The 56,718-nt window shown below is 73.8% G+C and carries 52 protein-coding genes and 2 tRNA genes (2 of these 54 running past the window's edge); 30 read left to right on the top strand and 24 right to left on the bottom strand.

Annotation, left to right across the window (positions count from 1 at the left end; translation table 11 throughout):
- Positions 1-140 carry the 5' end (the start) of a Cys-tRNA(Pro) deacylase gene (gene ybaK, locus FB00_RS08780; protein ID WP_047232539.1) on the bottom strand. 364 nt of this gene lie to the left of the window's left edge, so 140 of the gene's 504 nt are visible here — the first part of the coding sequence; the start codon lies at positions 138-140; its stop codon lies beyond the left edge, outside the window.
- 25 nt (positions 141-165) lie between these two features.
- A complete protein-coding gene (locus FB00_RS08785; RefSeq protein ID WP_047232540.1) occupies positions 166-891 on the bottom strand; it encodes a VIT1/CCC1 transporter family protein in 726 nt (241 codons plus the stop codon).
- A gap of 118 nt (positions 892-1,009) precedes the next feature.
- Here FB00_RS08785 and FB00_RS08790 point away from each other — a divergent pair, with 118 nt between their 5' ends.
- Positions 1,010-1,954, top strand: coding sequence for a GNAT family N-acetyltransferase (locus tag FB00_RS08790; protein WP_047232541.1), 945 nt, complete (start codon positions 1,010-1,012; stop codon positions 1,952-1,954).
- Positions 1,955-2,026: 72 nt separating this feature from the next.
- Positions 2,027-2,452: a carboxymuconolactone decarboxylase family protein gene (locus tag FB00_RS08795; protein WP_047232542.1), complete on the top strand. Its 426-nt coding sequence runs from the start codon at positions 2,027-2,029 to the stop codon at positions 2,450-2,452.
- 81 nt (positions 2,453-2,533) lie between these two features.
- On the opposite strand, the gene FB00_RS08800 is transcribed toward FB00_RS08795, so the two are convergent.
- On the bottom strand, positions 2,534-5,278 hold the full coding sequence (locus FB00_RS08800; RefSeq protein WP_047232543.1) for a DEAD/DEAH box helicase: 2,745 nt from the start codon (positions 5,276-5,278) through the stop codon (positions 2,534-2,536).
- 290 nt (positions 5,279-5,568) lie between these two features.
- Between FB00_RS08800 and FB00_RS21630 the strand changes: the two genes are divergently transcribed.
- The 3 genes from FB00_RS21630 to FB00_RS08815 all read left to right on the top strand — a co-directional run bounded on the left by FB00_RS21630 (position 5,569) and on the right by FB00_RS08815 (position 12,222).
- Positions 5,569-9,252, top strand: coding sequence for a GH92 family glycosyl hydrolase (locus tag FB00_RS21630; RefSeq protein WP_082141158.1), 3,684 nt, complete (start codon positions 5,569-5,571; stop codon positions 9,250-9,252).
- 121 nt (positions 9,253-9,373) lie between these two features.
- On the top strand, positions 9,374-11,509 hold the full coding sequence (locus FB00_RS08810; RefSeq protein ID WP_052877557.1) for an acid phosphatase: 2,136 nt from the start codon (positions 9,374-9,376) through the stop codon (positions 11,507-11,509).
- A 119-nt stretch (positions 11,510-11,628) separates the two neighbouring features.
- Positions 11,629-12,222: a YdeI/OmpD-associated family protein gene (locus FB00_RS08815; RefSeq protein ID WP_172820092.1), complete on the top strand. Its 594-nt coding sequence runs from the start codon at positions 11,629-11,631 to the stop codon at positions 12,220-12,222.
- 9 nt (positions 12,223-12,231) lie between these two features.
- Here FB00_RS08815 and FB00_RS08820 read toward each other — a convergent pair whose 3' ends face one another.
- Positions 12,232-13,020 (bottom strand): helix-turn-helix domain-containing protein, encoded by a 789-nt coding sequence (locus FB00_RS08820; protein ID WP_047232544.1) that lies wholly within the window; start codon positions 13,018-13,020, stop codon positions 12,232-12,234.
- A 144-nt stretch (positions 13,021-13,164) separates the two neighbouring features.
- Here FB00_RS08820 and FB00_RS08825 point away from each other — a divergent pair, with 144 nt between their 5' ends.
- A complete protein-coding gene (locus tag FB00_RS08825) occupies positions 13,165-13,560 on the top strand; it encodes a nuclear transport factor 2 family protein (protein WP_047232545.1) in 396 nt (131 codons plus the stop codon).
- A 76-nt stretch (positions 13,561-13,636) separates the two neighbouring features.
- Here FB00_RS08825 and FB00_RS08830 read toward each other — a convergent pair whose 3' ends face one another.
- Positions 13,637-14,446, bottom strand: a complete 810-nt coding sequence (locus tag FB00_RS08830) for an aminoglycoside 3'-phosphotransferase (protein WP_047232546.1) — start codon at positions 14,444-14,446, stop codon at positions 13,637-13,639.
- A 125-nt stretch (positions 14,447-14,571) separates the two neighbouring features.
- On the opposite strand from FB00_RS08830, the gene FB00_RS08835 reads away from it, so the two are divergent.
- On the top strand, positions 14,572-15,042 hold the full coding sequence (locus FB00_RS08835; protein WP_047232547.1) for a peptidoglycan-binding domain-containing protein: 471 nt from the start codon (positions 14,572-14,574) through the stop codon (positions 15,040-15,042).
- On the opposite strand, the gene FB00_RS08840 is transcribed toward FB00_RS08835, so the two are convergent.
- On the bottom strand, positions 15,020-16,033 hold the full coding sequence (locus FB00_RS08840) for a 3-methyladenine DNA glycosylase (protein WP_369799801.1): 1,014 nt from the start codon (positions 16,031-16,033) through the stop codon (positions 15,020-15,022). The genes FB00_RS08835 and FB00_RS08840 overlap by 23 nt on opposite strands.
- Positions 16,034-16,232: 199 nt before the next feature.
- Here FB00_RS08840 and FB00_RS21050 point away from each other — a divergent pair, with 199 nt between their 5' ends.
- Positions 16,233-17,306, top strand: a complete 1,074-nt coding sequence (locus FB00_RS21050; RefSeq protein WP_052877558.1) for a DUF4190 domain-containing protein — start codon at positions 16,233-16,235, stop codon at positions 17,304-17,306.
- Positions 17,307-17,334: 28 nt separating this feature from the next.
- Positions 17,335-18,267: a hypothetical protein gene (locus FB00_RS08850; RefSeq protein ID WP_047232548.1), complete on the top strand. Its 933-nt coding sequence runs from the start codon at positions 17,335-17,337 to the stop codon at positions 18,265-18,267.
- A gap of 27 nt (positions 18,268-18,294) precedes the next feature.
- On the opposite strand, the gene FB00_RS08855 is transcribed toward FB00_RS08850, so the two are convergent.
- The 3 genes from FB00_RS08855 to FB00_RS08865 all read right to left on the bottom strand — a co-directional run bounded on the left by FB00_RS08855 (position 18,295) and on the right by FB00_RS08865 (position 20,975).
- Entirely contained in the window at positions 18,295-18,675 is a 381-nt protein-coding gene (locus FB00_RS08855; RefSeq protein ID WP_047232549.1) for an MmcQ/YjbR family DNA-binding protein, read from the bottom strand.
- Positions 18,676-18,740: 65 nt separating this feature from the next.
- Complete coding sequence (locus FB00_RS08860) at positions 18,741-19,748, bottom strand: aldo/keto reductase (protein ID WP_047232550.1); 1,008 nt, start codon at positions 19,746-19,748, stop codon at positions 18,741-18,743.
- Positions 19,749-19,757: 9 nt separating this feature from the next.
- The gene (locus tag FB00_RS08865) at positions 19,758-20,975 is read right to left on the bottom strand and encodes a heparan-alpha-glucosaminide N-acetyltransferase domain-containing protein (protein ID WP_047232551.1); all 1,218 of its coding nucleotides are present in this window, start codon (positions 20,973-20,975) and stop codon (positions 19,758-19,760) included.
- Between the two features lie 140 nt (positions 20,976-21,115).
- Between FB00_RS08865 and FB00_RS08870 the strand changes: the two genes are divergently transcribed.
- From FB00_RS08870 to FB00_RS08895, 6 genes are all read left to right on the top strand, one after another.
- The gene (locus FB00_RS08870) at positions 21,116-22,006 is read left to right on the top strand and encodes a methyltransferase domain-containing protein (protein ID WP_082141153.1); all 891 of its coding nucleotides are present in this window, start codon (positions 21,116-21,118) and stop codon (positions 22,004-22,006) included.
- Positions 22,007-22,062: 56 nt separating this feature from the next.
- Positions 22,063-22,845, top strand: coding sequence for a fumarylacetoacetate hydrolase family protein (locus FB00_RS08875; RefSeq protein ID WP_047232552.1), 783 nt, complete (start codon positions 22,063-22,065; stop codon positions 22,843-22,845).
- Positions 22,846-22,928: 83 nt separating this feature from the next.
- On the top strand, positions 22,929-23,468 hold the full coding sequence (locus tag FB00_RS08880; protein ID WP_156186348.1) for a hypothetical protein: 540 nt from the start codon (positions 22,929-22,931) through the stop codon (positions 23,466-23,468).
- Between the two features lie 23 nt (positions 23,469-23,491).
- Positions 23,492-23,812: a hypothetical protein gene (locus FB00_RS08885; protein WP_156186349.1), complete on the top strand. Its 321-nt coding sequence runs from the start codon at positions 23,492-23,494 to the stop codon at positions 23,810-23,812.
- Between the two features lie 66 nt (positions 23,813-23,878).
- On the top strand, positions 23,879-25,381 hold the full coding sequence (gene gltX / locus FB00_RS08890; protein ID WP_197088779.1) for a glutamate--tRNA ligase: 1,503 nt from the start codon (positions 23,879-23,881) through the stop codon (positions 25,379-25,381).
- Entirely contained in the window at positions 25,378-26,172 is a 795-nt protein-coding gene (locus FB00_RS08895; protein ID WP_047232556.1) for an HAD family hydrolase, read from the top strand. Before gltX ends, FB00_RS08895 begins: the two co-directional genes overlap by 4 nt.
- Positions 26,173-26,255: 83 nt before the next feature.
- On the opposite strand, the gene FB00_RS08900 is transcribed toward FB00_RS08895, so the two are convergent.
- Entirely contained in the window at positions 26,256-27,443 is a 1,188-nt protein-coding gene (locus FB00_RS08900) for a YeiH family protein (RefSeq protein ID WP_052877559.1), read from the bottom strand.
- Between the two features lie 70 nt (positions 27,444-27,513).
- On the opposite strand from FB00_RS08900, the gene FB00_RS08905 reads away from it, so the two are divergent.
- A complete protein-coding gene (locus FB00_RS08905) occupies positions 27,514-28,440 on the top strand; it encodes a LysR family transcriptional regulator (RefSeq protein WP_047232557.1) in 927 nt (308 codons plus the stop codon).
- Positions 28,441-28,457: 17 nt separating this feature from the next.
- On the opposite strand, the gene FB00_RS08910 is transcribed toward FB00_RS08905, so the two are convergent.
- Both FB00_RS08910 and FB00_RS08915 read right to left on the bottom strand, forming a co-directional pair.
- On the bottom strand, positions 28,458-29,096 hold the full coding sequence (locus tag FB00_RS08910; protein WP_047232558.1) for a hypothetical protein: 639 nt from the start codon (positions 29,094-29,096) through the stop codon (positions 28,458-28,460).
- On the bottom strand, positions 29,093-29,872 hold the full coding sequence (locus FB00_RS08915) for a class I SAM-dependent methyltransferase (RefSeq protein WP_047232559.1): 780 nt from the start codon (positions 29,870-29,872) through the stop codon (positions 29,093-29,095). The genes FB00_RS08910 and FB00_RS08915 overlap by 4 nt, the downstream gene beginning before the upstream one ends.
- A gap of 201 nt (positions 29,873-30,073) precedes the next feature.
- On the opposite strand from FB00_RS08915, the gene FB00_RS08920 reads away from it, so the two are divergent.
- Together FB00_RS08920 and FB00_RS08925 are read left to right on the top strand one after the other, a co-directional pair.
- Positions 30,074-30,145: transfer RNA gene (locus FB00_RS08920), tRNA-Gln, on the top strand.
- Positions 30,146-30,244: 99 nt separating this feature from the next.
- A tRNA-Glu gene (locus FB00_RS08925) sits at positions 30,245-30,317 on the top strand.
- Positions 30,318-30,537: 220 nt separating this feature from the next.
- On the opposite strand, the gene FB00_RS22320 is transcribed toward FB00_RS08925, so the two are convergent.
- From FB00_RS22320 to FB00_RS08935, 3 genes are all read right to left on the bottom strand, one after another.
- Positions 30,538-31,521, bottom strand: a complete 984-nt coding sequence (locus FB00_RS22320) for a PH domain-containing protein (RefSeq protein WP_052877560.1) — start codon at positions 31,519-31,521, stop codon at positions 30,538-30,540.
- A 2-nt stretch (positions 31,522-31,523) separates the two neighbouring features.
- A complete protein-coding gene (locus tag FB00_RS22325) occupies positions 31,524-31,691 on the bottom strand; it encodes a hypothetical protein (protein ID WP_168731655.1) in 168 nt (55 codons plus the stop codon).
- 223 nt (positions 31,692-31,914) lie between these two features.
- Positions 31,915-32,634 (bottom strand): IclR family transcriptional regulator, encoded by a 720-nt coding sequence (locus tag FB00_RS08935; RefSeq protein WP_024840729.1) that lies wholly within the window; start codon positions 32,632-32,634, stop codon positions 31,915-31,917.
- Positions 32,635-32,795: 161 nt separating this feature from the next.
- Here FB00_RS08935 and leuC point away from each other — a divergent pair, with 161 nt between their 5' ends.
- Entirely contained in the window at positions 32,796-34,277 is a 1,482-nt protein-coding gene (leuC, locus tag FB00_RS08940; RefSeq protein ID WP_047232599.1) for a 3-isopropylmalate dehydratase large subunit, read from the top strand.
- Positions 34,278-34,333: 56 nt separating this feature from the next.
- Positions 34,334-34,972 carry a 3-isopropylmalate dehydratase small subunit gene (gene leuD, locus FB00_RS08945; protein WP_047232560.1) on the top strand — a complete coding sequence of 213 codons (639 nt, stop codon included), beginning with the start codon at positions 34,334-34,336 and terminating at the stop codon, positions 34,970-34,972.
- A 74-nt stretch (positions 34,973-35,046) separates the two neighbouring features.
- Here leuD and FB00_RS08950 read toward each other — a convergent pair whose 3' ends face one another.
- The 4 genes from FB00_RS08950 to FB00_RS08965 all read right to left on the bottom strand — a co-directional run bounded on the left by FB00_RS08950 (position 35,047) and on the right by FB00_RS08965 (position 41,022).
- A complete protein-coding gene (locus FB00_RS08950) occupies positions 35,047-35,958 on the bottom strand; it encodes an LLM class flavin-dependent oxidoreductase (RefSeq protein ID WP_231581785.1) in 912 nt (303 codons plus the stop codon).
- Positions 35,959-36,052: 94 nt separating this feature from the next.
- Positions 36,053-37,360, bottom strand: a complete 1,308-nt coding sequence (locus FB00_RS08955) for a hemolysin family protein (RefSeq protein ID WP_047232561.1) — start codon at positions 37,358-37,360, stop codon at positions 36,053-36,055.
- A 36-nt stretch (positions 37,361-37,396) separates the two neighbouring features.
- Positions 37,397-38,398, bottom strand: coding sequence for a DUF808 domain-containing protein (locus FB00_RS08960; protein ID WP_047232601.1), 1,002 nt, complete (start codon positions 38,396-38,398; stop codon positions 37,397-37,399).
- Positions 38,399-38,505: 107 nt separating this feature from the next.
- On the bottom strand, positions 38,506-41,022 hold the full coding sequence (locus FB00_RS08965) for a leucine--tRNA ligase (protein WP_047232562.1): 2,517 nt from the start codon (positions 41,020-41,022) through the stop codon (positions 38,506-38,508).
- A gap of 258 nt (positions 41,023-41,280) precedes the next feature.
- Here FB00_RS08965 and lpdA point away from each other — a divergent pair, with 258 nt between their 5' ends.
- Together lpdA and FB00_RS08975 are read left to right on the top strand one after the other, a co-directional pair.
- Entirely contained in the window at positions 41,281-42,687 is a 1,407-nt protein-coding gene (gene lpdA, locus FB00_RS08970; protein ID WP_047232563.1) for a dihydrolipoyl dehydrogenase, read from the top strand.
- Between the two features lie 195 nt (positions 42,688-42,882).
- On the top strand, positions 42,883-43,773 hold the full coding sequence (locus tag FB00_RS08975) for an SDR family oxidoreductase (protein WP_047232564.1): 891 nt from the start codon (positions 42,883-42,885) through the stop codon (positions 43,771-43,773).
- A gap of 82 nt (positions 43,774-43,855) precedes the next feature.
- Here the strand turns inward: FB00_RS08975 and FB00_RS08980 are convergent, their stop codons facing one another.
- The 3 genes from FB00_RS08980 to FB00_RS08990 form a co-directional block, all read right to left on the bottom strand.
- A complete protein-coding gene (locus FB00_RS08980; RefSeq protein ID WP_047232565.1) occupies positions 43,856-45,217 on the bottom strand; it encodes a lytic polysaccharide monooxygenase in 1,362 nt (453 codons plus the stop codon).
- Positions 45,218-45,289: 72 nt separating this feature from the next.
- Positions 45,290-46,765 carry an MATE family efflux transporter gene (locus FB00_RS08985; protein WP_082141154.1) on the bottom strand — a complete coding sequence of 492 codons (1,476 nt, stop codon included), beginning with the start codon at positions 46,763-46,765 and terminating at the stop codon, positions 45,290-45,292.
- A gap of 121 nt (positions 46,766-46,886) precedes the next feature.
- Positions 46,887-47,330 carry a MarR family winged helix-turn-helix transcriptional regulator gene (locus tag FB00_RS08990; protein ID WP_047232566.1) on the bottom strand — a complete coding sequence of 148 codons (444 nt, stop codon included), beginning with the start codon at positions 47,328-47,330 and terminating at the stop codon, positions 46,887-46,889.
- Positions 47,331-47,509: 179 nt separating this feature from the next.
- Here FB00_RS08990 and FB00_RS08995 point away from each other — a divergent pair, with 179 nt between their 5' ends.
- The 7 genes from FB00_RS08995 (at position 47,510) to FB00_RS09025 (ending at position 55,326) form a co-directional block, all read left to right on the top strand.
- The gene (locus FB00_RS08995) at positions 47,510-48,550 is read left to right on the top strand and encodes an adenosine deaminase (protein WP_047232567.1); all 1,041 of its coding nucleotides are present in this window, start codon (positions 47,510-47,512) and stop codon (positions 48,548-48,550) included.
- 224 nt (positions 48,551-48,774) lie between these two features.
- Positions 48,775-49,977 (top strand): IS607 family element RNA-guided endonuclease TnpB, encoded by a 1,203-nt coding sequence (tnpB, locus tag FB00_RS09000; RefSeq protein ID WP_047232568.1) that lies wholly within the window; start codon positions 48,775-48,777, stop codon positions 49,975-49,977.
- A gap of 213 nt (positions 49,978-50,190) precedes the next feature.
- Positions 50,191-51,507 (top strand): UDP-N-acetylglucosamine 1-carboxyvinyltransferase, encoded by a 1,317-nt coding sequence (gene murA, locus FB00_RS09005; protein ID WP_047232569.1) that lies wholly within the window; start codon positions 50,191-50,193, stop codon positions 51,505-51,507.
- 75 nt (positions 51,508-51,582) lie between these two features.
- Positions 51,583-52,887, top strand: coding sequence for a sensor histidine kinase (locus tag FB00_RS09010; RefSeq protein ID WP_156186350.1), 1,305 nt, complete (start codon positions 51,583-51,585; stop codon positions 52,885-52,887).
- Positions 52,884-53,489, top strand: coding sequence for a response regulator transcription factor (locus tag FB00_RS09015; protein ID WP_047232570.1), 606 nt, complete (start codon positions 52,884-52,886; stop codon positions 53,487-53,489). Before FB00_RS09010 ends, FB00_RS09015 begins: the two co-directional genes overlap by 4 nt.
- Before the next feature lie 32 nt (positions 53,490-53,521).
- A complete protein-coding gene (locus FB00_RS09020) occupies positions 53,522-54,247 on the top strand; it encodes a lysophospholipid acyltransferase family protein (RefSeq protein WP_047232604.1) in 726 nt (241 codons plus the stop codon).
- Positions 54,248-54,267: 20 nt separating this feature from the next.
- Positions 54,268-55,326 (top strand): NAD(P)H-dependent glycerol-3-phosphate dehydrogenase, encoded by a 1,059-nt coding sequence (locus FB00_RS09025; RefSeq protein WP_047232605.1) that lies wholly within the window; start codon positions 54,268-54,270, stop codon positions 55,324-55,326.
- Between the two features lie 37 nt (positions 55,327-55,363).
- Here FB00_RS09025 and FB00_RS09030 read toward each other — a convergent pair whose 3' ends face one another.
- The gene (locus FB00_RS09030) at positions 55,364-56,083 is read right to left on the bottom strand and encodes an AMIN-like domain-containing (lipo)protein (RefSeq protein ID WP_197088780.1); all 720 of its coding nucleotides are present in this window, start codon (positions 56,081-56,083) and stop codon (positions 55,364-55,366) included.
- Between the two features lie 167 nt (positions 56,084-56,250).
- Between FB00_RS09030 and FB00_RS09035 the strand changes: the two genes are divergently transcribed.
- Positions 56,251-56,601 carry a hypothetical protein gene (locus FB00_RS09035; protein ID WP_047232571.1) on the top strand — a complete coding sequence of 117 codons (351 nt, stop codon included), beginning with the start codon at positions 56,251-56,253 and terminating at the stop codon, positions 56,599-56,601.
- A 16-nt stretch (positions 56,602-56,617) separates the two neighbouring features.
- Here the strand turns inward: FB00_RS09035 and FB00_RS09040 are convergent, their stop codons facing one another.
- A protein-coding gene (locus FB00_RS09040; RefSeq protein ID WP_047232607.1) for a trans-sulfuration enzyme family protein crosses the window boundary here: on the bottom strand, positions 56,618-56,718 show its final stretch. The gene runs 1,060 nt beyond the window's last position; 101 of the gene's 1,161 nt are visible here — the last part of the coding sequence; its start codon lies beyond the right edge, outside the window; it ends in the stop codon at positions 56,618-56,620.

A 56,718-nucleotide genomic window follows, 5' to 3' on the forward strand; every position in this document is an offset into this window, starting at 1 on the left:
GCCGCGGCCTCCAGGCCGTAGGACAGGTCGCTCGACGGGTCGTGCTCGTACGGGTGCAGCGTGTGGGCGACGCCCTCGCGCTCGAGGAGCGCGACCGCGGGCGTGCCGGCGTGCGCGGACGACTTCGACTTCTTGGCCACGGGCCGATTCTGCCGTAGCGCCCTGCTACACGTTGACGTCGAGCAGGGAGCCGATGGCGTAGGTCACGCCCATCGCGATCGCGCCGCCGAGGACCGTGCGGACCGTCGCGCGCCGGGTCGGCGCGTTCCCGAGCCGGGCCGAGCCCCACCCCGTGAGCACGAGCGCGAGCACGACGGCGACGAACGTCAGCGGGATGCGCACGGCCTGCGGTGCGAGGAGGATCGCCGCGAGCGGCAGCAGGCCACCCACCGTGAACGACACGATGGACGCGACCGCGGCCTCCCACGGGCTCGTGAGCTCGTCGGGGTCGATGTGCAGCTCGGCGTCGGCGTGCGCGGCGAGCGGGTCGCGCTCGGTGAGCTGGACCGCGACCTGGCGCGCGAGGTCCGGCGTCAGTCCCTTCGCCTCGTAGATCCCCGTGAGCTCCGCGAGCTCGGCGTCCGGCATCTCGGCGAGCTCGCGCCGCTCGGTCGCGAGCAGCGCCTTCTCGGTGTCGCGCTGGGTGCTCACGGAGACGTACTCGCCCGCAGCCATGGACAGCGCTCCCGCGAGGAGTGCCGCGCCACCCGCCGTCGCGATGACCGGGATCGACGTGCTCGTCGCCGCGACGCCCACGACGACGCCCGCGGTCGACACGATGCCGTCGTTCGCGCCCAGGACCCCGGCGCGCAGCCGGTTGAGCCGAGATCCCGTGCTCTCGGGGTGGTGGGGCTCGCCGGGGTGCTGGCCGTTGCGCGGTGCGTCGCTCATGGCTTCACCGTAGGGGCCCACCGGCGCGGCGCGACCGGGGGCCGCGCGGGCTCCTGCGCGAGCGGCCGACGGCGCACACAGCGTGCGCCCCCAGGTCGCGGTGAGGTCTGATCAGGACATGGTGATCGAGCGGGAGACCCCGGGGGTCGACGGGCTGCGCGAGGCCCTGGACGCGCTGCGGGCGTGGCAGGACGACGCCGCGCCGCTCCAGCTGCACCCCGGCGACGTGGGCTGGTTCTGGCGGTTCGGCGCTCGGGCGACCGCCGCCGCGCTGCGGACGTGGCGCCGTGACGGGCGCGTCGTCGCCGTGGGGCTGCTCGACGGCCCGGACCTGCTCCGGCTCGCGATCGCGCCCGACCTGCTGCGCGACGACGAGCTCGCGCACCGGCTCGCCGACGACGCCACCCGGCCCGAGCGCGGCGTGCTGGGGGAAAGCGGGGCGTCGGTCGAGGCGCCGGTGGGAGCCCTCGTGGACGAGCGCCTGGCCGCGGCGGGCTGGCGCGTCGACGAGCGGTGGGCGCTCCTGCGCCACGACCTGGCCGACCCGGTCGAGGACCCGGGCGTCCGCGTGCGCGAGGTCGGGCCGCCGGAGGCTGCCGCGTGGGCCGAGACGCTCCGCTCGTCGTTCGGCGGGACGCGGGCCGTGCCGGAGCGCTGGCACGCGCTCGCGTCCGGGCTCCCGTACGCCGACGCACGCTGCCTCGTCGTGCACGACGGCCCGCCCGTCGCCGGCCCGCCCGACGGCGAGGCGGCCGACGGCGAGGCGGCCGACGACGAGGCGGTCGACGCCGGCGGGGCGACCGTCGTGGCCGTGATCGGCGTGTGGTCGGCCGGCCCGGGACGACCCGGGCTGATCGAGCCCATGGGGGTGCACGCCGACCACCGCGGCCGGGGTCTCGGCCGGGCGGTCACCCTCGCCGGCCTGGCGGCGCTCCGCGAGCTGGGCTCGTCGAGCGCGCTCGTCGCGACGCCGGCGTCCAACGTCGGGGGCGTCGCCACGTACGTCTCCGCGGGCTTCACCCACCTGCCGGAGCGGTTCGACCGGCGGCGCGACGGTTCGTGACCGCACCACCGCCCGCGCGGCGGGAGTGAGACCGTCGACGCAGGTCACGCCCCGTCCCTTACGCTGCTCGGCGTGACGCAGGGGAACTCCACGGACGACCGACCGACCACGCGCGCGGAGCGCTACGAGCACGGGAGAGGAGTGTTCGGCGCGGTCAACGCGACGGCGGGCGCCGTCCTCGCGGAGGCGCTCGCGGACGTGTCGCCCGAGCTCGAGCACCAGATCTCGGCCTGGGCGTACGGGGAGATCTACGCGCGCCCCCACCTGGAGCCGCGCGACCGGCAGCTCGTCACGCTCGGGATGCTCAGCGCCCTCGGCGGGTGCGAGCCCCAGCTCGAGATCCACGTCCGCACCGCGCTCGACGTCGGCCTCACACCGGCCGAGATCGTCGAGGCACTCCTCCAGTCGGCCGTCTACTGCGGGTTCCCGCGGGCGCTCAACGCGACGGCCGTGGCGAAGCAGGTCTTCGCCGAGCGCGGGCTGCTGCCGGTCGACTGAGCGGCCGGGGCGCGGCGGCGCCCCCGACCCGGGCCGCCCGACCAGGGCGCCCGGCGGTGATGCGCCCGTCGCGGCACCGGCCTACAGCGGCCCGACGGCCAGCACGGTCACGACCGGCTCGCCCGCCTCGTCGCTCGCCGCGAGGTCGACGCTGGCCGTGATCGCCCAGTCGTGGTCGCCCGCCGGGTCGTCGAGCACCTGCCGCACGAGCCACGTGCCCGCGGGGACCACCCCACCCGGGGCGTGCTCCGCCGTCGGGCCCTCGTGGCCTGCCGGGACCTCCGCGCCGGCCTCGACGACCTGGAAAAGCGCCGCGGCACGGGCCCCGGGGCCGATGCCGATCGCGTCGTCGCCCTGGTCGTCGAACAGCGGGTCGAGCGCGTCGCCCCACGCGTCCGCGTCCCAGCCCGCGCCGCCGTCGAGCGCGCCGAGCGCGCGGTAGTCCTCGCGGGACGCGAGCTCGACGCGGCGGAACAGCGCGTTGCGCACGAGGCGGCGGAAGGAGCGCGGGTTGCCCGTGACCGGCCGGGTCGGCGCCTCGGCGCCCGCGCCCGAGAGCGGACCGTCGCCGACCTCGCTGTCCGCGTCGTCGTCGACGGGGTGCGCGAGGCGCTCCCACTCGTCGAGGAGCGACGAGTCGACGCCGCGCACGAGCTCCCCGAGCCACTCGACGATCTCCTGCACCTCCTCGGTGCGGTGCTCCTCGGGGACGACCTGGCGCAGCGCGCGGTAGGCGTCCGCGAGGTAGCGCAGCACGACGCCCTCGGTGCGCTCGAGCCCGTAGACGGACACGAACTCCGCGAACGTCATGGCGCGCTCGACCATGTCGCGGACCACGGACTTGGGGGAGAGCTCGGCGTCCGCGACCCACGGGTTGGACCGCTTGTACATCGCGAACGCGGGCGCGAGCAGCTCCTCGAGCGGCTTGGGCCACGTGATCTCCTCGAGCAGCGCCATGCGCTCCTCGTACTCGTACCCCTCGGCCTTCATCGCGGCGACGGCCTCGCCCTTGGCGGCGTTCTGCTGCGCGTAGAGCACCTGGCGCGGGTCGTCGAGCGTCGCCTCGATGACCGAGACGACGTCGAGCGCGTGGGTCGCGCCCTCGACGTCGAGCAGGTCCAGGGCCGCGAGCGCGAACGGCGACAGCGGCTGGTTGAGCGCGAACTCGCGCGGCAGGTCACCGACGAGCCGCACGCTCGGGCGGTAGCCCTCCGGGCGCGACGGGTCGGGCACGCGCACGCGCTCGACGATCCCCGCGACGCGCAGCGAGCGGTAGATGCGCAACGTCTGGCGCACGTGCTCGCGGCGCTGGGTGTCGGTGTCGTGGTTCGCGAGGAGCAGGTGCCGCATCGCCTCGACGGGGTCGCGGCGCGGGTCGGTCGCGTCGGCCTGGCCGCCGCGACCGTGCTGCGCCGTGCGCGCGAGGACGTTGAGCACCATGGCGTGCGTCACGGTGAAGTGGCTCGTCAGGGGCTCGGGCTCGGCGTCGCGCAGGCGCTCGAACGTCGCGTCGGTCCAGTTCACCGAGCCCTGCGGCGCCTTCTTGCGGACGATCTTCTTGAGCTTCTTCGGGTCGTCGCCCGCCTTGGCGAGCATCTTGCGGTTCTCGATGACGTGGTCGGGCGCCATGACGAGCACCTCGCCCACGGTGTCGTACCCGGCGCGACCCGCGCGCCCCGCGATCTGGTGGAACTCGCGCGCCGTGAGGTGGCGCATGCGCTCGCCGTCGAACTTCACGAGGCTCGTGAGCAGCACGGTGCGGATCGGCACGTTGATGCCGACGCCGAGCGTGTCCGTGCCGCACACGACCTTGAGCAGGCCGGCCTGCGTGAGGCGCTCGACGACGCGCCGGTACTTGGGCAGCATGCCCGCGTGGTGCACGCCGACGCCGTGCCGCAGGAACTTGCTCAGCGTCTTGCCGAACCCGGTGCCGAAGCGGAAGTCGCCGAGCTCGGCGGCGATCGCCTCCTTCTCCGACTTCGTCGCGACGTTCATCGACAGCAGCGACTGTGCGCGCTCGACCGCGTCCTTCTGCGTGAAGTGCACGACGTACACGGGCGCGCGGCGCGTGCTGACGAGCTCCTCGATGACCTCGGTGAGCGGCTCGACGACGTAGCTGAAGTGCAGCGGGACCGGCCGCTGGGCGGTGGTCACCTCGGCGACGGGCCGGCCGGTGCGCTCCTCGAGCTCCTCGACGAACCGGGTCGTGTCGCCGAGCGTCGCGGACATGAGCAGGAACTGGGTGTTCGGCAGCTCGAGCAGGGGCACCTGCCACGCCCAGCCGCGCTGCGGGTCGGCGTAGAAGTGGAACTCGTCCATGACGACCTGGGAGATCGCGTCGTCGTCGACAGGTCCGGCGGTGACACCGTCACCGCCGCCACGGCGCAGCGCGATGTTGGCGAGGATCTCCGCCGTGCAGCAGATGATCGGGGCGTCGGGGTTCACCGCGGAGTCGCCCGTGGTCATGCCCACGTTCTTGGACCCGAACGCCGCGACGAGAGCGAAGAACTTCTCGCTGACCAGAGCCTTGAGCGGCGCCGTGTAGTAGGTGCGGCCGCCGCGGCCCGACCGGTGCGCGGCGAGCGCGGCGAACTGCGCGCCCATCGCGACGAGCGACTTCCCCGAGCCGGTGGGCGTCGACAGGATGACGTGCGATCCGGTGACCAGCTCGATGAGCGCCTCGCTCTGGTGCGGGTAGAGCTCGAGGCCCTGCTCCGTCGCCCAGGTGGTGAACCCCTCGTAGAGCGCGTCCGGGTCGGGGGCCTTGCCCGTCGGTGCGGGCACGTGCGCGAGGAGAGCCGGGGTGCGGCCGGTCGTGGTGGTCACGGCACGAGTCTGTCAGGTGTGGAGCGCCGGGGACGTCGACCGGACCCGTCGCGCCGGCCGCGGGGTCGGTGCGGATCTGGCGCTGCCGAACCCGGGGTTGTTCCCCGGTTCGCCGCCGAACGGGGGACAACCCCGGGTTCGGCAGCTGGCGAGACCGGGGCGCCGGGGGTTGATAGCGCTGTCAACGTGTGCGAGGGTATGCCGCGGGACCGGCGTCGAGGCCGGGTCCCGCCTCCGAGTCATCGATGACCGCCGACCCCACGCCGCCGTGGGACCAAGGGGAGCACCACATGCGGGCAGACAGCGCTATCAACGCTGATCGCGATCCATTCCCGACACGTACCCGACCGTCACGCTCGCGCCCGCCGCGTCGCGGCGGGCGTCGACGTCGCGCGGGCGCCGCCATCGCCCTGGCCACCGCGGCGAGCCTCGCGCTCCCGCTGACCGCGTACGCGGCGCCCGGGTTCGCGACGTCGTCCACGCCCACCGCCGGGACGGAGGCAGCGACGGGGTCCGATGCCGCCGCTGCCGTCGTCGACGGCCCGCTGGTCGACTACGTCAACCCGTTCATCGGGACCAAGGACGACGGCAACACGTACCCGGGCGCCGCCGTCCCGTTCGGCATGGTGCAGCTGTCGCCGGACAACGGTCACAACGTCGGGTACGACTACGACCGCACGTCGGTCCGCGGCTTCTCGCTCGTGCACCTGTCGGGCGTCGGCTGCGGGCTCGGCGGCCCGCTGCCCACGCTCCCGACGACGGGCGCGATCACCTCGACCGACTACGGCCAGTACGCGCTGGGTTTCTCGCACGACGACGAGGAGGCCTCGCCGGGGTACTACCGCGTGGGTCTCCAGGCGGCAGCCGGAACGATCGAGGCCGAGCTCACCGCGACCGCGCGCACGGGCGTCCAGCGCTACACGTTCCCGGCGACGGCGCAGGCGAACGTCCTGCTCAACGCCGGCCAGGCGCTCAACCGCGTGACGGAGTCCGACGTGCGCGTCGTCGACGACCGCACGGTCGAGACCCGCATCACCGTGCGCGGCTTCTGCCAGGACACCGAGCCGCAGACGATCTGGACCCGCACGACCTTCGACCGTCCCTTCGTCGCGCACGGCACGTGGGACGGCGCGACCGTCACCGCGAGCTCGGACACCGCGTCGGGCGGCGAGGGTCGGCGCGGCGCGTACGTCACGTTCGACACGACCGGCGGCGACCTCGACGTCGAGGCCGTCACCGCGATGAGCTTCGTGGGCGCCGACGGCGCCGCGGCGAACCTCGCGGCGGAGGCGGGGACGTTCGACGCCGTGCACGACGCCGCGCGCACGGCCTGGGAGGAGCGTCTCGGCCTCGTGCAGGTCGCGCAGGGCGCGGAGGACGACCTGCGCACGTTCTACTCGTCGCTCTACCGCAGCTTCCTCGCGCCGAACGTCGGCTCCGACGTCGACGGGCGCTACCGCGGCTGGGACCAGGAGGTCCACGCCGCCGAACCGGGCTTCACCTACTACCAGAACTACTCGCTGTGGGACACGTACCGCACGCAGCAGCAGCTCCTGTACCTGCTCGCACCCGACGAGTCGGCCGACATGGCGCTCTCGCTCGTGCGCCAGGGCCAGCAGGGCGGCTGGCTCCCGCGCTGGGGCTACGGCACGGTCGAGACGAACATCATGACCGGCGACCCGGCGACGCCGTTCCTCGTCAGCGCGTGGCGGCAGGGGCTGCTCACGGGCCACGAGGAGGAGGCGTACGCGGTCCTGAAGGAGAACGCCGACGGCGTCCCGCCTGCGGACTCGCCCTTCAACGGGCGCGCGGCGAACGTCGAGTACCTGCGCGACGGGTTCGTCCCGCACGAGCCCGCGCGCTCGGGCAAGCCGGGCGACTACGACCTCCAGCACGGCGCCTCGGCGACCATGGAGTACGCCCTCGCCGACGCCATGCTCTCGACGATGGCGCGCGGCCTCGGCCACGACGAGGACGCCGACCGCTACGCGGCCCGCGGCCAGAGCTACCGCAACGTGTTCGACCCGCGCACGGGCAACTTCCGGGCGCGCAACGCCGACGGGTTCTTCGTGGGTGATGCGGACCCCGCGCACTCGGACGGGTTCCACGAGGGCACGGCCGTGCAGTACCAGTGGCTCGCGCAGCAGGACGTCCCCGGCCTGTTCGACCTCATGGGCGGCACCGACGCCGCGGTCGACCGTCTCGACGCCTTCTTCGCGTACGACGAGCTCGTCGCCGACCCCGCGCGCGTCGCGAGCGAGGTGTGGGTCAACGGCACGTACGACTACTACGGCTGGGAGACCTACAACCCGAACAACGAGCCGAACCTCCATGCGCCGTACGTGTACCTGTGGACCGGTCAGCCGTGGAAGACGACGGACGTCGTGCGCGCCGCGGCGACGCTGTTCACCGACGGCCCCGACGGCGTCACGGGCAACGACGACCTCGGCACGATGTCCGCGTGGCACGTGCTGTCGTCGATCGGTGTGTACCCGATCGTCCCGGGCACCGACCTGTGGGGCCTGACGACGCCGCTGTTCGACGACGTGACGATCACGCTCGACCCCGAGGTCTTCGGTCGGGACTCCCTGCACCTCACGGCGGACGGCGTCGCGCGCGACGCGCACTACACGCAGTCCGTCTCGCTCGGCGGCGAGCCGCTGGACCGCGCCTGGGTCACGGGTGACGAGCTCACCGCGGCGGGCACGCTCGACGTGGCCGTGGGCACCGCGCCGTCCGCGTGGGCGACCGACCCTGCGGCCTCGCCGGGCGCCGTCGTGCCGGCGGACGGCACGGTCGAGCGCCTGTTCGTCGGGGCGACGCCGCGGCAGCCGGTCCTCGCGCCGGGCGGGCAGACCGACGTCGCCGTCCAGGTCGTCGCGCAGGGTGCGGGGACCTCGACGGGGACGCTCGAGGTCACGTCCGACGGCGCCGTGACGGCGACGACCGACCTCGCCGAGTGGACCGCCGAGTCCGACGGCCTGCCGGCCACGGTCGAGGGGACGGTCACCCTTGCCGCGGCGGCGGACGCCGAGCCGGGCGTGCACACCGTGCGGCTCGTCGTGCACGACGCCGCGGGGACCGAGGCAGTGCGTGAGATCTCGGTCGTCGTGTCCGGGGAGTCGTGGATCGCGGGCGCGTTCGACAACGTCGGCATCGGCGACGCCGGTGCGGCCAACGCGAACCTCGACGGGTCCGGCGCGTACCTCCTGCGCGACCTGCTCGCCGACCTCGGCGTGGTCCAGGGCCTCGAGCTGACCGTCCCGGGCACCGACCTGACCTACCTGCTCGGCGCCGCACCCGCCGGCGAGCCGGACAACGTCGCGGCGAACGGACAGGTGCTCGAGGTGCCCGAGGCCCAGCGCGGTGCGCGGACGCTCTCGCTCGTCGGGACGGCGACGCACGGCACGCAGCGCGGCGACCTCGTCCTCGGGTTCGCCGACGGGACGAGCCAGACGACCCAGGTCGCCCTGAGCGACTGGTGCACGGGCTCGCCCGAGCCGGGCAACATCCTCGTCGCCAAGCCGGGCGCACGGGGCAACGGGACCGGGACGGACAGGTTCGGCTGCGGGCTCTACGCCACGGCGCCCGTCACGCTGCCCGAGGGCAAGGTGCTGACGAGCCTCACCCTCCCGCGCAACACGCGGTTCCACGTGTTCGCGGTCGCGACCGACGCGACCGGGGTGGCCCCGGCGCCCCAGGTCGAGGTCACGGCGCAGGCCCGCTGCATGGGCGGCAAGGCGTTCGTCGCGGTGCGCGCGCTCAACACCGGCGAGCAGCCCGCCGCGATCGAGCTCGCGACCCCGTACGGCTCGAAGCTCTTCGCCGAGGTCGTGCCCGGGGCGAACGCCTACCAGTCGTTCGCCACGCGTGCCGCGGCCGTCGAGGCGGGCGAGGTCACGGTCACCGTGACGGCGCCCGACGGCGAGCCCCAGCAGGTCACGGCCGCGTACGACGCCGCCGCCTGCTCCTGATCGACGGTGGCGCGGGGCCGCACGGTCCCGCGCCACCGTCCTCCAACCCGCGCTCCCGCACCCGCGGGCCGGCGCGGCTGGACTGCTCGCGCCATCGACGACATCGAGAGAGGGACGACCCATGACCGGTACGACGACGTACCCGGCCCCGCGACCCCGCGACCGCCGGACCACCGCGCCGCTCGCCCTGCTGGCGGCGCTCACGACGCTCGCGCTCGTGCTCGCCGCGGCGCTCCAGGCGCCGGCGGCGCGCGCCGCAGAGGCGTTCACGCCGACCGAGGTGGTCGGCGCCGGCACCACCTGGCGCTACCTGGACGACAACACCGACCCGGCCGCGGGTGCCGCCGACCGGACCGCGTGGGCGGACCCGGCGTTCGACGACGCGGCGTGGAAGACCGGCCGACCGGGCTTCGGCGCGGTCAACGGGACCGCGAGCGGCATCGGGGGCGGCAACACGATCACGACCCTGCTCGACTACTGGATCACCCAGACGCCCAAGGTCGTCGTGCCCGCGTACTTCTTCCGCACGACCGTGACCCTCGACGCGGCCACGCTCGACGCGATCACCGGCCTGCGCGGCACGCTCGTCTACGACGACTCCGCCACCGTGTACGTCAACGGCGAGCGCGTCGCCGGGTGGGGCGACTCGATGATCACCCGCAACCTGCAGTACCAGGACAGGGCCGGCGCGACCGCGCCGCTGCGCGAGACGCTCGTCGTCCCCGCCGACGTGCTCGTCCCGGGCGAGAACACGATCGCGGTCGAGATCCACCAGTGCAACGAGACGAGCTCGGACGTCTTCTTCTCCCTCGCGCTCTCCACCACCGACGACCCGTCGATGCCGTTCCCGCAGGACGTCCTCGACCGGACCTACGCGTCCGACGCGACGCCGTCGGCCCCGACCGGGCAGGACTGGTTCACCTGGATGCTGCGGGGGTTCGCGGACCTGCGCGCGAAACACCCCGAGATCCTCTCGCCCAACGAGCCCGGCCGGCCCACGAGCGCCAACGACCTCGGCTCGCTCGCGCGCAACAACGCCTACGTCGCCGGGGACCCGCAGGTGCAGCGCGCGCTGACCGACGGGCGCGGCTCGGCCTACGAGACCATGGCGGACGCGCTCGGCAGCGAGCTCGGGCCGATCTACCGCGACGCGCTCGCCGACGGGCGTCTCCCCAAGACGAAGGCCCTGCTGTCCGGGCGCGTCGAGAAGTCGGTCGGCAACCACGAGCCCGCCAAGGCCGCGTACGACTACAAGCGCCCCTTTGTCCGGCTCGGCTTCACGTCCGCCGGCGGCCACGTCAACGCGTTCGAGACCTCCGGCAGCTACGAGGGCCTGCGCACCAACGGCTCGTTCCCCAGCGGGCACACCAACCACGGCTACGCGCAGGGCACCGTGCTCGCCACGCTCCTGCCGGAGCTCGCGCCGCAGATCCTCGCGCGCGCGTCCGAGTACGGCGACAACCGCCTCGTGACCGGCTTCCACTACCCGCTCGACGTCATGGGCGGCCGCATGACCGGGCAGAACATCGCGCAGCTCCGGTGGTCCGACCCCGCGTTCCGCGTGCTCCTCGAGCAGGCCCGGACCGAGCTCGTGACCGTGCTGGAGCGGGCGTGCGGCGACGAGATCGCCGTGTGCGCCCAGGACCAGGTGCCCTACCTCCCCACCGACCAGGCGCTCGCGGTGTACGACCAGCGCCTGACGTACGGGTTCCCGCGCGTCGGTGAGGCGGGCCGCGAGGTCCAGGTCCCGGCCGGCGCCGAGGACCTGCTGCGTACGGCGTTCCCCGACCTCACCGGCGACCAGCGCCGCCTCGTCCTCGCCGCGACCGCGCTCGACTCGGGTTTCGCGCTCGACGTCGCGGGCGAGGCCGAGTGGCAGCGCGTCGACCTCGCGGCCGCGATGGCGGCGGACGTCGTCGTGAACGCCGACGGCACGCTCACCGTGGACGGCGAGGTCGTGGGCGAGCCGACGGCGCCGCTCGTCGACGTCGAGACGTCCGCGCGGTGCCTCGCCGGCACGCCGTACGTCGCGGTCCGCGCCCGCAACGTGTCCGACGACGCGCTCGCCGTCGCGCTCGTCACCGGCGCGGGGGAGAGGTCTTTCGCCGCGGTGGCCCCCGGCGCCAACGCGTACCAGTCCTTCGCCGTGCGCGGCGTGGAGACGGGGGCGGACGTGCCCGTGACCGTCACGGCGACCGGCCCCGGCGGCGCGACCCAGGAGGTCGCGCGAGACGTCGCCGTCCCGTCCTGCGGCTGACAGACCGACCCGGGAGGCGCCGAGGGAACGCCTCCCGGGTCATCTCTCCCCGGTCCGCTCCCTGGCGCCTCGCCGACCCGTCGGGCACGCTGGTGCCCCGCAGCGACGACGGAGGCGCAGTGACCGAGGAGTACCAGGGCAGGCCGGCGATCCATGCGGAGACGCCGCAGGAGTGGCGGGCGTGGCTCGCCGAGCACCACGACGACCCCGAGCCCGGGGTGTGGCTCCTCACCTGGCGGCGCGAGAGCGGCCGCACGACCTACGGGTACGAGCCCTGGATCGAGGAGGCGCTGTCCTACGGCTGGATCGACGGGCAGGCCGCGACGGTGGACGCCGACCGGCACGCGCTCTGGTTCACGCGCCGCCGGCGCGGCAGCCGCTGGACCCGCCTGAGCAAGGAGCGCGTCGCGCGCATCGAGGCGGACGGGCGCATGACCGACGCCGGACGCGCCGTCGTGGACGCCGCGAAGGCCGACGGGTCGTGGACGCGGCACGACGACGCCGAGGCGCTCGTCGTCCCCGACGACCTCGCCGCGGCGCTCGGCGAGCGGCCGGGCGCCCGCGCGCACTTCGACGCGTTCACGCCGGGCGTCCGCCGCGCGATCCTCGGCTGGATCGTCGAGGCGAAGCGTCCCGAGACCCGCGCGCGCCGGATCGCGGAGACCGCCGACCAGGCGGAGCAGGGCGTCGCGGCGCACCAGCCGCGCCGCTAGCCCGAACGCTCAGCGCACGACGCCCAGGGCGGCGGCCGTGGCGTCGTCGGCGGGGAAGAACGACTCGATCGCGATCTCGTCGAGCGTGACGTCCCGCGGGGAGCCGAACACCGTCATCGTGTAGAGGAACGCGAGCTCGCCGTCCGGGGTCGCGAGGCGCAGCGGCACGACGGCGTCGCTCGCCGGGGAGCGGTCGTCGCGCCGGTGCCCCTCGGGCGGCAGGTAGCCCTCCACCTCGGCGAGCAGGGCGGCGAGCGCCGGGTCGCCCGTGCGGTCGAGCTGGCGGCGCACGCGCCGTCGGACGTGCGCTCCCCACTCCGCGAGGTTCGCGATCCGCGCGGCGAGGCCGTCCGGGTGCAGGGTCAGGCGCAGCACATTGACTGGTGGCTCGCGCAGCCGGTCGGGCACGCCGTCGAGGAACGTGCTCGCGGCGGCGTTGGCGGCCAGCAGGTTCCAGCGCCCGTCGACGGCCATCGCGGGGAACGGCTCGTGCCCGGCGAGCACGAGGTCGACGGCCCGGCGGGCGGCCGCGAGCGTCGCGGTCGACAGCGGCGTCTCGCGGTGCCGCGGGGCGTAGCCCGCCGCGAGGTAGACGTCGTTCCGCGACCGCAGCGGGACGTCGAGCTCGTCGCACAGGCGGTCGATCATGTCCCGGCTGGGTTGCGCCCGGCCGGTCTCCACGAAGCTGATGTGGCGTGGCGAGACGTCGGCGCCCAGCGCGAGGTCGAGCTGCGAGCGCCGACGCCGCACGCGCCACTCGCGCAGCATCGATCCGGCGGGTGCGTCCACGGGAGGCATGGACCCACCCTGCCGTTCCTCGGAGGGCCGGCCAACTACCTCCGAGGTCATCGACACCGTGTCGTGGCCCGGCAGACGGTGGTGCTCCGGCACCCCGCCGGACCGTCACGGCGCCGCGGCCCAGGCGCCGGCAGAGGAGGGACCATGACCGAGACGACGACGCGGACCGCGACGGCGGTCGAGCGCTACCTGGAGTTCTGGAACACGGCGGACGCGGCCGGTCGCGACCGGCTCGCGCGCGACACGTTCTCCCGCGACGTCGAGTACGTCGCCCCCGTGACGCGTGCCGGGGGGTGCGACGCGGTCCTGGCGTTCGCGACCGAGCTGCTCACGCACGTCGCGGGGCACCGGTTCGAGGCGCGCTCGGCGCCGGACCTGCTCGACGACCGGCTGCGCCTGCGGTGGCGCGCGGTCGCCCCCGACGGGTCGGAGTTCGCGACCGGCACCGACGTCCTGCACGTCCGGCCCGACGGGCTCGTGTCGTCGGTGACGACGTTCCTGGACCGCGCGCCCGACGGCTTCGTCGCGCACCACCACTGACTCGCTGAGTGCAGGAGATAGCCGCTGTCCCATCGAGACGACGGCGACCAACTCCTGCACTCAGCAGGTCGGGGCGTCAGGAGAGGTCCCAGAGCAGGCGGTAGTAGGCGATGCGTTCCGGGTCCGGGTCGACGCCGTAGCCCGCGTAGACGTGGCCCTCGTACCCGGGGCCGTAGTTCCACTCGGTGCTCCACGCCGCGACGGCGAGGTCGGCCCAGCGGTCCGCGACCCCGAGCGAGCCGAGGTCGACGTGCGCGGCGAACTTGCCATCGTCGTGCAGGAGGGTGTTGGGCACGCACGCGTCGCCGTGGCACACCACGAGCCGGTCGACGGCGGGCGGGTCGTCGAGCCGGGACCTCGCCTCGGCGACGCCCAGGCCGCGGTGCTCGGGGAACCACCCGTCCGGGCCGTCGCCGCGGGCGAGGCGCGCGTCCGCGTTCGACACGCGATCCTCGACCGCCCAGGTGAACGGGCACGACCCGACGGGCAGCGCGTCGTGCAGCGCGCGCAGCCCTCGCCCGATCGCGCGGGCGGCGGTCGCCGGGTCGGCGACCCAGCGCGGCTCGACCGCCGACCGTCCCGGGACGGCGCGCGTGACGAGCCAGGCGCCGTCGTCGTCGGAACCCTGGGCGAGGACGTGCGGGACCGGGGCGCGGTCGCCGACCCAGGCGAGGCGTGCGGCCTCGCCCGAGAGGTCGATCTCGGGCGTGCCCGCGGGCACCCACTTGGCGAACCGGGTCCCGTCGGCGCCGTCGAGCCGGAACGTCAGCCCTCCGAGCTCGTTGCGCCACACGGGCGTGGTGACGTCGTCGCCGGCGAGCGCGCGGACGGCGTCGGGCACGACGACCGGGCCGGTCGGGACGGCGGCGAGCGGGACGCGACTCATGCGCGCGATCCTCGCACGCCGGGCCCGCGCATCAGGGAGCGCACGTCGGCCCTCCCTCCGGACGGGGGCGCGGGACCCCGACGGCGGGAGAGCCCGCCGGTCCCGCGACGACGGAGGGAACGACGATGACGACCGTCCTGACGACACTGCCGACCTGGCCGCGCGTGCGACGCGGCGCCAACGGGCACCCGGTCCAGACGCTCCAGCACCTGCTGCGCCACCGCGGGCACGAGATCGCCGTCGACGGGCTGCTCGGACCGCGCACCGAGGGCGCCGTCCGCGCCTTCCAGGACGTGGCCGGCCTCGACGTCGACGGCGTCGTGGGCCCGGCGACGTGGGCCGCGCTCGTCGTGGTGGCGCGCCGGGGGAGCGTCGGCGAGGCCGTGCGCGCGGTGCAGCGCGAGGCCGTCGCGCGCGACCTGTCCGGCGGACCGGAGCCGGTGCTCGCCATCGACGGGCAGTTCGGCCCCCGCACCGAGGCCTGGGTGCGCGGCTTCCAGGACGCGCTGCACGCGGGCTTCCCGGAGGTCGTCGTCGACGGCGTCGTCGGGCCCGTGACCTGGCGCTGCCTCGTCAGCGGGATGCTGTCGCACTGACCTCGCGCGCGTCCGGCTCGCTGCCGACGAGCGCGTCGCACACGGCGAGCAGCCGCGCGCGCAGCGCCGCGCCGCGCTCCGCGAACGCGCGCTGGTGGCGCACGTACTCCGCCTTGCCCTCGGGCGTCTCGATCGCGACGGGGTCGAGCCCGTACGACGACACGTCGTAGGGCGACGCCTGCATGTCGACGACGCGGACGTCGCGCGCGAGCTCGAAGCAGTCGAGCACGAGGTCGCCCGGGACGGCGGGCGTGAGCTTGAGCGCCCACTTGTAGAGATCCATGGTCGCGTGCAGGCAGCCGGGCTGCTCCAGGGCGGGCTGGTTCTCGCGCGTCGGCCGCAGGCGGTTGAGCGGGCCGGCCTCGGGGGTGAAGAAGCGGAACGCGTCGAAGTGCGAGCACTGCACCGGGTGGGACTCGACGACGCGGTCGGTGCCGTCGTGCCCCAGGCGCAGGGGGAGCGGGTGCCGGTGGTCGCGGCCGGTGGCCCGGTCGCGGTAGACCATCGCCCACTCGTGCAGCCCGAAGCACCCGAACCGGCCGGGCCGCGACGCCGTGGCGGCGAGCAGGGCGCGCAGGTAGCGCACCGTGTCGCCGCGGTCGGCGAGGAACGCGCCGGCGTCGAGCGTCAGTCCCGCGGGGGTCTCGCGGTACCACCGCCACGCGCCGCGCGCCGTGTACGGGTCGGCGGGCTCGTCGTCGGGCCGAGGTGCGGTCTCGGGGGCGGGCACGCGGCCCTCCGGCGGGGCGAGCACGACGCCGGGGCCCGGGTGCCAGCGGCGGAGCTGCGCCGGGCGCGTGGGGTAGTAGGTGAAGAGGAAGTCCTCGATCGCGTGCTTCTCGCCGCGCGGCTTGCGCTCCCGCCACCCCGCGGTGAACGCGTCCGCCCGCTCGGCGTGGGCGTGCTCGCGCGAGGTCCACTCCTCGGCCGGGAGCACGACGGTGCCGACGACGGCGGTCGTCGGGGAGGCCGGGGTGGCGGTCGAGGGCACGGTCCCAGGGTACGAGAGCACCGTGGCCGGGCCGACGGGACGGGTTTCACCCGGGCGGCATTTTCCCGATGTGGGCGCGAGCGGGAAGAATGCTCGTGAACGTGCTGTGAAGGCCCGGCACGCCCGCCCGGAGCGACCTCGTCGCCCCGGCACCCGACCCGTTTGGACCGATCTCGCGGCGACGCCGCGGAGGAGCACCATGTCGCAGCCGCCCACGGCACCGCAGGACCCGTACCAGTTCGACCCCTACCGGCCGCACGGCGCGGACCCGGCGCAGCAGGCGCCGTCGCACGACGCCTGGGCGCCGCAGGGCGAGGCGCCGACGCAGCCGTACGGGTCGGCGAACGACGCGTACGCGGCCCCGGGCTACGGCGCGGCGCCGGAGCAGGCTCCCTACGGCGCGGGTCAGGCACCCTACGGCGCCGGCCAGGCGCCCGTGTACGGCACGGACCAGCAGCAGGGATACGGCCAGCAGGCCGGGTACGGCCAGCCCTCCGGCGACCCTGCGCAGCAGCCGTACCCGCAGCCGTACCCGGACCCCGCGCAGCAGGCGTACGGCCAGCCCTACGGCGACCCGGCGCAGCAGCCGTACGGCAGCCCGTACGGCAACGGCTACTCGGCGTACACCGCGCCCGCCCCGGCGACGAGCACGATCGCGATCGTCGGCTTCGTCCTGGCGATCCTCGGCTTCCTCGGGAGCTGGATCCCGTTCGTCAACATCTTCGCGGCGCTTCTCGGCATCACCGGTGTCGTGCTCGGGTTCGTCGGGCTGTCCCAGGTGAAGCAGGGTCGCTCCGGCAAGGGCTTCTCGATCACGGCGATCGTGCTCGGCGTGCTGTCCGTCCTGGCGACGATCCTCATGTGGGTGGTCTTCGTCGTCGCGGCGAACGAGGCCTCGACGCAGTACGAGCAGACGCTCTCGGAGGTCCAGGAGGAGTCCGACCGCGCGTTCGGCGAGGCGACGGACGACATCCTCGCGAACGACCTCGGCGTGGAGTTCGGGACCTTCGAGGGTACGGCCGACGAGCTCGGCTGGGTCGAGTCCTCGCTGCCGGTCACGTTCACCAACACGTCCGACGAGCCCCTCACGTTCGACATCGACGTGGACGCGGTCGCCGCTGACGGCACCGTGATCGAGAGCGACTGGGCGTACTCCGAGACGCTGGAGCCGGGCGCCTCGGAGACCGTGGAGATCTTCGACTTCATCGACGCCGAGAACCTCGAGGCCATGAAGACGGCCACGTTCGAGGTGACGCAGGCGAGCGCGTACTGACGACGGCTGCACAGGACGGAGACCGAGCGTGAAGGACCCCGCGACCTCGCCCGGGGCGAGCGCGCGCGAGCCCGCCTGGGGCACGGCGCCCGGCACCGAGCGGGACCCCGCCGAGGGCGGCCGCGCGCCGGACCCCGAGGCTCCCGGGACGCCGCCCACACCGCGCGGCGAGGGTGAGACCGTCCCGGCCGCCAGGGCGCGGCCCCGTGGGCGGTGGTCGTGGGCGACGGCCGCGCTCGTGGCCGCGACGCTCGGCGTCCTCCTCGTCGTCGCCGTGCTCGCCACCGAGACGGTGACGGCTCGGCGCGGCTGGGCGCACGTCGGCGGCCTCTACGCGGTCGCGGGCGCCGCGGTGGTCGCGGTGGGTGCGGTCGTGTGGCGGCGGGGCACGCGTGGCGTGGCCGGCGCGACGCGCGCGCTCGTCGCGCTCCTCACCGGCACCGTGGTGCTCACGGCGTGGGTGACGGTCGACGTGATGACGGGCGGCGGTCCGGGCTACGGTGCCGGCAGCTCGCTGCGCGGTTATCCGTTCGGCGGCGGCTACGACGAGGGTCCCGAGATCGGGGCCGCCTCGGACCGGGTCTGGTACGGGGAGTCCGTGCGCTACACGGACGGCCTCGTCGTCTCGGTCTCGGCGCCCCAGCCGTACACGCCGACCGAGGACGCCTCCGTGCGCGAGGACGACCACCCGCACGCGGTCCGCCTCCGCGTGCGGGTCACGAACGGTACCGGTCAGGAGGTCGACCCGGGCGGGCTCGACCTGCAGCCCGTGTCGGGCGGGCTCGTCGCCCGCAGGGTCTTCGACTATGCCCCCGACGTGCTGCTCGACGACCCGGACACCATCGCCCGGGGGACGAGCGCCGAGTGGGACCTCGTGTACAACGTGTACGACCCCGCGGACGTCGCCGTCGGGCTCGAACCGACCTGGGCGAACTACGCGGTGGCCGTGTTCTCCTGGTGACCCGCGCGCAGGGTGGTGCGCCGTGCGTCACTCCGTGCGGTCGAGGTACTCCTGCGCGAGCCGCTTCGGGGCGCGTGCGAGCCACGCGTCCTGGAGCAGCTCCTCCAGCTCCGGGACGGCGACGAGGTCGAGCCGGGCGAGGACGATCGGGTACCCGTCGAAGTGGCTCGTCGTGAGGAAGACCGCGGGATCGTCGCCGAGCAGCGCCGCCTTCTCGCCCTCGTCGGCGACGCGGAACGCGACGGGCGGTTCGACGGGCGCCGTCTCGCCGAGCTCGTCGAGGTCCTTCGCCCGCAGCGGCCGCTCCCAGACGAAGAGCTTGCCGTGCACGGTCCACTGCCGGGGACCCTTGAGGTCCGTGTCCGGCAGCGCCGAGACGATCCGCTCGACGTCCTCCCACGAGGCCATGCCTCCACGGTAGGCCGCCGGTCGACGACGGACAACACGATCGGCCGGCTGACCGCGGCGGCGCGTCAGAAGGGTGCGACCTTCCCGAGCGGCGGGAAGATCTCGTCGAGCTCGGCCAGGTCCTCGGCCGTCGGGGTCCAGGCCCCGGCCGCGGCGTTCTGCCGCACCTGCTCGGGCTTCGTCGCGCCGGCGATGACGCTCGACACCTGCGGGCGCGACAGCAGCCACCCGAACGCGACCTGCACCTCGGTGATCCCGCGCACCTGGCAGAACGCGCCGAGGCGCGCGAGCGCCTCCCACGGCGCCGACTCCAGGAGGTGCGGCTTCGACGTGACGAGGCGACCGTCGTCGGGCCGCGCGCCGTGCGCGTACTTGCCCGTGAGGAGGCCGTTCGCGAGCGGGAAGTAGGGGAGCACCCCGAGCCCGTACGCGGCCGCCGCGGGCAGCACCTCGAGCTCGGCCGCGCGGTCGACGAGGTTGTACTGGTTCTGCGCCGACACGAAGCGCACGGTCCCGGCGGCGCGGGCGGTGAACTCGGCCTCGGCGACCTGCCAGCCCGCCCGGTTGGAGTGTCCGACGTAGAGCACCTTGCCCGCGCGCACGAGGTCGTCGAGCGCGGCGAGCGTCTCCTCGATCGGCGTCCGCGGGTCGGGGGTGTGGAACTGGTAGAGGTCGATGCGGTCCGTGCCGAGGCGGCGCAGGGAGTCCTCGACGGCACGCACGACGTAGCGCCGCGACCCGCGGGCGCCGAAGTCCTCGCCCGCGGCCCCGTGCATCGACATGCCGAACTTCGTCGCGACCACGACGTCGTCGCGACGCGACCCGAGCGCCTGGCCGAGCAGCTCCTCGCTCAGCCCGGGGCGACCCCCGTAGGTGTCGGCCGTGTCGAAGAACGTCACCCCCGCGTCGAGCGCGGCGTCGACGACGGCGCGCGTCCCCTCGAGCGTCTCCGTCACCGTGCGGGGGCGGCCGAAGTTGTTGCACCCCAGCCCGACGGCGGACACGGCGAGTCCGGACCGGCCGAGTCGGCGCAGGGCGGGGCGGGGTGCGGTTCCGTCGTTCGCAGTCGTCATGCGGCGACCCTACGACGGGCCACGGGCGGCCGTGACCGCGGACGCGCGCGCCGCGACCGCGGCGAAGAGCCGCTCGAGCGGCCCGCGCCCCAGCGCCCAACGCCACAGGGTCGCGACCGCGAGCGTCGCGAGGACGAGCGCGAGGAGGGGGCCGTTCGTCGTCTGCTCGAACGCCGCGTCACCCCACGCCCACACCACGACGATCTGCGCCGTGTACACCGTGAGGGCCATCGCGCCGACGGCGGCGACGGGCGCCAGGACCCAGCGCCCGAGCCGGCCCGCGAAGAGGCACGACCCCAGCACCGCGACGGCGAACCCGCCCGACCCCACCACCTCCGGCAGGGTGTCGGTGTGCGGTCCGGCGAGCCACAGGTACGCGCTGGTCGGCCACGGGTCGGACCAGTCCAGCGGCTCGGGCCGGAAGCTGCTCGACCACGCCGCGGCGGCGTCCTCGACGGCCTGGGCCCCGCCGAGGGGCCCGGTCATCGTCGCCGAGAGCCCGTACCCGATGCCCAGGGCGAGCAGCCCGCCGCCCACGAGCCCGACGCGCGTGGCGGTCGAGGACAGGTCGGAGCGCCCGATCGCGATCCCGACCAGCACGTACGCCATCCACACGACGGCGGGGTAGTGCCCGGACACGAGGAAGTCCGTGAAGGCGCCCGAGCCGTCGTCGGGCAGGTGCAGCCCGGCGCGCGCGAGCACCTCGGGGAGCCAGTACGCGAGCACCGGCCCGACCACCGCGACCGCGCCCGCGAGCGCGAGCAGGTCGCGGCGGCGCCAGCGCAGGAACGGCAGGGCGAGCACGAAGTACGCGGCGTAGAAACCGAGGATGAGCAGGACGCGCGTGCCCAGCAGGTCCAGCAGGCCCACGAGCCCGAGGAGCATCACGGCGCGCACGAGGATGCGCGTGCGGGTCTGGAGCGCGGGCAGCCCGTCGAGGGGCGTCCGCCCGCCGGAGACGATCGCGAGCGACACCCCCGCCACGAGCGCGAAGAGGATCGACGACCGCCCGTGGGACAGCGAGAGCCAGCCGGAGACCTCCCCGAAGTCCTCGGACGTGTACCCGACGTGCGCGGTGAACATGCCGAGGACGGCGATCCCGCGCGCGACGTCGACCCCCGTGACGCGCCCCGGCCCGCCGAGCAGGAGGGTGACGTGCCGCCGCGCGAAGCCGGGGGAGCGCGCGGGGTCGCCCGGGGAGGGTGTCGTGCCGGTCGCGGCCGTCATGGGGGGATTGTCCGTGCGCGGGCGCGCTCCCACCCGGCCGCCACGCCGGAGCGGTCGACGGTGCGATGCCCGCGCGGACCGCGCGCCCAGAGTGTGAGAACGGGGTCGAGAACGATGCACGTCCGGCCTACGGTGCGGGTATGACGCACACCCCCCACGGCGCCGACGCGGCCGCCGACCACCACGCCGACGCCCCCACCGGGGCCGGCAGCGACCCGGCGCAGGAGTCCGAGTCGTACACGCACGGCCACCACGAGTCCGTGCTGCGCTCCCACCGGTGGCGCACCGCGGAGAACTCGGCCGGCTTCCTCCTGCCGCACCTGCGCGCGGGCATGAGCGTCCTCGACGTGGGCTGCGGCCCGGCGACGGTCACCGTCGACCTCGCCGACCGCGTGGCCGGGGGGCGGGTCGTCGGGGTCGACGCGTCCGAGGCCGTCCTGGACAGCGCGCGCGAGCTCGCCGCCCAGCGCGGCACCGCGAACATCACGTTCCAGCACGCGAACGCGTACGAGCTGCCGTTCGCGGACGGCACGTTCGACGTCGTCTACGCGCACCAGCTCCTGCAGCACCTGTCCGACCCGGTCGGCGCGCTGCGCGAGATGAAGCGGGTCGCGAAGCCCGGCGGGCTCGTCGCCGTGCGCGACGCCGACTACGCCGCCATGACCTGGTACCCCGAGTCCCCGGGCCTCACCGAGTGGAACACGCTCTACCACGAGGTCACGCACGCGTACGGGTTCGAGGCCGACGCCGGGCGCCGCCTCTTCTCCTGGGTCCAGGACGCCGGGTTCGACCTCGACGGCATCGCGCCCACGGCGAGCACGTGGTGCTACGCGACCCCCGCCGACCGCACGTGGTGGGGCGGCCTCTGGGCCGAGCGCTGCGTCGCCTCGAACTTCGCCGTGCAGGCGAAGGAGTCGGCGCTCGCGGACGACGTCGCGCTCGAGCAGCTCGCGCAGGACTGGCTGCGCTGGGCCGAGGAGCCCGCGGGCTGGTTCGCGGTCCTCAACGGCGAGGTCCTCGCCCGCGCGTGAGCCCGTACGGGCACGGTCGCGCGGTCGCGCGGGCGCAGGCCGGATAGCCTGAGCCCGTGCGCATCGCGAGATTCACCACCGGAGACGACCCCCGCTACGCCCTCGTCCAGCAGGAGGGGGACCGCACGTACCTCGCGGTCCTCACGGGCGACCCGCTCTACATGCCCGTCACGCCGACGGGCGAGCGCATCGAGCTGGGCGACGGCGTCCGGCTCCTCGCGCCGGTGATCCCGCGCTCGAAGATCGTGGCGGTCGGCCGCAACTACGCCGACCACGCGAAGGAGATGGGCAACGACGTCCCGACGAGCCCGCTGCTCTTCCTCAAGCCGAACACCTCGGTCGTCGGCCCGGACGACCCGATCGTCCTGCCCGACTTCTCGCAGGAGGTCTCCTACGAGGCGGAGCTCGCGATCGTCATCGGCCGGCTCGCCAAGGACGTCTCGCCCGAGGCCGCACCCGGCTACGTGCTCGGGTGCACGGTCGCGAACGACGTCACCGCGCGCGACGCGCAGCGCACCGACGGGCAGTGGGCGCGTGCCAAGGGCTTCGACTCGTCGTGCCCGCTGGGCCCGTGGATCGACACCGACCTGAACCCCGAGGACGTCGGCGTCCGCAGCCGCGTCAACGGCGAGGTGAAGCAGGACGGCCGCACGAGCGACATGATCTTCGACATCCCGTTCCTGGTGTCGTACATCTCCGAGGCGATGACCCTCCTGCCGGGCGACGTCATCCTCACCGGCACGCCCGCGGGCGTCGGCCTGGTCGACGCGGGCGACCGCGTCGAGTGCGAGGTCGAGGGGATCGGCGTCCTGAGCAACCCGGTCGTCCGGCGGGTCTGAGCATGCGACCCGCCCCGGGTCGGGCCGTCGCGCGAGGAGCCGGCTGGGGCGCGGTCCTTCCGTGCGCGGTCGTCGTCGTGCTCGTGGTCCTCGCCGTGCTCGCCGGGGGCGTCCCCACCGGGGAGGCCTTGTCGTACGGGATCGTCCTCGCGATCGTCAGCGTCCCGGTCTGCGCCCTCGTCGGCGCCGCGATCGGCGGCCTCTTCGTGTTCGTGCGTACTCGGTCGCGGAGCAACCCCGTCGCTCGCCCTGGCGGCAGCGAACGAACGCCGGGAGCCGGCGGCGGACCGGGTGGACATCCGGCAGCGACGCTGCTCCTCACGGCCGACGACGTCCTCGCGATCCCCGGCGTCGCCTCCGTCGACGTGACGCGCGTCGAGCCGGGTCTCGAGGACCTGTACGTGCGGTTCGACGACGATCCCGACGGCGAACGCGACGTCGTCGTCCTGCACAACACCTCGGTGGGAAGCGCACTAGCCCTGGTCGACACGGCAAGACTTGAGCTCGACGAGAAAGATCTCCGAGCGCTCCTGGAGTCGGTCGGTGCTCGCCGGTTTCGCGTCGAGAGGGGCAATCGGATCGTCGTCTGGCACCCGTCGGGCGACGAACAGGTATTCGTCTGATGGGGACTTCCGGCAAGGACGGTGTGGCACGCGACTATCCGACACGGGAGGAGACGCGGGCCGCTCTGCGCGGGCTCGTGGACCAGTCGCGCTCCCGCGACGAGGTGAGCGACTGGGCGTGGGAGTACCTCGCCCAGGACTCGCACCGATACGACGAGTGCATCCAAGAAGCTCTCGACCGCCTCGCCGGTGCCGAGCCACTCCCACCCGGGATGACCGGCGACTACACCGTCGACGACTTCCGCGACTGGCTCCACGACTTCGAACGTTGCGTGACCGGTCGAACCGTCCGCGACACCGTCCCGCTGCCCGCGCCCGCTGCGGACCCGGCCACGCGCGACTGAGACGACGACCGGGGCCACGCCGGACGCCCGGGCGACGGACGGCGCCGGGCAACTAGGCTGGGAGCCGTGATCCCCGCACCTGGCTCCTCGCCCGTCCGCGTCCGTTTCTGCCCGTCCCCGACCGGGACGCCGCACGTCGGGCTCATCCGCACCGCGCTGTTCAACTGGGCGTACGCGCGGCACACCGGCGGCACGTTCGTGTTCCGCATCGAGGACACCGACGCCGCGCGCGACAGCGAGGAGAGCTACCAGCAGCTCCTCGACGCGCTGCGCTGGCTCGGGCTCGACTGGGACGAGGGCGTCGAGGTCGGCGGCCCGCACGAGCCGTACCGGCAGTCGCAGCGCGCGGACATCTACCAGGACGTCATCGCGCGGCTGGTCGAGGGCGGGTACGTCTACGAGTCGTTCTCGACCCCCGAGGAGTCCGACGCACGCAACGCCGCCGCGGGCGTCAAGACCAAGGGGTACGACAACTTCGACCGCACCCTCACGGACGAGCAGAAGGCCGCGTTCCGCGCCGAGGGCCGCGAGCCCGTGCTGCGCCTGCGCATGCCCGACGAGGACATCACGTTCACCGACCTCGTCCGCGGCGAGATCACGTTCAAGGTGGGCTCGGTCCCGGACTACGCGCTCGTGCGCGGCAACGGCCAGCCGCTCTACACGCTCGTCAACCCGGTCGACGACGCGCTCATGGGCATCACGCACGTGCTGCGCGGCGAGGACCTGCTGTCCTCCACGCCGCGCCAGATCGCGCTGTACCGGGCGCTGCTCGAGATCGGCGTGGCCGAGGTGATGCCGGAGTTCGGCCACCTGCCGTACGTCATGGGCGAGGGCAACAAGAAGCTCTCCAAGCGCGACCCCGAGTCCAACCTGTTCCTGCACCGCGAGCGCGGCTTCACGCCCGAGGGCCTGCTCAACTACCTCGCGCTGCTCGGCTGGTCCATCTCGCCGGACCACGACATCTTCACCGTCACCGAGCTGGTCGAGGCGTTCGACGTCCACGACGTGCTGCCCAACCCCGCGCGCTTCGACCTCAAGAAGGCCGAGGCGATCAACGCGACGCACGTGCGCCTGCTCGCCCCCGAGGACTTCCGCGACCGCCTGGTGCCCTACCTGCACGCGGGCGGCCTGGTCCCCGCGGACTCGTTCGCGGACCTGTCGCCGCGCAACCAGGAGATCCTCACGGCGGCCGCGCCGCTCGTGCAGGAGCGCATGGTGCTGCTCGGGGAGTCGGTCGGCATGCTCGGCTTCCTCTTCACGGCCGACGACGCGCTCACGGTCGAGGACGACGCGCGCGGCGCCCTGCGTGACGACGCGAAGGACATCCTTGCCGCCGCGATCGCCGCGCTCGACGTGCTCCAGGACGACGAGTTCGTCACCGCGGCCATCGAGGAGCGCCTGCGCGACGCGATCGTCGAGGGCATGGGCGTCAAGCCGCGCTTCGCGTTCACGCCGCTGCGCGTCGCGCTCACGGGCCGCCGCGTCTCCCCGCCGCTGTTCGAGTCCATGGAGCTGCTCGGCAAGGGCTCGACCCTGGAGCGCCTCGTGCGCCTGCGGGACGCGCTGTGACGGACCTCGGCGTCTCGGCGACCCTCGCGCCGCTCGAGGGCGTCCTGTTCGACGTCGACGACACGCTCGTCGACACGCGCGCCGCGTTCGCGGAGGCGATCGCCGCCGCGTCGCGCGTGTGGCTCCCGCACCTGCCCGAGGACCGGTACGACGAGGTCCTCGCGCTGTGGCGCTCGGACCCGAACGGCCACTACCGCGCGTACACGCGCGGCGAGGTCGACTTCGACGCGCAGCGCATGGCGCGCGCCAACGAGCTCCAGGCGACGTTCGGCGGCGAGCTGCTCGACGACGCCGCGTACGTGGACTGGAAGGAGCTCTTCTGGGGCACGTTCGAGGCGTCGTGGACAGGGTTCGAGGACGCGCGTCCGGTCGTGGACACGCTCGTCGCGGCGGGGGTCCGCGTCGGCTCCCTGACGAACGCGCGCGTCGAGCTCCAGACCCGCAAGCTCGCCGCGGCGGGCCTGCCCGACGTCCCGCTGCTCGTCGGCGTGGACACGCTCGGCTTCGGCAAGCCGGACCCGCGCGTGTTCGCCGAGGCGTGCGCGCGGCTCGGCACCGACCCGGCCCGCACGGCGTACGTCGGTGACGAGCTCGACGTCGACGCGCGCGCCGCGCGCGCGGCCGGCCTCGTCGGCGTCTGGCTCGACCGCCCCGGCACGCGCCGCGGCGGCCCGCACCCGGAGGACCCGACGTCGGCCCGCGCGTCGGGCGTGCACGTGGTCCACGCCCTGGCCGACCTGCCCGCGACCCTCGGAGTATCGGCCCCGGCCGAGGCCCCCACGCCGAGGTAGAGCCCCGGTCCGCCGAGGTAGAGGTGTGGTCATGACCAGGCCTCTACCTCGGCTGACCGGGCCTCTGTCTCGGCGGAGACGGGTCAGGTGAGGAGCAGCACCCCGACGAGCGCCGTCGTCGTGACGAGGAGCGCCGACAGCCCGCCGAGGACGAGCGCGCGCCGCCCCGTGCGCAGCAGGTACGGGACGTCCACGCCCAGCCCGAGGGCGAACATCGCGGCCACGAACGCGACCGTCGTCGCGGTCGCGAGCGCGGCGAGGAGAGGCGCCGGCACGACGCCCAGGCTGCGCAGCGCCACCGCCGCCACGAACCCGACGACGAACCACGGCACCGGCGCGACCCGCGGCGTGGCGGTGTCCGCCGTCGGGTTCGTGGCCGTGCCGGCGGCGCCGAGGCGGTCCGCACCGGCGGAGCCGGCCCGGGCGAGGGCGGCGCGCCGCGCGCCGCGGGCGACGACGACGCCTGCCACGGCGACGAGCGGGGCGAGGAGGGCGACGCGCGCGAGCTTGGCGACGGTGGCTGTCGCCAGGGCGGGGTCGGAGATGGTCCCGGCGGCCGTGACGACCTGCGCGACCTCCTGCACGCTCGCACCGATCCACAGCCCGGCCTGCTCGTCGCCGAGGCCGACCAGCGAGGCGAGCCACGGCAGCGCGACGATCGCGAGCGTGCCGTAGACGGTCACGAGCGCGAGCGACGCGGCGACGCCGTCGTCGTCCTCGCGGACCTGCCCGGGGGTGCGCCCGGGACCGACGACGACGCCCTGCATGGCCGAGATCGCTGCGGCCCCGCACACCGAGAACCCGGTCGCGACGAGCAGCGTCGTGACGCGCGGCACCCGGAGCACGCGACCGAGCGCGAGCGTGCCGGTGAAGGTGACGAGGAGGGTGGTCGCGACGATGACGAGCCCGCGCCAGCCCAGCGCGAGGACCTCGGGGACCGAGAGCTGGAACCCGAGCAGCACGACGCCCGTGCGCAGGACGACGCGGGACGTCCACGCGACCCCGGGTCGGGTCGCCGCGACCGCGACCGTCCCGCGCCGGGTCCTGCCCGCCCGGCCCAGCACCGGCGCGACGAGCGCGCCGAGCACGAGGGCGACGACGAGCGGGGACACCGTCGGGACGAGCCGCGCCCCGAGCAGCACGACGACCGTCGACGCGCCGACCAGCCCGAGACCGGGCAGCAGCGCCAGGGAGCCCGCGCTGCGGCGAGTCGTGCTCGCCGCCGCGACGGGTCGTGGCGCGCGGGTCGTGGGACGTGCGGAAGGGGCCATGCTCACGAGCCTGCTGCGCGCGGCGACGCCGCGGAAGCCCGAGCTGCCTCGCAACCCATAGAGTGGGCCTATGGCCCAGACCTCTCGCGACCGGACCTCGCTCTCCGCGCTCGAGCTGCTCGTCGCGACCGACTCGCACGGCTCGATCAGCGCCGCGGCCCGGGCGCTCGGGGTCGCGCAGCCGACGGCGTCGGCGGGCCTGCGGGCGCTGGAGCGCCGCCTCGGGCTGGAGCTCCTCGAGCGCACGACGCGCGGCTCCCGCCTCACGGAGACGGGGCGCGCCACGGCGGCGTGGGCACGCGAGGTGATCGAGGCGTCGGACCGCTTCGAGACGTCCGTCGCCGCGCTCCGCGACGCTCCCGCGGCCCGGGTGCGCGTCGCGGCGAGCCTCACGGTCGCCGAGTACCTCGCGCCACGCTGGCTCGCGCGCCTGGCGCTCGAGGGGTCCGGCCCGGGCGGGGGAGCGCCGGACGTCGAGCTCGTCGTCCGCAACTCGCGCGAGGTGACCGACCTCGTCCTCGACGCCGCCGTGGAGCTGGGCTTCGTCGAGAGCGCGACGTTGCGCCGCGGGCTGCGCAGCCGCACCGTCGCGCACGACCGGCTCGTCGTGGTCGTGGGGCCGGCACACCGGTGGGCACGGCGGAGCGCCCTGCGCGTCGACGAGCTGCTCGCGGGCGGGCTGGTCGTGCGCGAGCGCGGCTCCGGGACGCGCGAGACCCTCGAGCGCGGCCTCGCGGCGGTCGGCGAGCGCCTGCCCGACCACCTGCCCTACCTCGGGTCGACGGCGGCCCTCAAGACCGCCGTGCAGCACGGCGGTGCCGTCGCGGTCCTGTCGAGCCTCGCCGTCGCCGACGACGTCGCGCGCGGCTCCCTGGTCCGGGTCGCCGTCCCAGGGCTCGAGCTCGACCGACGCCTGCGCATGGTGTGGAAGGACGGCGCCGCGCTCTCCTCGGGCGCACGTCGGATCGCGGCCGCGGCGGCCGCCTCGTCGGGCTGACGGCCCCCCAGGGGGCCTCAGCGCACCGACGCGTCCCAGCGCCAGCGCGTGCGCTGCCGTCGGCCGGGCAGCTCGCCGCGCCCGGTCGCCCAGAGGAGCAGGAGGTCCGGGTCGTCGTCCGGTCCGGGCTCGACGTCCGGGAAGAGCCGGGCGAGCGCCCGCCGCGCGAGGCCCGCGGGGAACGGCACGGGCTCGTCCGCGAGCCCGAGCAGGACGTCGTGGCCGTGCACGAGGACCTCGACGACGCCCATCGCCGCGAAGCCGGCGGCGTCGGAGGTCCCGTAGGGGTGGTAGGCGCGTGCGTCTCCCGGCCGGGTCTCGGCGAGGGTCGCGAGCAGCTCGCCGCTGCCGAGCAGCGCCTCGCACAGGCCCGCCGTCCCCGCGGCGCGGTCGACGTGCGCGATCTCGTCCTCCCCCCGCGGCCCGACGAGCGGGACGTACGCCAGGCGGGGGAGCGCGGCGAGCTGCAGGGCGTAGGCGAGCAGGTCGTCCACGACGTGCTCCGCCGTCGTCCAGCACGACCACCGGACGGGGCCGGCCTGCGCGTCGAACGCGACGACCGGGTGCCGCACCAGGTGGTCCGCGAGCCAGCGGGTCGCCGTCCGGACGTCGGCGCCGGTGACGGCGTCGGGGGAGCGGTCGGTGCGGGCGCTCACGCGTCGTCCGACGCCGTCGTGAGCACGTCGGCCCGCCAGCACTCGGCGAGGTACGGCAGGTCCACCTCGGTGCGCCCCGCGAGCGCCGAGTGCGTCGCGACGAGGTCGTCGATCTCGCGGAGCAACTCCTCCCGGCGTGCGTCGGGAAGTGTCAGGAGGTAGCTGCGCGACGCGGCGAGCGGGCGGAGCGACGACGTCGGGACGCGGTCGGCCCAGGGCACCGTGCGGTGCTCGGGCGGGGTGAAGAGCTGCTCGGCGAGCACGGGCTCGCGGTAGCTGTGCTCGAGGGTGTCGCCCCGGTGGATGACCTCCGTGAACCGGCCGACCCAGTCGACCGCGTTGTCCCGGACGTTCCACACGATGCCGAGCCGTCCGCCGGGGCGCAGCACGCGCGCGATCTCCGGCTGGGCGGCGGGCGAGAACCAGTGCCACGCCTGGGCGACGAGCACGGCGTCGACGCTCGCGTCGGGGAGCGGGATCGCCTCGGCCGAGCCGGGCAGGGCCTGCGCGCCCGGGACGGACTCCGCGAGGCGCGCGCGCATCGCGTCCGAGGGCTCGACGGCGACGACGTCCAGCCCGCGAGCGACGAGCCGCTCGGTGAGCTTGCCCGTGCCCGCGGCGAGGTCGAGGACGCGGCGCGCGCCGTCGGGCAGGAGCCAGTCGACCGCCGCGTCCGGGTACGAGGGGCGCGTGGACGCGTACTGGGCGGCGCCCTGCTCGAACGACGCGGCGCGGTCGGCGCGCGAGCCGGGGTCGGGGGAGTCTCCTGAGCTCATGCCTCGACGGTGCCAGACGGCGGCGGGGCGCGTCGACCCGGAGGCGCACCTCCGCGCGCCCGACCCGACAGTTCGGGCCGCATTTGGTCCGCGTCGTCCTGTCCGGTAATGTTCTCGGCCGGTGGGACCTCCACGGGAGGGAGCCAGGGGACGAGTCTCGACTCGTCGCGACGACTCCCCGACAGTGGCTGGTTACCCCCTTGGGGTATGGTGTAATTGGCAGCACGAGTGATTCTGGTTCACTTAGTCTAGGTTCGAGTCCTGGTACCCCAGCGAAGAGCTCCGGCTCAGATCGAGTGGTCAAACCCGCTCGAAACATGAGGTAGAGTTCTCGACGGAGAAACGGACCGGAAACGGTCCGAAGATCCACAGGCCCCCATCGTCTAGCGGCCTAGGACGTCGCCCTCTCACGGCGGTAACACGGGTTCAAATCCCGTTGGGGGTACAGAGAAGGGCCCGGTCACCATCACGGTGACCGGGCCTTTGTCATGTGCGCAGAGGCTTCAGCTCATGTGCGCAGGGGCTTCAGCGGCGCGCGACGCGACGTGTCGTGGTGCGGGTGCGCCCCGGTGTGGCGAAGGTCGCGGCCCGCGGTGTGGAGGGTCGATCCCCGTGCTGGCACGACGGACGCGTCAGTCCGCGTTCGTGAGCTCGTCGAGGTGCCGTCAGGGCGCTCCGTCGCGACCCGGGCCGGGCTCGTAGGGCTTCGGGATCGGCGTCGAAGTGGGGCGCGGGTGGATGACCGGCACGTAGGTCGCCCGGTGCTCCCCGGAGATGGCCCAGCCGGGCTCGTCGTCGTGAGGCTCCGCGGGGTGCTCGCCGCCGAGCCGCCTCTCCCTGCGTCCCGCGGCGCCCTGTGCCGCCTCCGGCGGTCCCGCGACCGGGATGGGCTGCGTCGGCCCGCTCGACTCGCCGGCCGCGCGCCCGGGGACCACGACGACCCGCTGGTCGGCGGGGGGCGGTGCGGGGACGGGCGGCAGGGTCTCGGCCGGGCTGCGGCCGTCCCACGCGGGCGCGGGCTCGACCGGTGCCGGCTCGGCCGGCTGGGGAGGGCGCGGGCCTGGCGGCGGGATCGTCGCGGGGGCGGCGCCCTGGGGGCCGCCCTGGACCTGGCCGGCGCCGCTCGACGGTGCCGTGCCGGGGCGGCTGCCCGGCGTGAAGAGCGTGTCGCACAGGAGCCGGTACGTCGCGTCGGGGTGGGAGACCCAGTCGATCTGGCGCAGCGCCTGGTCCTGCCCGGCGGACTCCAGGAGGAACTGCCCGTAGCCGAACACGCGCCCGACGGGCGACCGCCCGTAGTTCATGTCCGTGACCTTGGTGAGCGGCATCATCGCGACCTTGTGCGTGATGAGCCCGTACAGCAGGAGCAGGCGCTTGTCGGTGGCGACGAACCACTCGTTGCGCCACTCGAAGACCTTCCACACCAGGCGCCCGGCGAGGATCAGCCACAGCCACCAGAGGAAGAGCACGCCGTCCCCGACGGCGGGGCCGGCCTGCACGACGAGCCAGGCGACGACGAACGCCCCCGCGACGGCGGTCACGACGGGCTCGAGCAGCATCCCCCAGTGGTGGCGCGTGGCCACCACGACCCGCTCGCCGCTCAGCACGTAGCGGTCGAGGATCTTGCTGCGGGGACGGCCGCGGGCCACGGTCAGTCCAGGAGCGAGTTGAAGAACTGCCCGATGGAGCTGAAGGCGCCGACGATGACGTCCCAGATGCCCTCGACGATGTCGGCGGCGCGGTCGGGGCTCCTGATGACGGCATAGACGGCGAAGATCACCAGGACCCAGATCAGGGTCATCTTCACCTTCGGATGCATCGGGACTCCTCGTGTCGCGGGATCGGACGGTCAGGTGCGCCCCCTGCCGCCACCGGGCCGTCCGGCGCCGGGGCACGCACAGCATGGCAGCAGCCGGTGACATTTTGACAGGGCACGTCCCGTTTGCGGCCCGCGGCACGCCGAACCCGACGTGCCGAACCCGGGGCTGTCGCCGGGCTCGGCGGCCGAGCCCGGCCACATCCCCGGGTTCGGCGCGTCCCTGCTACTCGCCGGCGCGGCGCAGCACCTCGGTGAGACGGTTGGCGGCGGCCACGACCGACCCGGAGTGCAGGCGGCCGGGCTGTCGGCTCAGGCGCTCGACCGGGCCGGAGATGGAGACCGCGGCGACGACGCGGCCGGACGGCCCACGGACGGGCGCGGAGACCGACGCGACCCCGAGCTCGCGCTCGGAGACGGACTGGGCCCACCCGCGGCGTCGGACGCCGGAGAGGATCGTGGCCGTGAAGACCGCCTCGCGCAGGCCGCGGTGGAGGCGGTCGGGCTCCTCCCACGCGAGCAGGATCTGCGCCGCGGAGCCCGCGTTCATCGTGAGCGTCGCGCCGACCGGGATCGAGTCGCGCAGGCCCACCGGGCGCTCGGCGGCCGCGACGCAGATGCGGTGGTCGCCCTGGCGGCGGTAGAGCTGGGCGCTCTCGCCCGTGTGGTCGCGCAGCGCGGTGAGCACGGGGTTCGCGGCGGCGAGCAGGCGGTCCTCGCCGGCGGCCGTCGCGAGCTCGTTGAGCCGCGGACCGAGGACGAAACGACCCTGCATGTCGCGGGCGACCATGCGGTGGTGCTCGAGCGCGACCGCGAGGCGGTGCGCCGTCGGGCGGGCCAGGCCGGTGGCCGTGACGAGCTGGGCGAGGGTGGCCGGTCCGGACTCCAGGGCGCCCAGGACGGAGGCCGCCTTGTCCAGCACTCCGACTCCGCTAGTATTGTCCATAGGTCGATATTGACGTCTCACGCACTGAGATGCAAGTCCGGCACGGATGTTCCACCCGCTGGACGTTCTCCCCGGCAGGCTGCCGGACGGCGGACGATCGACCCAGGCGGTTCTCCATACCCCCCAGGAGCACCGTGACAGACGACGAGGAGATGAGCTACATGGCCGGCACGCTGGCGGAGAAGGTCTGGGACGCGCACCTGGTGCGACGAGGCACCGACGGGTCGCCCGACCTCCTCTACATCGACCTCCACCTCGTGCACGAGGTCACCAGCCCTCAGGCGTTCGAGGGTCTGCGCCTCGCGGGCCGTCCGGTGCGCCGTCCCGACCTCACGATCGCGACCGAGGACCACAACACCCCGACGCTGGACATCGACCTGCCGATCGCGGACCTCACGAGCCGCACGCAGATCGACACGCTGCGCAACAACGCGCGCGAGTTCGGCGTCCGCATCCACTCGCTCGGCGACGCCGACCAGGGCATCGTGCACCAGGTCGGGCCGCAGCTCGGCCTCACCATGCCGGGCCTGACGGTCGTCTGCGGCGACTCGCACACCTCGACGCACGGCGCCTTCGGCGCGCTCGCGTTCGGCATCGGCACGTCCGAGGTCGAGCACGTCCTCGCCACGCAGACGCTGCCGCTCGCGCCGTTCAAGACCATGGCGATCAACGTCGACGGCGAGCTGCCCCCGGGCGCGACGAGCAAGGACATCATCCTCGCGATCATCGCCAAGATCGGCACCGGCGGCGGTCAGGGCTACGTCCTGGAGTACCGCGGCGAGGCCATCCGCAAGCTCTCGATGGAGGCGCGGATGACGATCTGCAACATGTCGATCGAGGCGGGCGCCCGCGCCGGCATGATCGCCCCGGACGACACCACGTTCGAGTACCTCAAGGGCCGCCCGCACGCGCCCGAGGGCGCGGACTGGGACGCGGCCGTCGAGTACTGGCGCACGCTGCGCTCCGACGACGACGCCGTCTTCGACACCGAGGTCACGCTCCGCGCGTCCGACCTCGAGCCCTTCGTCACCTGGGGCACCAACCCGGGCCAGGGCCTGCCGATCTCCGCGACCGTGCCCGTCCCCGAGGAGATCGCGGACGAGAACGAGCGCGTCGCCGCCGAGCGCGCGATCGAGTACATGGGCCTCACGCCCGGCCAGCCGCTGCGCGAGGTGTCCGTGGACACCGTGTTCATCGGGTCGTGCACCAACGGCCGCATCGAGGACCTGCGCTCCGTCGCCAAGGTCGTGCAGGGCAAGCAGAAGGCCGACGGCGTGCGCGTCCTCGTGGTCCCGGCCTCCGCGCGCGTGCGTCTCCAGGCCGAGGCCGAGGGCCTCGACAAGATCTTCCTCGACTTCGGCGCCGAGTGGCGCAACGCGGGCTGCTCGATGTGCCTCGGCATGAACCCCGACCAGCTCCAGCCGGGGGAGCGCGCCGCGTCGACGTCGAACCGCAACTTCGAGGGCCGCCAGGGCAAGGGCGGGCGCACGCACCTCGTGTCGCCGCTCGTCGCCGCGGCCACCGCGCTGCGCGGGACGCTCTCCTCGCTGAGCGACCTCGACCTGCCCGAGGGCACCGACATCACGTCCTTCGACGGCACGCCGCTCGCGCCGCTCGACCCGCGCGTCCTCGTGCAGGTCTGAGCACCCGCGCCGCGCTGCCCCACTCGTCGCCCCGAAGACTCGAAGAGGTTCCTGCCATGGAGAAGTTCACGACCCACACCGGCGTCGGCGTCCCGCTGCGCCGCAGCAACGTCGACACCGACCAGATCATCCCCGCCGTCTACCTCAAGCGCGTCACGCGCACGGGGTTCGAGGACGCGCTGTTCGCCGCCTGGCGCGGTGACCCCACGTTCGTCCTCAACCAGGACGCCTACCGCGCGGGCTCCGTCCTCGTCGCCGGGCCCGACTTCGGCACCGGCTCGTCGCGCGAGCACGCCGTGTGGGCGCTCAAGGACTACGGCTTCCGCGTCGTCCTGGCGTCGCGCTTCGCCGACATCTTCCGCGGCAACTCCGGCAAGCAGGGCCTCGTCGCCGGGATCGTCGCACAGGAGGACATCGAGCTCCTCTGGAAGATCCTCGAGACCAACCCGGGCACCGAGGTGACCGTGGACCTGGTCGCCCGCACGGCGTCCGCGCAGGACGTCACGGTGCCGTTCCAGATCGACGACTACACGCGCTGGCGCCTCATGGAGGGCCTGGACGACATCGGCCTGACCCTCCAGCACGAGGACGAGATCTCCGCGTTCGAGGCGACGCGCGCGTCGTGGCGCCCCAGGACGCTGCCGGCGAAGACGCTGCCCAAGGTCGAGATCGAGGCGGCGCGCCCCGTCGGCTGACGGATCGCGCCGCCGGGAGGCGGGCGCGCGGAGACGACGACACGTCGGTTCCGCGGCGCCCGCCTCTCGCCGTCTCAGGGGCGCGGCGGGCCGGCGTCGATCGCGGCGAGGAGCGACTCCGGGGTCGCGGTGTCGGGGTTCCAGCGGGACTCGACCCACCAGGTCGCTCCGGCGTCGGCGAGGCCGGCGAGCTGGTCCGCCGCAGCGGCACGGTCGGCCGGGAGCTCGCCCTGGACGACGACGTCGAACGGCCGGCCCGCGTCGAGGCCCAGCTCCGCCCGGCGCGCGGTGAGCCACGCGACCAGGGCGGAGACGTCGTCGGGCGTGGGCACGTCGAAGCCGCGCTCGCCACGGAGCTGGAGCACGATCCCGTCGGCGCGCAGCGCGCGGTCGAGGGAGCGCAGCGGCGGTCGCTCGGCGTCCCAGACGCCCACCGGCCACACCGGCACGTGGTGCCCGACGACCGGGCGCTCCACGGGCCGCGGGAGGAAGAGCATCTCGCCCGCGTGCACGTGCGTGCCGTCGAAGGCGAACTTCTCCCCGGACCAGGCGCGGTCGAGGTAGGCGATCGCGTCGTCGAGGAGCTCCGCACGCTCGCGCAGGGACTGGAGCTGGCCCGGGACGGCGGAGAAGCCGCCGTCGTCGAGCACGCCCACGCCGACGGGCAGGACCAGGCGCCCGCCGGACAGGTGGTCGACGGTCAGCGCCTGCCGCACGACCTCCCACGGCCGGCGGCGGGGGAGGGCGAAGACCATCGCCCCGAGCGCGATGCGCTCCGTCCGGACCGCCGCCGCGGCGAGCACCGCCCACGGGTCGAACGTGTCGACCGGCATCGACAGCAGGCTCAGCCCGTCCCACGAGAAGAACCCGTCCCAGCCGGACTCCTCCGCCCCGACCGCCATGTCCAGCACCTGTGCCGCGGAGCCGAAGCTCCCGACCACCCCGACCTTGATCCCCGACCCTGTCTCCGTCGTCGCTGCGCTCATCCGGCAGACGCTACGCCCCGCCACCCACACCGTTGAGTGCATGAAATCGTCGCGTTCCGGTACGTCGCGCGCGACTATTTCATGCACTCAGCGGTCAGGGGAGCGGGGTGACGTCGAGGCGGACGATGCGGCGGCGGGCGACGTCGGTCACGGTGAGGCGACGGTCGTCGACGTCGACGTGGTCGCCGACCACCGCGAGCCGCCCGAGCTGCGCGACGACGTACCCGGCGACGGTCTCGTAGGGGCCGTCGGGCAGCTCGACGCCGGTGCGCCGGGCGAACTCCTCGATCGTCTGGCCGGCGTCGACGCTCGTCGCGGTGCCGTGCTCGCGCGCCGGTGACGGCTCGTCGGGGTCGTACTCGTCGCGGATGTCTCCCACGAGCTCCTCGACGAGGTCCTCGAGCGTGACGATCCCGTCGGTCCCGCCGTACTCGTCGACCACGACGGCGATGTGCACGCCCTCGCGGCGCATCTGCGACATCGCGGGCAGCACGGTGTTGGTCGCGGGCAGGGCGAGGATCGGGCGGACGACGTCGCGCACCGCGAGGGCGCGCCCCGTCGCCGGGTCGGTCGCCGGGTGGTCGGGGCAGTCGCGCCCGAGGAGGTCGCGCACGTGGAGGAAGCCCACGACGTCGTCGAAGTCGTCCCCGGTCACGGGGTAGCGCGAGTACGGGCCGGCCGCGACGGTCGCGGCGGCCTCGGCGAGCGACGTGTCGGCACGGAGGAACGCGACCTCGCCACGCGGCGTCATGGCCTCGGCGAGCGACCGGTCGCCCGCCTGGAACACGTCGTCGAGGATGCGGCGCTCGTCCTCGGGCAGCGACTCGTGCGCGAGCACGATCTCGCGCAGCTCCTCCTCGCTCATCTCCTCGCTGCGTGCGGACGGGTCGCCGCCGAGCAGCCGCACGACGCCGTCGGTCGAGCGCGAGAGCAGCCAGATGACCGGCCGCATGAGCGTCGCGAAGCGGTCGAGGGGCGGCGCGACGACGAGCGCGACCCCGGCCGACCGCTGGAGCGCGATGCGCTTGGGCACGAGCTCGCCGAGCACGAGGGACAGGTACGCGATGACGAGCGTCAGCCCGACGAGCGCGACCGTGTCGGCGAGCGTCGCCGACAGCCCGAGGTCCTCGAGCGCGGGCGCGAGGTCGGGGGCGAGCGTCGAGGCGCCGTACGCCGCGGAGAAGAAGCCCGCGACGGTGACCCCGATCTGCACGGCGGCGAGGAACCGGTTGGGGTCGCGTGCGACTGCCGCGACCCGCGCGCCGCGCGCCGACTGCTTCTCGAGGCGCGAGACCTGGCTCTCGCGCAGGGACACGAGCGCGATCTCGGTACCCGCGAACACGCCGCCGACGAGGATGAAGAGCAGGACGAGGCCGATGTTGGCCCAGGTGCCGGAGTCCATGCCTCATCCAAGCAGGCCGCCCGGCCCGCCGCGGGATCAGCGGTCGGTGGGCTCCGGGTCGGTGCCCGTGGGCTCGGGGTCGGTCGTCGCCTCGGTGGTGGCCGGCTCGGCGTGCTTGCGGCGGGGGATGAGGTGCGCCACGAGGACCACGACGCCACCCACGAGGATGCCGACGACGGCCGAGCACGCCGTGTTGACGAGCCAGCCGAGGAACCCGCCGACGCCCGCGACGCCGGTGACCGCGTGCTCGAGGTGGTGCACGACGTCGTACGGGCCGTGCCAGCCGAGGTCGTAGGCGCCCTGGAGCAGGATGTGCCCGCCGACCCACAGCATCGCGATGATCCCGACGAACGAGATGACGGACATGACCTTGGGCATCGCGCCGACGAGCCCGCGCCCGAACGACTGGACCCACGGCGTCTCGCGCTTCGCGAGGTGCAGGCCGATGTCGTCCATCTTCACGATGAGCGCCACGACCCCGTACACGAGCACCGTGATGAGCACCGCGACGATCACGAGGATGACGAGGCGCGACCAGAAGCCCTCGGAGGCGACCTCGTTGAGCGCGATGACCATGATCTCCGCGCTGAGGATGAAGTCGGTCCGCACCGCGCTCGAGACCACCGAGTCCTCGTCGACGGCCTTCTTCTCGGCCTTCGTCTCCACCTCGGCGTGGTGCTTGCCCGAGACGAGCTCCCACACCTTCTCCGCGCCCTCGAACGCGAGGTACGTCCCGCCGAGCATGAGCAGAGGCGTGAGCAGGTCGGGGAGGAACTGGCTCAGCAGCAGGATCGCCGGGAGGATGAACAGCAGCTTGTTGCGCAGCGACCCGGTCGCGATCCGCTTGACGACGGGCAGCTCACGCTTGGCGGCCAGACCCTCGACGTAGCGGGGCGTGACGGCGGTGTCGTCGATGACGACGCCCGTCGCCTTGGCGCTCGCGCGGCCGGCGGCCGCGCCGACGTCGTCGATCGACGCCGCGGCGAGCTTGGCGAACGCCGCGATGTCGTCCAGGAGGGCAGCGAGTCCGAAGGCCATGGGGAGGTGCTCCGTGCGCCGGCCCGCGTCGCCGCGCACGGGCCCGCTGGTCGAGTGGACGCGGCGGCAGCATCGTAGCGACTTCACCCCCCGCTCGCGTCGGGGGGTCAGGACGCCGCGGCGCGGGTCACGACGTTCACCACGTGCGGCGCGCGCACGACGACGCGCACGACCTCGCGGCCCGCCGTCGCCCGCGCGACGCCGGTCGTCGCGAGCGCGAGGTCCTCCAGCGCACGCTCGTCGACGTCCGCGGGCACGCGCACCCGCGCGCGGACCTTCCCGTCGACCTGGACGGCCGCCTCGACCTCGTCCGCGGCGAGCAGCCCCGGGTCGACGACGGGCCAGGACGCGTCGGCCACCGATGCTTCGCGACCGAGGCGGTGCCAGGCCTCCTCGGCCGTGTGCGGCGCGAACAGGCTCAGCAGCACCACGACCGCCTCGACGGCCTCCCGCACGGCGGCGGCGTGCGCACCCGCGTCCTCGCCCGCCGCCGGGCCGTCCTCGGACGCGCGCCGCGCGGCGGTGACGAGCTCCATGACGCGCGCGACGACCACGTTGAACCGGCTCCGGTCGAGCAGGTCCTGCGCCTCGTGCACGGTCCGGTGCGTGGCACGGCGCAGCGCGTGCGCGCGCGACCCGGGCACGACGGCGTCCCGCGCCCCGGGGCCGGACTCGCCCGGCCCCGGGACCGGGCCGACACCGTCCGCGAGCCGCAGCACGCGCGCGCAGAACCGCCGCACGGCGCCCGCGTCGACGTCGGCCCAGTCCACGTCGTCCTCCGGCGGCCCCGCGTACACCATGGCGAGGCGGACCGCGTCGGCGCCGTGCCGGTCGAGCTGCTCGCCCAGGTCGACGCCGTTGCCGAGCGACTTGCTCATGGCCCGCCCGCCGCTGCGCACCTGCCCCTGGTTGAGCAGCGTCGCGAACGGCTCGACGACGTCCACCCAGCCCTCGTCGTGCAGGAACTTCGTGACGAACCGGCTGTACAGCAGGTGCAGGATCGCGTGCTCGACGCCGCCCACGTACTGCGCCGCGGGCATCCACCGCCGCGCGTCCTCGGGACGGAACGGGACGTCGTCGGGCGTTCCGTCGCCCAGCGAGCAGTACCGCAGGAAGTACCAGGACGAGTCCACGAACGTGTCGAGCGTGTCCGGGTCGCGCTCGGCGGCCGCGCCGCAGCGCGGGCACGGCACGCGCCGCCACGCGTCGGCGGCGGGGGACGCGAGCGGCGAGCGGCCGCGGGGGAGCAGGTCGTCGCCGGCCAGGTCGGGCAGGCGCACGGGCAGCTCGTCGTCGGGGACGGGCACGACGCCGCAGCCCGGGCAGTGCACGACCGGCACCGGGGCGCCCCAGTAGCGCTGGCGCGAGACCAGCCAGTCGCGCAGCCGGTACGACGTCGCGCGCTCGCCCGCGCCGTCGGCCTCCAGCCGCGTGATCGCGTCCTCCACGCCGGGCCAGGTCTCGCCCGACCCGACGGGCAGGCCGTACGCGGCGGCGAAGCGCGCGTCGCGGTCGTCGTGGGCGGGAACGCCCATGACCGCGCCCGTCCCGTAGCCGGGCAGCACGTGGTCTGCCGCCCAGACGGGCAGCCGCTCTCCCGTCACGGGGTGGCGCACCCACGTGCCCAGGAACGTCCCGGTGCTCGGTCGCTGCGCGTTCGTCCGCTCGATCTCCCCGGAGGCCAGCGCGGCCTCCCGGTGCCGGGCGAGCGCCTCCGCGTGCTCCGGCGCGCACAGCGCCGCCGCGAGCGACCCGTCCGGTGCGACGGCGACGAACGTCGCGCCGGGCAGGGTGTCGGGACGGGTCGTGAAGACCTCGACGTGGTCGGGCCGCGAGCCGGCCCCGGGCGAGGCGCTCGCGGTGGCGCGCGGGCCGCCGTCGGGCACGACCGCGAAGCGCACGCGCGCGCCCGTGCTGCGCCCGATCCAGTTCCGCTGCATCGTCAGGACGCGCGCGGGCCACGCGCCCTCGAGCGCGTCCATGTCGTCGAGCAGCCGGTCCGCGTAGGCGGTGACGCGCACGAACCACTGCGTGAGCTCGCGCTGCACGACGGCCGCCCCGCACCGTTCGCACCGTCCGCCCACGACCTGCTCGTTGGCGAGCACCGTCTGGTCCGCGGGGCACCAGTTCACGGGGGCCGTCGCGCGATAGGCGAGGCCGCGCTCCAGCAGCCGCAGGAACAGCCACTGCGTCCAGCGGTAGTACTCCGGGCGGTGGGTCTCCAGGCGGCGCGACCAGTCGAACGACACCCCGTACCGGTGCGCCGTCGCGGCCTGCGTCGCGATGTTGGTCTCGGTGAAGACGGCGGGGTTCTCGCCGCGGCGGATCGCCGCGTTCTCGGCGGGCAGCCCGAACGAGTCCCAGCCGATCGGGTTGAGCACGTCGTACCCGCGCAGGCGCCAGTACCGCGCGACGACGTCCTCCAGGGCGAACACCTCGGCGTGACCCATGTGCAGGTCGCCCGACGGGTACGGGAACATCGTCAGCAGGTATCGGCGGGGGCGCGCGCCGTCGTCGCGCGCGCGGAACGTGCCGTGCTCGGCCCAGTACCGCTGCCAGCGGTCCTCGATCTCACGGGTCGGCAGCGGGTGTGCGGCGGGGTGGGGTGGGTGTGCGGCGTCCACGGGGAGGCTCCTCGAGAAGGTGGGCTTCGTCGTCGGGCACTCGCCGTGCGCGCACCGGGACGCGCAGGCACCGCCGCGCTGAGCGTGCCCGCCCGGCGGGCTCAGCGCGGCCGGCGAAGGAGGAGCCGCAGGTGTCGCATCCCGGACATCGTGACCCGGGCGACGGCGCAGGGTCAACCCGCGCGGGGCCCGCAGGTGTGGCGGACGTCGCCCGCGCACGCACCCCAGGGCCGATCCGGCGCCAGTAGGCTGGTCGCCATGGCATCCCACTACGACGTCGTCGTCCTCGGTGCAGGTCCCGGTGGTTACGTGGCCGCGATCCGTGCAGCCCAGCTGGGCCTGTCGGTCGCGGTCGTGGAGGAGAAGTACTGGGGTGGGGTGTGCCTCAACGTGGGCTGCATCCCGTCCAAGGCGCTCCTGCGCAACGCCGAGCTCGCGCACATCTTCCAGCACGACGCGAAGACCTTCGGCATCTCCGGAGAGGTCAGCTTCGACTTCGGCGCGGCGTTCGACCGCTCGCGCACCGTCGCGGAAGGGCGCGTCAAGGGCGTGCACTTCCTCATGAAGAAGAACAAGATCACCGAGTACGACGGCCGCGGCACGTTCCGCGACGCGCACACGCTCGACGTGAAGCTCGCCGACGGCTCGACCGACCAGGTGACGTTCGACAACGTCATCATCGCGACCGGCTCGAAGGTGCGCCTGCTCCCGGGCGTCGAGCTGTCCGAGAACGTCGTCACGTACGAGAAGCAGATCCTCACGCGCGACCTGCCCCGCTCCATCGCCATCGTCGGCGCGGGCGCGATCGGCATGGAGTTCGGCTACGTCCTCAAGAACTACGGCGTGGACGTGACGATCATCGAGTTCCTCGACCGCGCGCTGCCCAACGAGGACGCCGACGTGTCGAAGGAGATCGCCAAGCAGTACAAGAAGCTCGGCGTCAACCTCCTCACGTCGACCGCCGTCCAGACGGTCAAGGACAACGGCACCGACGGCGTCACGGTCACCTACAAGGGCGTCAAGGACGACAAGCCGGGCGAGCTCGTCGTCGACAAGGTCCTCATGGCCGTCGGCTTCGCGCCCAACGTCGAGGGCTTCGGCCTCGAGAACACGGGCGTCCAGCTCACCGAGCGCGGCGCCATCGCGATCGACGACGTCATGCGCACCAACGTCGAGCACGTCTACGCGATCGGCGACGTGACCGCGAAGCTCATGCTCGCGCACGTCGCGGAGGCGCAGGGCGTCGTCGCGGCCGAGACCATCGGCGGCGCCGAGACCCTCACGCTCGGCGACTACCGCATGATGCCGCGCGCGACGTTCTGCCAGCCCCAGGTGGCGAGCTTCGGCCTCACCGAGCAGCAGGCGCGCGACGAGGGCTACAAGGTGAAGGTCGCGACGTTCCCGTTCATGGCGAACGGCAAGGCGCACGGCCTCGGCGACCCGACCGGCTTCGTCAAGCTCATCTCCGACGAGACCTACGGCGAGCTCCTCGGCGGTCACCTCATCGGCCCTGACGCGTCCGAGCTTCTGCCCGAGCTCACGCTCGCGCAGAAGTGGGACCTCACCGTCTACGACGTCGCGCGCAACGTGCACACCCACCCGACGCTGTCCGAGGCCGTCCAGGAGTCGATCCACGGCCTCGCGGGGCACATGATCAACTTCTGATCGACCGGCACGCTCGCACGGAGCGCTTCCCGAAGGGCCCGGACCTGCGACCGCAGGTCCGGGCCCTTCGTGCTGCCGTGAGCCGCGGCAAGACGGCATCAGCCTCGGCACGTGGTCGGGTCGGCGGCGCGCTGCGAGCGGGCGCGGCCACCCGCATGCTGGACGTTCCGCCCGACGTCGACAGGGGAGATCTACATGTCCGACCAGACCACGCCCCAGGACCCGACCACGCAGCAGCCGCAGCCCGAGCAGCCCGCCGACCAGCTGGAGCCGCCGGGGCTGACGGGCGACATGACCCAGGAGCCCGACCACGGGGAGGCCACGTACCGAGGATCGGGCCGGCTCGAGGGCAAGCGCGCGCTCATCACCGGGGGCGACTCCGGCATCGGCCGCGCGGTCGCGATCGCGTTCGCCCGCGAGGGCGCGGACGTCGCGATCTCGTACCTCCCGGACGAGGAGGAGGATGCCCGGACCACGGCCCGGTGGGTCGAGGACGCGGGCCGCACGGCCGTCCTGCTCCCGGGCGACATCCGCGACGAGGAGTTCTGCCGGCAGCTCGTCGCCGACGCCGTCGCGGGCCTGGGTGGCCTCGACGTCCTCGTGAACAACGCCGCGTACCAGATGTCGCAGGACGAGGGTCTGCGGGGCATCACGACCGACCAGCTCGACCGCGTCCTGAAGACCAACGTCTACGCGCTGTTCTGGATCACGAAGGCGGCGCTCGACCACCTGCCCCGCGGCGGGGCGATCGTCAACACGACGTCCGTGCAGGCGTTCGAGCCGAGCCCGCAGCTGCTCGACTACGCGACCACCAAGGCGGCGATCCTCAACTTCACGAAGGGGCTGGCGCAGCAGCTCGCGCCGGAGGGCATCCGCGTCAACGCGGTCGCGCCGGGACCGATCTGGACGCCCCTCATCCCCGCCACGATGCCGGAGGAGAAGGTCGAGCAGTTCGGCGCCGACACGCCGCTGGGCCGGGCCGGGCAGCCCGCCGAGCTCGCGCCGGCGTACGTGTTCTTCGCGTCGCAGGAGTCCAGCTACATCACCGGCGACCGCATCGGCGTGACCGGGGGCCGGCTGCTCTAAGACGCTGCGGGCCTCGTCGGCTCACCGCGCACGACGGCGGGCAGGCGGCACGTGAGCCGCCTGCTCGCCGTCGTGGGGCGGGTCAGCCGCAGGCGACGCCGTTGAGCGCCAACCCCACCGGGGCCGGGTGGGTGCCGGCGGTCGCGGTCGCGCCGTTGAAGCCGAACGTGACCGACTGCCCCGGCGCGATGCTCGACTGCCACGCCGGGTGCGCCGCGGTGACGGTGCTTCCCTCCTGGCTCACGACGGCGCTCCAGCCGGGCTCGTCGACGGTCTGTCCGCCGGGGTAGGCGAACGTCACGGACCAGCCGTTCACCGGGGCGGCCGACGTGTTGGTCACGGTGACCGACGCGGTGAACCCGGTGCTGTTGCCGCCCCACGAGGAGGCCGAGTAGTCGGCCTCGCAGTCGCCGAGCGGCTCCGGCGTCACGTCGTCCTCCAGCGTGGTGAACGTGACGGAACGCGTGGCCGAGACGGAGCCGGCGTGGTCGTTCCGCGACCGGACTTCCACCGTGTACGCGGTGCCGGGCTCCAGCTCCGTCAGGTCGACCATGGGCGACCCGTCGGTGCTCGCGATCACCTCGCCGGTCGCGGGGTCCAGCACGTCGTACCCGGTGACACACCCGGACTCGGCCGCGCCCCACATGACGTGCGCGCTCGTGGCGGTGACGGACATCGCCATGACGGATCCCGGGGCGCCCGGCGCCTCGTCCGGGCACGTGGGCTCGGTCGGCTCGCCGCCGTCGTCGCCGATGCCCGTGACCTCGCCGTCGCCGCCGTCGAACGCGACGTCGGAGCACGAGTAGAAGTTCTCGTTGCTGTCCGAGCGGACCCAGTGGGTGAAGATCATGTGGTCGCCGCTGCGGTCGGCGGGGAGCGTGACGTCCCAGTAGTAGTAGTTCAGGGCACCGGGTCCACCGGTGTCGGGCGGGTCGGTCACGGAGTCGATCAGCTCGAGGTCGTCCCACGCGAGCGGGCTCGACGGGTCCCAGCCCTCCTCGGTGACGTACACGTCGAAGCGCCCGGGGTGCTCAGCCCAGTTGTTGTGCTGGAACTGGTAGGTCTCCCCGGCCGTCAGGTGCGTCCGCGGCCAGTCGTCCCGCACGGCGTTGAACCCGCTGAAGTCGTACGGGCCGCGACCCCCGCCGTCGCAGATCTGGCCGTCGGGGACGTAGCCGGCGGTCCGTCCCGCACCGTTCGAGTCCAGGTTCCCGAACCAGTTGTAGAAGGCCGAGGTGCCGCTGACCGCGTAGGCGTTCGCGCACGCCGGGTTCTGCGGGTCCACCGGCCCGTTGCCCGTCTGGCCGTCGACCCAGCACAGGTACTGGCGGCTCCCCGGGAACACCTCCGCCCCGTGCGCCGCGGCGGGAGCGGGCGGCGAGGCCGCCACCAGGCCCGCCGCGCCGAGGACCACCGCGGCGGCCCATGCTGCAATGCGTCGCATCTCTCCAGCTCCTTTGCTCTCGGATGTCGAACACGGTGACGATGCCGCAGGCCGCGCGACGGCGGTATCGACCTAATCGATTCGGGCGGTGCTCGCCGCCAGGCCACGTTCGATGGCCCGGCGCGAAGCGACGAGCAGACCCGCGCCGACGAGGCACACGACGACCTCCGTCACGGTGAGCGACCAGACGATGCCGGACAGCCCGAACCAGTGGTTGCCGAGCAGCACGACGGGCACGAACAGGAGCCCCTGCGACACGGACATGACGATCGCGGGGACGGCGCGACCGGTCGCCTGGAACAGCGAGGTGACGAGCCCGGCGAAGCCGTTGGCGACCATCGCGACGAGCTGGGCGGTGAGGATGGTGGCGCCGATCGCGAGGACGGCGGGGTCGGCCACGAAGGCGGCGAACACCTGGTCGCGGAACAGGATGACGACGGCGGAGAACAGCAGCCCGAGGCCGCCCACCACGAGCGCGGAGGCGCGCAGCGCCGCCGTGAGCCGTGCGCGGTCGCCCTTGCCGTAGGAGTAGGCGAGCAGCGGCAGGACGCCGAGCGTCACGCCCATGAGGAGGAACTCCGGCACCTGCGCGATCCGGACCGCCACACCCATCGCCGCGAGCGGGCCGTCGCCGTACGCGGCCGCGAGATTGTTGAGGACCAGCGACGTGACGATGAGGAACGACGCCTGGAGCAGCTCGCCGACCCCCACGCCGAAGACCGGCTTGAGCACGCTCGGCGAGAGCGTGAACCACCGGGGCGCGATGCTCATGTGCTCGCTCCTGCGGGTCAGCCAGACGGCGAAGTACACCACGACGGCGAGGTTCGCCAGGCCCGTGCCCAGGGCCACGCCGCCCACGCCCCAGGGCAGGACGAGGACGAACAGGACGTCCAGCACCAGGTTGAGGACCGTCGACCCGACGAGCGCGTACATCACCTGGCGCGAGGCGCCCTCGGCGCGGACGAGCTGCTCGAGGCAGAACGCCGCCGTGAGGACCGGGACGAACGCGAGCATGACCGCGACGTAGGTCGCCGTCGCGGGAGCGGTGGCGGCGTCCGCCCCGAGGAGGGTGACGAGCGGCCGCAGGAGAAGGAGTCCGCCGGCGCCGAGCACGGCGCCGGTGACCACGGCGCCCCAGACGGCGAACGACGAGACGCGGCGGACCTGGCCCGTGGCGGACGGGTCGTGCGCCGCCGCGCCGAGCAGCCGGGCGACGAGCGCCCCGCCGCCGACGCCGAACACGCCACCGACGGCCATCACGAGGCCGAGGAGCGGCGTGCCCAGGGTGACGGCGGCGAGCAGCGCGTTGTCGTGCAGCGAGCCGACGAACCCGGCGTTGACGACGTTGTAGACGGCGCCGACGATCATGGCCGCGGCCATGGGCACGCACAGGTGCACGAGGGCGCGGACGATAGGCGCGGAGGAGAGGTACCACCGGTCGGTCCCCGGCGTGTCAGGTGCTGGCGGGGTCGCGGGCGTCGGATCGCCGGGCGACCCGGCGGCAGGCAGGGAGGGGCCCGTCAGGGTCTCGAGGTCGGGGGTGCTCATGGCTGCTCCGTTCGGGCAGGCTCGAGCGCACGCCGGCAGGAGCCGGCGCGGCGACGGGAGCGGTGGTCGGTGAAGGGTTGGGGCGTCGCGCCCGGACCGTCCGGCCCGGGCCGCGTCCGGTTCAGTCCCGGCTGGGTTGCGGCAGCTCGGCGACGACCTTGGCGAGCAGCGCGCGCAAGGCAGCGCGTTCCGCCTCGTCCAGCGGGGCCAGGATCGTCTCGTCGGCGGCGGTCATCGCGTCCTGGAAACCTGCGATGAGTCGGGCGCCGGCGGGGGTGGTCTCGACGCGCTTGACGCGCGCGTTGTCGGGATCCGGGCGGCGCTCGACGAGGCCGCGCTGCTCGAGCCCCTTGAGCAGGCTCGTGACGCTCGCCGCGCTGGTGCGGCTCACCGCCGCGATGTCGCGCTGGATCGCGCCGGGGTTCTGGGCCAGGAAGCCGAGCACGAAGGCCTGCTCGTGGCTGAGGTCGCGGTCGCGCACCCAGTCCTCGGCCGCCTTGCGCTGCGCCCAGCCGATCCAGCGGACGAGCTCGAGGCTGCTGGTGGGCACGGCCTGATCGGTCATGATGAGAAATCTAACTGTTAGACCCCAAAGTGTCAACGCCGAGTCCCCGCGGTCCCCACGAGCCCCACGGTCCCCACGTGCTCGCCGTACGGCCGGCCAGGCCCCACGGGCGCGGGTGCGCCCCGGCGTCGGGCACGGGAGAGGATGAGGGCGGGGGACACGACACGAGAAGGAGACCCATGCCTGCGCCCACGACGCCCACCCGCGAGTTCGTCACCGGCCTGCCCAAGGCGGAGCTGCACCTGCACCTCGAAGGCACGCTCGAGCCCGACCTCAAGCTGCGCCTCGCGCAGAGGAACGGGATCGACATCGGCCAGTCGACGGTCGAGGAGGTGCGCGCGACCTACGCGTTCGACTCGCTCACGAGCTTCCTCGCCGTGTACTACCCGGCGATGGAGGTGCTGCAGACCGCGGACGACTTCTACGAGCTCGCCGACGCCTACCTCGCGCGCGCGGCTGCCGACGGGGTGAAGCACGTCGAGATGTTCTTCGACCCGCAGGCGCACACGTCGCGCGGCGTGCCGTTCGAGGCGGTCGTCACGGGCTACCACCGCGCCGCGGCCGAGGCACCGGCCAAGCACGGGATCGACGCGCACCTCATCCTGTGCTTCCTGCGCGACCTGTCGGCCGAGAGCGCGGCGGAGACGCTCGAGGCGTCGGTGCCGTTCCGGGACAAGATCCTGGGCGTCGGGCTCGACTCGGACGAGCGCGACAACCCGCCGCAGAAGTTCGCCGACGTGTTCGCGCGCGCCCGGGAGCTCGGCTACCGCCTGACGATGCACTGCGACATCGACCAGGTCGGCAGCATCGACAACATCCGCACCGTGCTCGACGAGATCGCCGTGGACCGCGTGGACCACGGCACGAACGTCGTCGAGGACCCGGCGCTCGTCGACGTCGTGCGCGACCGCGGGCTGGGTCTCACGACCTGCCCGATCTCGAACTCGTTCGTGACCGACGACATGAAGGCGACCGAGATCGCCGGCCTGCTGCGCTCGGGCGTGCGCGTCACCGTGAACTCCGACGACCCGGCGTACTTCGGCGGCTACGTGGCCGACAACTACGTGGCGCTCGCCGAGGCTGCGGGGCTGACGACGGAGGAGGTCGTGCAGCTCGCGCGGAACTCGTTCGAGGCGTCGTGGCTGGGCAACTCCCAGCGGGCCGCCTACCTCGCCGAGATCGACCGGTACGTGGCGGCGTTCGAGTCGCGGGCAGTCTAGGGCTTGGTTCGTAGAGGGTCAGCGGCGGCCGATCCAGGCCAGGATGTCGTCGGTGATGGTATTCGGGTCGGCGGCGGTGGCGATCCCGTGCGCCCGGGCAGCGGGGTCGAACACGACGCCTCGTGCGGGCACAGCGGCCCCGCGGCCCTGTGGGCTCCGTGCCACCGCAGACCTGATCCCCGTGACCTGGCGGCGATGTCAGGGGCGCCTGGGAGGGTGATGTCGTGACATTGCAGGGATTCAAGGTCGAGCTCGGACCCACGCGGGACCAGGTCGGACGGTTGGCGCAGCATGCTGGTTTGCATCGGGTCGTGTTCAACCATGGGCTCGCGCACGTCAAAGCGGTCATGGGGCAGCGAGCGGCTGAGAAGACGTACGGGATCGGCGACGCCGAGCTGACGCCGGCGGTGGGTTGGTCGGCGCCTGCGCTGGAGAAGTACTGGCGCGCCACCCATGGGCGGGCGTACCCGTGGTTCGTCGCCGAGGGACTATCGTCGCGGGTCCCGAAGGAGGCCTGCCGTGCGTTGGCTGCCGCGTTGTCGAATTGGGCAGCGTCCAGGACCGGGCAGCGCAAGGGCAGACGTGTCGGGTTCCCGCGGTTCCGACGACGCAAGAACGGGTCGAGGTTTCGGATGGACGCCGATCGCGCCCGCCCGGTCGATGTTAGGCATGTGCGTATCCCTGCCGTAGGGATGGTGAGGGCGCTTGAGGACATGTCCTGGCTCACGGACCGGATCGCCGGCGGGAGGGCACGGGTGCTCGGATCCCGGGTCGAAGCGCGGGCCGGGCGGTGGTGGATCAGTTTTCAGGTCGATGTGGACCGCGCCGACATCGACGCCCGCCGTGTCGCACCTGTCCACGGTCCGGTGGTCGGGATCGACCTCGGGATCACGACGTTCGCGACGATTGCAGCCGACGACGGGACCGTGACCAAGGTTGCCAACCCGCGTCACCTCGGGCGGCGCCTGCATCGACTGCGGCGGGCGAACAAGGCCCTGGCTCGTGCGCAACCTGGTTCGAAGAACCGCGCGAAGGCCGCACGGCGGGTCGCGGAGGTCCACCTGGGAGTCTCCAACGCGCGCGCCGATTTCCTGCACCAGCTCACGACGTCGTTGACGAGATCCAACTCGACGATCGTCGTGGAAGACTTGTCCGTCGCTGGCATGATCAGGAACCGGAGCCTGGCCCGGCATATCGTCGACGCGGGCTGGTCCGAGTTCCGCCGCCAGCTGACCTACAAGGCCGCCTGGTACGGCGCCCGGCTTGTGGTGGCGGATCGCTGGTACCCCTCCACCCGCACCTGCACGACCTGTGGGGACATCAATCACGACCTGAGACTGGCGGACCGAACCTGGACCTGCCCCTGCGGCGCGGTCCACGATCGCGATGGCACGGCTGCCATCAATCTCCTACGGCTTGCTGTCTGAGAACGGCTGGTCGCCGGGCAGTTCCCCGGAGACCCAAAACGCCTGTCGAGACCACGTGAGACCCCACCACGGTGAGGCAGAGGTCAATGAAGCAGGAAGAGAATCACGTAGATTACTCGAACGGTGAATAATCTCCGGGTGCCCCGCGTTGGCGCACGAGGGCCTGAACTCGGGCCCGCGGACCACCCGCAGTCGAGAGGGCAACCTGAACTGATGAATGACGTGCTGTACGTGAACGGCGGGACCCCGCTGGACGGGACGATCACCGTGCGTGGCGCGAAGAACTTCGTGTCCAAGGCGATGGTGGCGTCGTTGCTGGGGGAGTCGCCGAGCGTGCTGCGCAACGTGCCGCAGATCCGCGACGTCGGCGTCGTCACGGGGCTGCTGGAGCTGCACGGCGTGGCGGTGAAGTCCGACCCCGACGCGGGGATCCTCGACCTGGACCCCTCCAACGTCGAGTCGGCGCACGTCGCGGACATCGACGCGCACGCGGGCTCGAGCCGTATCCCCATCCTGTTCTGCGGCCCGCTGCTGCACCGCCTGGGCGAGGCGTTCATCCCCGACCTGGGCGGGTGCCGGATCGGCGACCGGCCGATCAACTACCACCTGGACATCCTGCGCCAGTTCGGTGCCGTCGTGGACAAGCGCGAGAACGGGATCCACATCCGCGCCCCGCGCCGCCTCCAGGGCACCAAGATCGCGTTGCCGTACCCGTCGGTCGGTGCCACGGAGCAGCTCCTGCTCACGGCCGTGCGCGCCGAGGGCATCACGGAGCTCGCGAACGCCGCGATCGAGCCCGAGATCATGGACCTCATCGCGGTGCTCCAGAAGATGGGCGCGATCATCTCGGTCGACACCGACCGCGTGATCCGCATCGAGGGAGTGGACCGCCTCGACGGCTACACGCACACCGCGCTCGGCGACCGCATCGAGGCGGCCTCGTGGGCGTCGGCCGCGCTCGCCACCGGCGGCGACATCACGGTCAAGGGCGCGACGCAGCCCGAGATGATGACGTTCCTCAACACCTTCCGCAAGGTCGGCGGCCGGTTCGACGTGCAGGACGACGGCATCCGGTTCTGGCACCCGGGCGGCGACCTGTCCCCGATCGTGCTCGAGACCGACGTGCACCCCGGCTTCATGACGGACTGGCAGCAGCCGCTCGTCGTCGCGCTCACCCAGGCCAAGGGCCTGTCGATCGTGCACGAGACGGTCTACGAGAACCGGTTCGGCTTCACGGACGCGCTGCGCGGCATGGGCGCGACCATCCAGGTCTACAAGGAGTGCCTGGGCGGTCGCGACTGCCGGTTCGGCCAGCGCAACTTCCACCACTCCGCGGTGATCTCCGGCCCGACGCCGCTGGCCGCGGCCGACATCGAGGTCCCCGACCTGCGCGGCGGCTTCTCCCACCTCATCGCGGCGCTCGCGGCGAAGGGCACCTCGACGGTGCGCGGGATCAGCCTGATCGACCGCGGCTACGAGAACTTCCAGGAGAAGCTGGTCGCCCTCGGCGCCGACGTCCGCCGCGACTGACCCGGACCGCCCGTCGCCGCAGGTCATGACGCCTGTCACGGCCGTGCGACGCCCGTGCGTGGGACGCTGGTCGACGTGATCACCCGACCGCGCACGTTCCTCGACGTGTGGAGCCGTCGGACCGCGCCCGAGCGGTTCGACACCTACACGCGCTGGTCGCTGTACCTGCTCTCGCTGTTCGAGCCGTTCCTCGCGCTCGTGCTCGTCGGTTCCGACCCGACGTTCCGGCCGGGGGCCGTGAACGCGTGGCTCGTGCTCGTGCTCGTGCACACCGTCACGTGCCTCGCGCTGCTCCGGGCGGGGGTCGTGCACTTCCTCGGGGGCCCGGTCGTGCGCCCGTGGCTGCTCGCCCTCCACGGGACCCTGTCCCTCGCGGTCGCGGCGGTCGGGTTCTGGACCTTCCCCGTCGACTCGGCGGAGGACGTCGCCGGGAGCGCCCGGTACTACGCGCTCCTGGTGGGGGTCGGCTTCGGCACGCTCGCCGTGGTGCCGCTCCTGACCTTCCGTCGCCTCGCCCTCCTCGCCCTCGTCTTCGGCACGGTCACGGGATGCTCCGTGTGGGTGGGGACCGGACCGATCTCATCGACCACCGTGGGCATGGCGGTCGGGCTCGGCCTCTCCGGCACGGTCATGCTCGTCGCGATCTTCGGGTCGTACCGCGTGTCCGTGTGGATGCTCGGCATCGTGTGGGAGCAGGAGCGCACGCGCGTGCTCCACGCACGGCTGGCCGTCGCGGAGGAGCGGCTGCGGTTCTCGCGAGACCTGCACGACGTCTTCGGGCGCACCCTCTCCGTGGTCGCCGTGAAGAGCGAGCTCGCCGCGGAGCTGGCCGCCCGCGGCCGCCCCGGCGCGGAGGAGCAGATGCTCGAGGTGCGCCGCATCGCGCAGGACGCGCTGCGCGAGGTGCGCGCCGTCGTCGCCGGCTACCGCACCGCCGACCTCGGCGCCGAGCTCGTCGGCGCGCGCTCGGTCCTGCGCTCCGCGGGCATCGAGACGACCGTCCACGGCGAGGAGACGCCGGTCGGCACCGCCGCGCAGGAGGCGCTCGCGTGGGCGGTGCGCGAGGGCGTCACCAACGTGGTGCGGCACTCGACCGCACGCACGTGCACGATCACGGTGCACCGGGACCGGACGTCGAGCGTCGTCGAGATCGTCAACGACGGCGCCCCCGCGGGGACGCGCGACGGGCGCGGCTCCGGGCTGGTCGGTCTCCGGGAGCGGTTGGAGGGCGCCGGCGGGAGCCTGCGCACGTGGTCCGACGGCGGTCGGTACAGCCTCGTCGCGCGCGTGCCCGACGACGGCGCGGCCCGAGGGGCGCCGGCGCGGGGCAGCGCCCGCGACCTTCCCGCCCCCACCACCGAGAGGACCACGCGCGCGTGATCCGCATCCTGCTCGCCGACGACGAGAACCTCATCCGTGACGCCGTCGCGTCGCTCCTGGCCCTCGAGGACGACCTGGAGGTCGTGGCGCAGGCGGCCTCGGGCCCCGAGGCCGTCGCCGCCGCCCTCAAGCTCGAGCCCGACGTCGCGGTCCTCGACCTCCAGATGCCCGGGCTCGACGGGGTCGAGGTCGCGCAGCGCCTCGCGCGCGACCTGCCGTCGTGCGGTGTGGTGATCGTCACGAGCCACGGCCGGCCGGGCTACCTCAAGCGCGCGCTGGAGGCGGGCGCGCGCGGGTTCCTGCCCAAGACGGTCTCGTCGCGCGTGCTCGCGGACGTCGTGCGGCAGGTGCGCGACGGCGGACGGTACGTCGACCCCGAGCTCGCCGCGGAGGCGATCGCGGCGGGCGCGAGCCCGCTCACCGCCCGCGAGGCGGACGTGCTCGAGCTCGCCGCCGACGGCGCGCCCGTCGAGGAGATCGCGACGCGCGCCCACCTGGCCCCGGGGACCGTGCGCAACTACCTGTCGTCGGCCGCCGCGAAGCTCGGGGCGGCGAACCGTCACGAGGCGGCGCACGTGGCGCGGCGGCACGGCTGGATCTGAGCGGAGGGCAGCGCCCGGTAGGCTCGGTGACCGTGCCGAGCCTGCCCGAGACCCCGCGCGCGTACAGGACCCTCGCGTTCTTCCTGCGCCCGATCCTCTTCGCGATCACCCGCCGTGACTGGCGCGGTGCGGAGAACCTGCCCCCGACCGGCTTCATCGCCGCGGCGAACCACGTCACGGAGGTCGACCCCGTGACGCTCGCGCACTTCCTCTACGACCAGGGTCGTGCACCCAAGATCACGGCGAAGGCGTCGCTGTGGAAGGTGCCGGTCCTCGGCCGGATCCTCACCAGCACCGGCATGATCCCGGTGCACCGCGGCACGGCAGGCGCTGCGCAGTCCCTCGTCGACTCCACGGCGCGCCTCGACGAGGGGGAGTGCGTCGTGTTCTTCCCCGAGGGGACGCTGACGCGCGACCCTGACGGCTGGCCGATGGTCGGCAAGACGGGCGTCGCTCGGCTCGCGCTGACGAGCCGCGCGCCCGTCGTGCCCATCGCGCAGTGGGGCGCCGAGCAGCTCCTGGCGCCGTACGGCAAGGTGTTCAAGCCGATCCCGCCCAAGCGGGTCGCCGTCCACGCGGGACCGCCCGTCGACCTCTCCGACCTCTACGACCGTCCGCAGGACACCGCGACGCTGCGCGAGGCGACCGAGCGCATCATGGCGGCGATCACGCGTCAGCTCGAGGAGATCCGCGGCGCGAAGGCGCCCGCGGAGCGCTTCGACCTGCGTCAGCACCCGGGTTCGGAGCGCCGCCGGTGAGCGGCGACCAGACCGTCGAGATCAGCCCCGCGCCGCTCGTCGCCGACGACGTCCCCGCCGCGGAGCGCGTCGTCGCCGCGGTCCTCGGGTCGGGGAGCTGGGGCACGACGTTCGCCGCCGTGCTCGCCGACGCCGGCTGCGAGGTCCGCCTGTGGGGTCGAGACCCCGAGGTCGCCGCGCAGGTGAACTTCTCCCGCCGCAACGAGAAGCGGCTGCCGGGCATCGAGCTGCCCGCGGGCATCCGGGCCACGACCGACGCGCGCGACGCGCTCGCCGGCGCGGGGCTGGTGGTCGTCGCGATCCCCTCGCAGGTCGCGCGCACGACGCTCGCCGAGCTGCGCCCGTACCTGGAGCCCGACGCCGTCGCGGTCTCGCTCATGAAGGGCGTGGAGCTGAGCACGGACCGCCGCATGAGCGAGGTCGTCGCGGAGTCCCTCGGGCTGCCGCCCGAGCGCGTCGCCGTGGTGTCCGGGCCGAACCTGGCGCGGGAGATCGCGCACCGTCAGCCGACGGCGACCGTGGTGTCGTGCGTGGACGAGGACGTGGCGCGGTACGTCGCGCGGGCCTGCTCGTCGTCGTACTTCCGTCCCTACACCAACCGCGACGTCGTCGGGGTCGAGCTGTGCGGGGCCGTGAAGAACGTCATCGCGCTCGCCGTGGGGATCGCCCAGGGCCGCGGGTTCGGCTACAACACGACGGCCACCGTCATCACGCGCGGCCTCGTGGAGATCACGCGGCTCGGGCTCGCGCTCGGCGCGGACGCCGAGACGTTCCCCGGCCTCGCGGGCATGGGCGACCTCGTCGCGACGTGCTCGTCGCCGCTCTCGCGCAACCACACCCTCGGCAAGCACGTGGGCCAGGGGCTGAGCCTCGACGACGCGATCGCCGCCACCGGCGGCACGGCCGAGGGCGTCAAGTCCTGCCGGTCGGTCCTCGAGCTCGCGCAGAAGGTGGGCGTCGAGATGCCGATCACGGCCGGCGTCGTCGCGGTGCTGCACGAGGGGATGCCGGTCGACGAGATGGCGCGCGGCCTGCTCGCCCGGCCGCAGAAGGCCGAGGGGATCTCGGCGGAGCGCTGAGGGTGGGTGTCGGGCGGCCCGCTGGTGCGGGCCCCCGTCAGTCGTCGTCGCGGACGTCGACCACCACGCGCGTCGGGTCCTCGAGCGAGAACACCCGGAACGGGCGCTGCTCGTCGTCGACCCCGACGAACGCCTGCGTGTAGCCCTCGAAGACGCCGCGCAGCAGGACCTCCTCGACCTCGCCGTCGTCCCCCGCGCGCACCGGGTTGGGTCCCGCGTACTCGTCCACGCCCGTGTCCATGGGGTACCCCGAGCCAGAGATCATGACCTGGAGGTAGGCGTCGCCGTCGACCGCGACGACGTCGCCCTTCCCGTCGTCGACCGGCTGGTCGACGTACTCGACGCGCCACCCGGGCGTCCCGGTCCCGCCGAGCTCGAAGACGACCCGGTCGTACCCGTCGTGGTGCCCGACCCGGATGTCCGTCACGGTCAGGGCCGCGTCCGCGGACGGGTCCTGCGTGTCCGGGTCGGTGTTCGCGGGGAACGGGAGCGGTGCCTCGGTCGCGTCGTCGGCCGGTGCCGTGGCGTCGTCCGTCGGGCTCTCGGCCGGGGCGCCGGTCGGCGAGTCCGTGGGGCTGGGCGAGCCGCTCGTCGTGGTGCCCGACGGCGACGGGGAGTCGTCCGTGCCGCCGGGGGTGCACGCGGCGAGCGAGAGCGCCAGCAGCCCGACGACGGCCGTCGCGGCCCGCGGTGACGGCGCGGCCTCGCGTCGCCCTCGGTCGCCACCTTCTGTCCGCATCGTTCCTCGCGCCGTCATGGACCGATCGTAGAAACCGCAGGTCACGCTCGCGCGGCGGGCAGAGCACGGTCCGGTCCCGGTCGGGTCACGGCCGTGTCTCGGCGGCATCTCGCGGTGTCGGGCGAACTGCGCGCTGGTTCCCGGACGTCGTGGCCCCTCCAGGTGGTCGACGCTAGGCTCGGAAGATGCTGCAGGGGATCGGCACAGGCATGGTGGGCGTCCTCGTCGCGGTCGCGCTCACGGGGCTGCTCGTCGTCGGGATCGCGCGGTTCACCTCCGGCGCCGAGGCGCGCGCCCGCCGCGACGCGGGCGGGGGTGAGAGCGCGTCGTCGGGCATGTTCGGCGAGATCGTCGAGATCTTCCAGCCGAACCGCACGTACCTCACCGAGGAGAAGGAGCGCCAGCGCCTCGACATCGTGCAGCGCCCCGCGGAGGGCCGGCCGTTCGACGTCGACCTCGACGGCGGAGTCTTCTACGTCCCGACGGACCCGGCGGACCCGTCGCGACGCGGGCGCCCGGACGCCGAGGCGCGGTAGCGCACGCGGGGCACGATCAGCCGGCGGGTGCCCGCAGTGCCCGGTCGAGTGCCCGGTCGAGGTCCCGCCAGAGGTCCTCGACGTCCTCGATGCCCACGGAGAGCCGCAGCAGGTCCT

Origin of the sequence: Cellulosimicrobium funkei, assembly GCF_001019615.1 — a bacterium.
GTDB classification, from domain to species: Bacteria; Actinomycetota; Actinomycetes; order Actinomycetales; family Cellulomonadaceae; genus Cellulosimicrobium; species Cellulosimicrobium cellulans_E.

Excerpts from the sequence above, each read along its gene's own strand:
- FB00_RS08955 (WP_047232561.1), bottom strand. The coding sequence starts at position 37,360 with ATGGACTCCGGCACCTGGGCCAACATCGGCCTCGTCCTGCTCTTCATC.
- leuD (WP_047232560.1), top strand. The coding sequence starts at position 34,334 with ATGGAGAAGTTCACGACCCACACCGGCGTCGGCGTCCCGCTGCGCCGC.
- FB00_RS08960 (WP_047232601.1), bottom strand. The coding sequence starts at position 38,398 with ATGGCCTTCGGACTCGCTGCCCTCCTGGACGACATCGCGGCGTTCGCC.
- FB00_RS08785 (WP_047232540.1), bottom strand. The coding sequence starts at position 891 with ATGAGCGACGCACCGCGCAACGGCCAGCACCCCGGCGAGCCCCACCAC.
- FB00_RS21630 (WP_082141158.1), top strand. The coding sequence starts at position 5,569 with ATGCGGGCAGACAGCGCTATCAACGCTGATCGCGATCCATTCCCGACA.
- FB00_RS08985 (WP_082141154.1), bottom strand. The coding sequence starts at position 46,765 with ATGAGCACCCCCGACCTCGAGACCCTGACGGGCCCCTCCCTGCCTGCC.
- FB00_RS08935 (WP_024840729.1), bottom strand. The coding sequence starts at position 32,634 with ATGGACAATACTAGCGGAGTCGGAGTGCTGGACAAGGCGGCCTCCGTC.
- FB00_RS09030 (WP_197088780.1), bottom strand. The coding sequence starts at position 56,083 with ATGACGGCGCGAGGAACGATGCGGACAGAAGGTGGCGACCGAGGGCGA.
- FB00_RS22325 (WP_168731655.1), bottom strand. The coding sequence starts at position 31,691 with ATGCATCCGAAGGTGAAGATGACCCTGATCTGGGTCCTGGTGATCTTC.
- FB00_RS08865 (WP_047232551.1), bottom strand. The coding sequence starts at position 20,975 with ATGACGGCCGCGACCGGCACGACACCCTCCCCGGGCGACCCCGCGCGC.
- FB00_RS08870 (WP_082141153.1), top strand. The coding sequence starts at position 21,116 with ATGACGCACACCCCCCACGGCGCCGACGCGGCCGCCGACCACCACGCC.
- FB00_RS08980 (WP_047232565.1), bottom strand. The coding sequence starts at position 45,217 with ATGCGACGCATTGCAGCATGGGCCGCCGCGGTGGTCCTCGGCGCGGCG.
- FB00_RS08990 (WP_047232566.1), bottom strand. The coding sequence starts at position 47,330 with ATGACCGATCAGGCCGTGCCCACCAGCAGCCTCGAGCTCGTCCGCTGG.
- FB00_RS21050 (WP_052877558.1), top strand. The coding sequence starts at position 16,233 with ATGTCGCAGCCGCCCACGGCACCGCAGGACCCGTACCAGTTCGACCCC.
- leuC (WP_047232599.1), top strand. The coding sequence starts at position 32,796 with ATGGCCGGCACGCTGGCGGAGAAGGTCTGGGACGCGCACCTGGTGCGA.
- FB00_RS08790 (WP_047232541.1), top strand. The coding sequence starts at position 1,010 with ATGGTGATCGAGCGGGAGACCCCGGGGGTCGACGGGCTGCGCGAGGCC.
- FB00_RS08810 (WP_052877557.1), top strand. The coding sequence starts at position 9,374 with ATGACCGGTACGACGACGTACCCGGCCCCGCGACCCCGCGACCGCCGG.
- FB00_RS08855 (WP_047232549.1), bottom strand. The coding sequence starts at position 18,675 with ATGGCCTCGTGGGAGGACGTCGAGCGGATCGTCTCGGCGCTGCCGGAC.
- FB00_RS08825 (WP_047232545.1), top strand. The coding sequence starts at position 13,165 with ATGACCGAGACGACGACGCGGACCGCGACGGCGGTCGAGCGCTACCTG.
- FB00_RS08900 (WP_052877559.1), bottom strand. The coding sequence starts at position 27,443 with ATGGCCCCTTCCGCACGTCCCACGACCCGCGCGCCACGACCCGTCGCG.
- FB00_RS08975 (WP_047232564.1), top strand. The coding sequence starts at position 42,883 with ATGTCCGACCAGACCACGCCCCAGGACCCGACCACGCAGCAGCCGCAG.
- FB00_RS08860 (WP_047232550.1), bottom strand. The coding sequence starts at position 19,748 with ATGACGACTGCGAACGACGGAACCGCACCCCGCCCCGCCCTGCGCCGA.
- FB00_RS08950 (WP_231581785.1), bottom strand. The coding sequence starts at position 35,958 with ATGAGCGCAGCGACGACGGAGACAGGGTCGGGGATCAAGGTCGGGGTG.
- FB00_RS08830 (WP_047232546.1), bottom strand. The coding sequence starts at position 14,446 with ATGAGTCGCGTCCCGCTCGCCGCCGTCCCGACCGGCCCGGTCGTCGTG.
- murA (WP_047232569.1), top strand. The coding sequence starts at position 50,191 with ATGAATGACGTGCTGTACGTGAACGGCGGGACCCCGCTGGACGGGACG.
- FB00_RS08835 (WP_047232547.1), top strand. The coding sequence starts at position 14,572 with ATGACGACCGTCCTGACGACACTGCCGACCTGGCCGCGCGTGCGACGC.
- FB00_RS08820 (WP_047232544.1), bottom strand. The coding sequence starts at position 13,020 with ATGCCTCCCGTGGACGCACCCGCCGGATCGATGCTGCGCGAGTGGCGC.
- lpdA (WP_047232563.1), top strand. The coding sequence starts at position 41,281 with ATGGCATCCCACTACGACGTCGTCGTCCTCGGTGCAGGTCCCGGTGGT.
- FB00_RS08995 (WP_047232567.1), top strand. The coding sequence starts at position 47,510 with ATGCCTGCGCCCACGACGCCCACCCGCGAGTTCGTCACCGGCCTGCCC.
- FB00_RS09035 (WP_047232571.1), top strand. The coding sequence starts at position 56,251 with ATGCTGCAGGGGATCGGCACAGGCATGGTGGGCGTCCTCGTCGCGGTC.
- FB00_RS08915 (WP_047232559.1), bottom strand. The coding sequence starts at position 29,872 with ATGAGCTCAGGAGACTCCCCCGACCCCGGCTCGCGCGCCGACCGCGCC.
- FB00_RS08905 (WP_047232557.1), top strand. The coding sequence starts at position 27,514 with ATGGCCCAGACCTCTCGCGACCGGACCTCGCTCTCCGCGCTCGAGCTG.